We start from the raw sequence: 56752 nt of genomic DNA on the forward strand, positions 1-56752 counted from the left end.
TTTAGATATCGGGAATGATGGTTTAACAAAAGAATTTATTTTAGATATGACGATGAAAATTCAAGCAATGGGATTAACAGCAAAAATTAAACCAGATGCTTATGCGGCATTTAGTTATGCGAACAGATATACGAAATAATGTGAAATGATGTCTATATATTCGCAGTCGTTAAGTATTTTTAACAAAAACTGAATATTACATCTATCAAATAAGCTGAAAATTTTATATGATGCGAGTGCAAGGAGAGGAGCATATGGAAAAGGAATTTGTTTTAACAAGAGAAGAAGAAAATTTATTGTTGGATATTCTGTTTCAGCAAAATTACGCGAGCGAAATTTTAGCGGTGGAGCTTACAGACATTGAGAATGGTTTAAAACAGACAGATGTGACGCAATATAAAAAAATCACAAGATTGTTTTACCGATTAAAAAATAAAGGGTATTAAGCGCTACCGGAATGGTAGTCTTTTTTTTATGTTGTATGCTAAAATAGCTGTGTATCTTTATTTTTATTAGAAGAATGTTAGGACAAAATAATAATATGAAAACGCCATCATAAAATGTGGATAGGATTGGAGAATATAAGCAGGGGAAATGGGGGATGTAACATGATTAGTATTCCGAAAGATGAGTTTCAACAAATTCTTGTGAAGGATTTAATGATTTCATCAGAAAAAGTAGCACATGTCCAAATAGGGAATGGTTTAGAACATGCTTTACTCGTTCTTGTGAAATCTGGATATTCGGCGATTCCTGTTTTAGACCCTATGTATAAATTACATGGGTTAATTAGTACTGCTATGATTTTAGATGGTATTTTAGGATTAGAGCGCATTGAGTTTGAAAGACTTGAGAATATGAAAGTGGAACAAGTGATGAAGGAAGAGATTCCAGTTCTTATGTTAGAAGATTCTTTTGCAAAAGCTTTGGAAATGACAATTGATCATCCTTTTATTTGCGCTGTCAATGAAGAAGGTTACTTCGAGGGTATTTTAACACGTCGGGCTATTTTAAAATTGTTGAATAAAAAAGTGAGACAGCATAATCGATAACGTAGGGAAAGTGACTTCACAGAAAAGGCGAAGTCACTTTTTTTCGTGCATATCAGTTGTGTATGTATTATATTTAAAAAGACATGAAACATAAGAAAAGTTTGAACTAACAAACCGTTCTAATGTATAAAAGTATTCAATTAAATTAAGGATGAAATGCTTATTAAAATTAGGTGTATGGAAGCTAAGGAAAGAGGGAGAAAGTTGCAAATTGATGATTTTCAAATGATGGTTGTGTTAGCTCAGGAATCAAATATGAGAAAAGCGGCGGAACGTTTATTTGTTTCCCAACCTGCGCTTAGTCAACGATTACAATCTATGGAGAAACAATGGGGAATGAAATTTTTTATTCGTTCACAAAAAGGATTAACAATTACACCTGAAGGGGAAAAAGTTGCAAATTATGCAAAAGAAATATTACAACGGGAAGAGGATATTAAAAGTGAACTGGCTCTTTTTAGAACGGAAACATACGGTACGTTAAAAATAGCTGTTGCATCAGTCATTGGGCAATATTGGCTTCCGCCTGTTTTGAAAAAATTTGTGCATAAGTATCCTTCTGTGAAGATATCTCTGTTTACTGGCTGGAGTAGTGAAGTGCAAAAGCAATTTTATGAAGGAGACGTTCATGTCGCCATATTAAGAGGAACACAAGAATATAAAGGTCAGAAGCAACAATTATTTGAAGATGAATTATATTTAGTTGATAAAGAAATAAAAGATATTTCGATGTTAAAAGAGACAAATAGACCATTTATTCAATTTAAAAGTGATTCGACCTACTATGGACAAATACAAAATTGGTGGTATGGATTATTTTCAAATCCACCTAAGCGAACGATTGTAGTTGACCAAATTGAAACGTGCAAACAGCTTGTTTTAAATGGAATAGGTTATGCTCTTTTACCTTCTACTGTTTTAAAAGAAGTGCAGGGAAATATGTATAAAACACCTGTTCAATTAACGAGAGAAACATGGTTATTGACGAGTGACTCGGCAAGGCAGTTGAAGCAAGTGCAAGCATTTTTAGAGATTATAGAAGAAATTCAAATGGAAAAATAAGATTATTGTCTTGCTACTCGCTCTATCGTTTGGTAGAGTAACATTATAAATGGATTTAGGAGGCAACAAGAATGAAAATGATGGACGCTAACGAAATTATTTCGTTTATTCAAAACAGTGAAAAGAAAACTCCTGTAAAGGTATACATAAAAGGGGATTTAAAAGAAGTAACATTCCCTGAAACAGTACAAGCATTTGTAAATAAAAAATCTGGTGTATTATTCGGAGAATGGTCTGAAATTAAGACAATTCTTGATGAAAATAACACGCACATTGTTGACTATGTAGTTGAGAACGACCGTCGTAATTCTGCAATTCCAATGCTTGATTTAAAAGGTATTAAAGCTCGTATTGAGCCAGGCGCGATTATTCGTGACCATGTAGAAATTGGTGACAACGCTGTTATCATGATGAATGCAACAATTAACATCGGTGCTGTAATTGGTGAAGGTACTATGATCGACATGAACGCAGTGCTTGGTGGACGTGCAACAGTTGGTAAGAACTGTCACGTAGGTGCAGGTGCTGTACTTGCAGGTGTTATTGAGCCACCTTCTGCAAAACCAGTTATCGTTGAAGATGATGTTGTAATTGGTGCAAATGTAGTTGTTCTAGAAGGCGTTACAGTAGGTAAAGGTGCAGTTGTAGCAGCAGGAGCTGTTGTAACAGAAGATGTGCCTCCATATACAGTTGTTGCGGGAACTCCGGCACGTGTAATTAAAGAAATTGATGAGAAGACAAAAGCAAAAACTGAAATTAAACAAGAGCTTCGTCAATTAAACCCAGAGAAATAAAAAATAAAAAGCGTAAGAGCACGAATGTGCTCTTACGCTTTTTATAGATAGAGGTGCAAAAATGACAGTAAGCAAATTTGTTCAAGTTCGTAGAGAGTTACATAAAATTCCGGAAATCGGATTTAAAGAGTGGAAAACACAACAGTATATTTTAGATTATATAGGAACGCTTCCTAATGAATATTTGGAAGTGAAAACATGGAAAACAGGTGTAATTGTTAAAGTAAATGGAAAAAATCCAGAAAAAATAATAGGTTATCGTGCAGATATAGACGGTCTACCAATTACAGAGGAAACGGGATATGAATTCTCTTCTGTCCATGAAGGAATGATGCATGCATGTGGGCATGATTTGCATACAACAATCGGTTTAGGACTTCTAACAGCGGCTGTAAGCGAAAGAATAGATGATGATCTTGTGTTTATATTCCAACCAGCTGAAGAAGGTCCAGGTGGTGCACTTCCTATGTTAGAAAGCGATGAGTTAAAAGAATGGAAGCCTAATATGATTCTTGGACTTCATATTGCGCCTGAGTACTCTGTGGGAACAATTGCTACAAAAGAAGGTTTATTATTTGCGAATACATCAGAGTTATACGTTGATTTAAAAGGAAAAGGTGGACATGCTGCATATCCGCATACAGCAAATGATATGATTGTTGCAGCGAGTCATCTCGTTACACAACTTCAATCAGTTATTAGTCGTAATGTGAACCCTCTTGACAGTGCGGTAATTACAATTGGGAAAATTACAGGTGGTACAGTTCAAAACATTATCGCAGAAAAGTCTCGTTTAGAAGGAACAATTCGAACGCTATCAGTGGAATCAATGAAACGTGTTAAAAGCCGAATTGAGGCAATTGTTGCGGGAATAGAAGCTTCTTTTCAATGTGAAGCTGTTATTGACTACGGAGCGATGTATCATCAAGTGTATAACCATGAAGAGTTAACGAGAGAGTTTATGCAATTTACACGTGAACAAACGAATATGGACGTAATTACATGTACGGAGGCAATGACAGGTGAAGACTTTGGTTATATGCTTCGAGAGATACCTGGATTTATGTTTTGGCTTGGAGTAAATTCAGAATATGGTTTACATCATGCGAAATTAAAACCAGACGAAGAGGTTATTGAGAAAGCGATTGTATTTTTAAATCAATATGTGAAGTGGAAGGGAAATAGAAAGTGAATTTACTCGCTAATTGTGCAACAGTTTAGAGTGAGGACTTCTTAGTTCAGAGACGAAAACATCTTTCGTATTTGTTAGTGTTAGACATCTTCATACAAATGAGTAAAGTTAAATTTGACGTATTAATAATGAGCAGGGGGTTTTTAGCCACTGCTCATTATTAATTATTGCTAATAGGGAAGATAATTATTTAACTACCCTATATATGTTTACTTTTAGTATGAAAAGTGTGTAAAATCAATGTGATACATAGAAAAAAGGGTGGGGAATTACGTGCAAATTAGCAGTGCGATTTTATGTTTCGTCTTATATGCATATGTTATTATTGCGGCGGTTTATTTTGGGATAAGTTTTTACGCCTATCGTTTAGCAAATAATAGTGAATATGAAGAAACATACAAATGGGTGAAAAGATATTTGTCACCTGTACTAGAAATTATGAATGGATTTGTTCTTTTTTTATTTATTGGATTAATTGCTTTCTCAACGAGTTTAGTAGGGAATAAGACTACATTATTTGTACTAGGTATCATTATTTTTATGCTATTAGGAATTCGGATTGGTAATACGGTGTTTTGGAACGAAAGAAAAATAGATGGTTGGACAGGGATGTTTATTCCATGTATGTTAGCTGCAATCGTGACGAATATAGAACATGAATATTATCAATTACATTTTTGGCTTATCATTGTTTTAACAATCCTCTCTGTTTTGTATATAAGTACTGTCGTGCTAACATACATTGCAAATGAAAAAGGAGATGCAAAAGGTGCGCGCTTCTTTAGAGGGCGTGCATTATTATGGAGTGTACCGACGATGGCAGTTATAGGAATTATTGCGATATTAGTAAATGGATATCAATTTACTAATTGGCAACTGTTTTTAGAAACTTGGTGGATTTTTATTGTTTCGCTTATAGCTTTTTTAGGCGCAACACATTATTTATTCCATCAACATCATTACATATTGGCACTGTTATTCGCATTTACACAACTTTTATTTGCTTTTTTCGGACAAGAAACGCTATTGTTCGTTTTTGAAACATTTAGTTCATTTGGAAATATATTTGTATTTGGTATGTTAATTTTCGGTATCGCGTTTTATTTACAACAGTATTTTTATATGCAAAAACAAAAATAAGAATTATATACGGGTTTTTGTAGCAAATCTAAAGTATGTTACAATAAAAGTACATAGTACTTGATGTTATTGGAGGAATTCCTGTGGGCGAAAAAGAGAAAGAATTTGCTGTTATTGGGCTTGGCCGTTTTGGTGGAAGTATTTGCCGTGAATTAGCTCAATTAGGTATGGAAGTAATGGCAATTGATTCAGATGAGGATAAAATTAATGAGTTTGCAAATATAGCTTCGCATGCTGTAATTGCAGATTCAACAGATGAGATGGTATTAAAAAGTCTTGGTATTCGTAATTTTGATCATGTAGTCGTTGCTATTGGAGATAATTTGAATTCAAGTATTTTAACAACGTTAATTTTGAAAGAATTAGGTGTGAAAAATATTACTGTGAAAGCTCAAAATGACTATCATGAAAAAGTGTTAAGTAAAATAGGGGCAGATCATATTGTGCATCCAGAACGAGATATGGGAAAAAGGATTGCTAATAATATCGCATCAAGTAATGTGTTAGATTACCTAGAGCTTTCAGATGAGCATAGTATTGTAGAGATTATCGCAAATAAAAAAATTGATGGGCACTCTTTAATTGAATTAGATATTCGTGCGAAGTTTGGTTTGAACATTGTAGCAATTAAACGTGGGAAAGAAGTTATCGTATCTCCTCGAGCTACAGAAAACATTCAGGCGGGAGATATATTAATTGTAATTGGTCATGACGATGAAGTAGATCGTTTTAAGCATTTTTTAAGATAAGAGAAAAGGACAATGCCGAGGAGGCATTGTCCTTTTTCTTATATTTCCATAATGATTGGTAAAATCATTGGACGACGTTTCGTTTTTTCGTATAGGAATGGTGCTAATGTGTCTGTAATCTCATTTTTAATTTCAGACCATTGTGTTGTTTTTCGCTCCATTACTTTTTCTAAATGTGTTGTAATTAATGTTTGAGCATCGTTGATTAAATCGCTGCTTTCACGCATATAAACGAAACCACGCGAGATGATATCAGGTCCTGCTGCAACTTTAAATTCTTTCATATCAATGCTTACAACTACAATAACAAGTCCTTCTTCAGAAAGAATGCGACGATCACGTAATACGATATTACCGATATCTCCAATACCATTTCCATCGATATAGACAGAGCCAGATGGGATTTTCCCAGCTACGCTTGCTTCATCTGAACGTAAAGCAAGAACATCTCCATTATCCATGGTGAAACAGTTTTCTTCTGGAATACCACAATCATTCGCTAATTTCATATGCATACGTTGCATACGATACTCACCATGAATTGGCATGAAATACTTCGGTTTCATTAGACGTAGCATTAGTTTTTGCTCTTCTTGTCCACCGTGTCCACTCGTATGAATATTTGAGAGTTTACCATGGATTACATCAGCGCCAGCACGATACAACATGTTAATTGTACGGCTTACACTAATTGTATTGCCTGGGATTGGTGAAGAAGAGAAAACAACTGTATCGCCAGGGATAATTTGAATTTGACGATGTGTACCATTGGCAATACGTGAAAGTGCTGCCATTGGCTCCCCTTGACTACCTGTACATAAAATAACAACTTTATTAGTTGGTAGGCGGTTTAGCTGAGATGTGTCTATGAATGTATCCTTTGGACACCGGATATAACCAAGGTTTTGTCCGATTTCAATAGCTGCCTCCATACTGCGACCGAATACAGCTACTTTACGATTGTTTTCAACAGCAGCCTCAACGACTTGTTGTAAACGATGGATATTCGATGCAAAGGTTGCGAATATAATACGACCGTCTACTTTGCGGAATACATCTTGAATACTATCACCAACGCGGCGCTCAGACATCGTAAAGTTTGGCACTTCACTGTTTGTACTATCAGATAAGAGACAAAGTACACCGTCTTTTCCGATTTCGGCCATTTTTGTTAAATCTGCTGGCTCACCGACTGGTGTGAAATCAAATTTGAAATCACCTGTATGAACGACTTGTCCTTGAGGTGTTTTCACAACAACTCCGTATGAATCCGGAATACTGTGAGTTGTACGGAAGAAGGAAACAGATGTCTTTTTAAATTTAATAACATCATCTTCTTGAATTTCATAAAGTTTTGCTTTACGAAGTAATCCGTGCTCTTCTAATTTGTTTTTTATTAGGGCAATTGCTAATTTTCCGCCGTAAATTGGAATGTTTACTTGACGTAATAGATAAGGAATTCCACCGATATGATCTTCGTGACCATGTGTAATGAATAACCCTTTAATTTTATCTTCGTTTCGCACAAAATAAGTGTAATCTGGTATTACATAATCGATCCCGAGGAGTTCGTCTTCTGGAAATTTAATTCCAGCGTCAATTATAATAATTTCATCTTGAAATTGAACAGCATATGTATTTTTACCGATTTCACCAAGACCACCGAGAGCAAAAACGGCAACTTGATCATTTTTTAGGAATTTCATATGACTATACGATCTCCGCTAATATTAAATCAGCGTTTTGTTTTTCATATTCAAGATGAGCTCCAGTAACAGACTGAACGAACTCGATATTATATGCGAACTTCTGTAATTTTTTACGAACATCCTTTTGAGACGTAGCCTCTAAATATAAAACTTTTGTATTTTCACGTACTGGGACCTCAGTTAATTTTTCTTGATAAAATACTTTAAAAATCATTGGGGAAACCTCTCCTTGTCTATGTTTTGCATTATCTGTTACTTATTATAAAGCAAACAGTCACGATTTTCATGTTTTTTCGAATGAGAATGAAGAAAAAGCCCGAAATGGGCACAATTTAAGCGATAGTCTTCTTACGGACTAAATCGTTTAAATAACGCTTGAGCTTTTTCTTCAGCTTCTTCAGCATGATTACTCCTTCCTTTCCTTATTTTAAACATGCATATTACTAATGATAACTCCGTCTCCCGTATAAGAAAGAAGATTAGAAGTGAATAGTGAATCTTGTTCTTTTTAGTATAGTGTAAGTTATCCTATAGTAACGATTAGTAGCCGTTAGTTATAGATATAGTATGAGGAAGAATAGAAAAGAAAATTCATCCGAACAAGTATCCACATTTTTTTACTAATAGTATATGCACATTTCATAAATAAGGTCAGAAAGTGAACGCTTTCTTCACAGATGTTTAATATGTTATACTTTTTTTTGAAATTTGAAAAGTGATAATCAAAATAGGAATATAGAGTGCCAGAAAGGATTTTGACAAATGAATGATAAAATTGTCTTTTTTGATATTGATGGAACATTATTAGATCATGATAAAAAAATTCCGCAATCTACAAGAGATGCAGTAAGAGACTTACAAGAAAAAGGTGTGCATGTAGCGATTGCGACAGGGCGTGCGCCATTTATGTTTGAAGATATTCGTGAGGAACTCAATATACATAATTATGTTAGTTTTAACGGACAGTATGTTGTATTTGAAGATGAGGTAATATTTAATAATCCGTTACACCCAGCTGCTCTACATAAGTTTACTCAGTTTGCAAAACAAGAAGGATATCCACTTGTATATCTTGACCATCAAGAAATGAGAGCGTCAGTGGAATATCATGATTATGTAAAAGAAGGTTTTGGAAGCTTACAATTCGAGCACCCGGCATATGAACCTGATTTTTATGAGAAACGCGATATTTATCAAACGCTTCTTTTTTGTGAAGTAAACGAAGAAGAAAAGTTTATTCATCATTATCCAGATTTTCATTTTATACGCTGGCATGCATATTCAATGGATATTATTCCTAATGGTGGTTCTAAGGCAAAAGGGATTGAGAAGTTTATTGAGAAAATAGGATTTAATCGTGAACAAGTATATGCATTTGGGGATGGATTAAATGATTTAGAAATGATTGGAGCAGTAGGAACGGGTATTGTGATGGGGAATGGTCATGAGGATTTGAAAAAACTTGCTAATTATGTGACAAAAGATGTTAATGAAGATGGTATTTATCACGGATTAAAGTGGGCTGGCTTGTTATAAGTAAGTGTGGAACCCATTTCATATAATAAAAAGGCGGAAGGTTAACTTCCGCCTTTTTATTATTATCGCTCTAGAGGTTTTGAATCATCGGGAGCCACAAATGGATTGTCTTTATTAATATGATCATAGAACATAACACCGTTTAAATGGTCGATTTCATGTTGGAATACAATTGCTGGTAAACCTTTTAATCGCAGTTTTACGTCTTCACCGTTAATCGTTGTTGCCTTTACTGTAATTCTTGTGTAACGAGGGACATAACCAGGTACTTCACGGTCTACAGATAGACAGCCTTCACCATTTTGTAAATATGTACGTTCAACAGAATGACTAATGATTTTTGGGTTAAATAATGCGTAGCTATATAACGTACCGTTCGTATCAGTTACATGAACCGCAATCATTTTCTTTGAAATACCGATTTGTGGAGCCGCTAATCCGATTCCGGGGCGTAAATTATATTTTTCAGCCATTTCAGGGTCCTGGCTATTTATTACAAATTCAATCATTTCTTTAAGGGTATTTGTATCTTCCTCGCTAGCAGGTAAGGAGACCTCTTCTGCGACGTCGCGCAAAATAGGATTTCCTTCACGAATTACCTCATTCATTGTAAGCATATGTAATCTCTCCTTTCTTCTTTAGTCTACCAAAGGAGATAAAAAAAGTCATCGGCAAGTAAGGAAGAGCTACTTGGAAACAAATCTTCTACAGATAAGTTATGTACTAAAAAGAAAAGACGGCAAAGCCGTCTGTTTCTTTCCATAGTTGTTTCATTTTACATTAATTAGCGAATGCAAGCAGCGCCAACGATAATTAAAAGGATAAACAACACAACGATTAAGGCGAAGCCGCTTCCAGATCCGCCACAAGAACCGCCATAACCGTAGGAAGGATATGAACAAGTTGTTGGATAGCAATATGAGTATCCGTACATGAGATGACCTCCTTTATCATTTCCCGCTAATACTGCGGTTACTATAATGTATGGAGGAATGATCAGAAATGTATAGGTATTTACCTAAAAAAGGAAGAAGTGTTTGTATAATTTTATTGAGAAGAGAGAAAAACTAAAGAGAATTAAATCGTTTACATATTATTCTAAGAGAAAAAACAAGTTAAAAAGGGAATAATATAACAGTAGGTTATTGCTTACTAATACAGATGTGAAAAATAAAAACACGTTTGTGTAGAGGAAACCTGCATATTATTTATAAAAAAACGTATTCAAAGTAATTGACATCGTAATTAGAATAGTTGTAAACTAAAAAACGTGATCAAGATTGTATTAATATGTTTTTGAAAAAACATTAGTACAGATTGTTAGGTACACAAAATTATTCTCAACCGACAGACAAATTTGTTGGTTTACATTGTTGCGCTTTCAGTCTAGTTAATAGATAGTGAAAGCGTTTCAGAATATGGTTCAAGAGAGGAAGAGGTGAACGGAATGGGTACTAAAACAAAAAAGACCCTATTTAATGTTGATGAGCAAATGAAAGCTATCGCAGCTCAATTTGAAACATTACAAATTTTAAATGAAAAAGGCGAAGTTGTGAATGAAGCAGCTATGCCTGAATTATCTGATGATCAATTAAAAGAATTAATGCGCCGTATGGTGTATACTCGCGTACTAGATCAACGTTCTATTTCTTTAAACCGTCAAGGACGTTTAGGTTTCTACGCACCAACTGCTGGACAAGAGGCTTCTCAATTAGCAAGTCATTTCGCACTTGAAGCAGAAGATTTCATCTTACCAGGATATCGTGATGTTCCACAATTAGTGTGGCACGGTCTACCGTTATATCAAGCATTCTTATTCTCTCGTGGACATTTCATGGGTAACCAAATGCCTGAGAATGTAAATGCACTTGCTCCACAAATCATTATCGGTGCGCAAATCATCCAAACTGCTGGTGTTGCGTTAGGTATGAAACTACGTGGTAAAAAATCTGTTGCAATTACTTACACTGGTGACGGTGGTGCTTCACAAGGTGACTTCTACGAAGGTATGAACTTTGCGGGCGCATTCAAAGCTCCAGCAATCTTCGTTGTACAAAACAACCGTTATGCAATCTCTACTCCAGTAGAAAAGCAATCTGCAGCTAAAACTGTAGCACAAAAAGCAGTAGCAGCAGGTATTTACGGAATTCAAGTAGACGGTATGGATCCATTAGCTGTATACGCAGCAACTGCATTCGCTCGTGAGCGCGCAGTAAACGGCGAAGGCCCTACTTTAATCGAGACTTTAACATTCCGTTATGGTCCACATACAATGGCTGGTGATGATCCAACTCGTTACCGTACAAAAGATATCGAAAACGAATGGGAACAAAAAGATCCAATCGTACGCTTCCGTACATTCTTAGAAAACAAAGGCCTGTGGTCTCAAGAAGTAGAAGAGAAAGTAATCGAAGAAGCAAAAGAAGATATCAAACAAGCAATTGCTAAGGCTGACCAAGCTCCAAAACAAAAAGTTACTGATTTAATGGAAATCATGTACGAAAAAATGCCTTACAACTTAGCTGAACAATATGAAATTTACAAAGAAAAGGAGTCGAAGTAAGCCATGGCTCAAATGACAATGATTCAAGCAATCACTGATGCTTTACGCGTTGAAATGAAAAATGACCCTAACGTACTTGTGTTTGGTGAAGACGTTGGTGTAAACGGCGGAGTATTCCGTGCTACTGAAGGTTTACAAGCTGAATTCGGTGAAGATCGTGTAATGGACACGCCACTTGCAGAGTCTGGTATTGGTGGACTTGCAGTTGGACTTGCACTTGAAGGCTTCCGTCCAGTTCCAGAAATCCAATTCTTCGGTTTCATTTATGAAGTAATGGATTCAGTTTCTGGTCAATTAGCTCGTATGCGTTACCGTTCTGGTGGACGTTGGACTGCTCCAGTAACAATTCGTTCTCCATTCGGTGGTGGCGTTCATACTCCAGAACTACATGCTGATAGCTTAGAAGGATTAGTGGCTCAACAACCTGGTCTAAAAGTTGTTATTCCATCTACTCCATACGATGCAAAAGGTCTTTTAATCTCTGCGATTCGTGACAACGATCCAGTTATCTACTTAGAGCATATGAAATTGTACCGTTCATTCCGTCAAGATGTACCAGAAGGCGAATACACAATTGATTTAGGTAAAGCTGATATCAAACGTGAAGGTACAGATGTATCTGTTATCGCTTATGGTGCTATGGTTCATGCTGCATTAAAAGCTGCTGAAGAACTTGAAAAAGAAGGTATCTCTTTAGAGGTTGTTGACTTACGTACAGTTCAACCATTAGATATCGAAACAATCATCGCTTCTGTTGAAAAAACAGGCCGCGTAGTTGTAGTTCAAGAAGCTCAAAAACAAGCTGGTATTGCAGCTAACGTTGTAGCGGAAATTAACGACCGTGCAATCTTAAACTTAGAAGCTCCAGTTGTACGTGTTGCAGCTGCTGATACAGTATTCCCATTCTCTCAAGCTGAGAGCGTATGGTTACCAAACCATAAAGATATTGTTGAAGCTGTTAACAAAGTAATGAACTTCTAATTTTTAGTTTTTCATGTGCAGAAGAAATCAGCACATGCTGGTTTCTTTTGTACATATTCCATAATAATGAAATGAATCAGGGGGCTGAATTCCGTGGCATTTGAATTTAAACTACCAGATATCGGTGAAGGTATCCACGAAGGTGAAATCGTAAAATGGTTTATTAAACCAGGCGATGAAGTTAATGAAGACGATGTACTTCTTGAAGTGCAAAATGATAAAGCAGTAGTAGAAATACCTTCTCCTGTTAAAGGTAAAGTACTTGAAGTACTTGTAGAAGAAGGAACAGTTGCAATAGTAGGAGATACATTAATTAAATTTGATGCTCCTGGATACGAAAACCTTAAATTTAAAGGTGACGATCACGATGAAGCTCCAAAAGCTGAAGAAGCAGCAGTAGAAGCTCCAGCAGCAGCTACTCCAGCAGCAGCAACTGCAGAAGTAGTAAATGAGCGCGTAATCGCTATGCCATCTGTTCGTAAATATGCTCGTGAAAAAGGTGTAGATATTCATAAAGTAGCTGGTTCTGGTAAGAACGGCCGTGTTGTGAAAACTGACATCGATGCATTTGCAAATGGTGGACAACCAGTAGCAGCAACTGAGGCTCCAGCAGCAGTAGAAGCTACTCCAGCAGCAGCGAAAGAAGAAGCACCAAAAGCACAACCAATCCCAGCTGGTGAATATCCAGAAACTCGTGAGAAAATGAGTGGTATCCGTAAAGCGATTGCGAAAGCAATGGTTAACTCTAAGCATACAGCTCCTCACGTAACATTAATGGACGAAGTAGATGTAACAGAACTTGTTGCTCACCGTAAGAAGTTCAAAGCTGTTGCAGCTGACAAAGGTATTAAATTAACTTACCTTCCATACGTTGTAAAAGCTTTAACGTCTGCATTACGTGAATTCCCAATGTTGAATACTGCTTTAGACGATGCTTCTCAAGAAATCGTTCATAAACATTACTTCAACATCGGTATCGCAGCTGATACAGACAAAGGTCTATTAGTACCAGTTGTTAAAGATACAGATCGTAAATCTATCTTTACTATCTCTAACGAGATCAATGAACTTGCTGGTAAAGCACGTGACGGTCGTTTAGCTCCAACTGAAATGAAAGGTGCTTCTTGCACAATTACAAACATTGGTTCTGCAGGTGGACAATGGTTCACTCCAGTTATCAATCACCCAGAAGTAGCAATCCTTGGTATCGGCCGTATCGCTGAGAAACCAGTTGTGAAAAACGGTGAAATCGTTGCAGCTCCAGTATTAGCATTATCTCTAAGCTTTGACCATCGTTTAATTGACGGCGCAACTGCTCAAAAAGCATTAAACCAAATTAAACGTCTATTGAATGACCCACAATTATTAGTAATGGAGGCGTAATAACAATGGTAGTAGGAGATTTCCCAATTGAATTAGATACAGTCGTTGTTGGTGCAGGTCCTGGTGGATACGTTGCGGCAATTCGTGCAGCACAATTAGGTCAAAAGGTAGCGATTATTGAAAAAGCTAACCTTGGTGGCGTATGCTTAAACGTTGGATGTATTCCTTCAAAAGCGTTAATCAATGCAGGTCATCGTTATGAGAATGCAATGCATTCTGATGACATGGGTATCACTGCAGAGAACGTAAAAGTTGACTTTACAAAAGTTCAAGAATGGAAAAACGGCGTAGTTAAGAAATTAACTGGCGGTGTTGAAGGCCTTCTTAAAGGTAACAAAGTTGAAATCATTCGCGGTGAAGCTTACTTCGTAGATGCTAACACATTACGCGTAATGACTGAAGATGCAGCACAAACTTATACGTTTAAAAATGCTGTTCTTGCAACTGGTTCTACACCAATCGAAATTCCTGGATTCAAATACTCTAAACGTGTTATCAACTCTACAGGTGCATTAAGCTTACCTGAAATTCCTAAAAAACTTGTTGTAATCGGCGGCGGTTATATCGGTATGGAATTAGGAACTGCATATGCTAACTTCGGTACAGAAGTTACTGTAGTAGAAGCTGGCGATGAAATCTTAGCTGGTTTTGAAAAAGCAATGAGCTCTGTTGTTAAGCGTGCACTTCAGAAAAAAGGTAACGTAAATATCCATACAAAAGCTATGGCTAAAGGCGTTGAAGAAACAGAAAACGGTGTAACAGTTAGCTTCGAAGTTAACGGTGAAGTGAAAACTGTTGAAGCAGATTACGTTTTAGTAACTGTAGGTCGTCGTCCAAATACTCAAGAAATCGGTCTTGAGCAAGTTGGAGTTAAAATGACTGACCGTGGCATCATCGAAATTGATGAGCAATGCCGTACAAATATTTCAAACATCTATGCAATCGGTGATATCGTTCCTGGACCACCATTAGCTCACAAAGCTTCTTACGAAGGTAAAGTAGCTGTTGAAGTAATTAGTGGCCATGCATCAGCAATCGATTACATCGGAATTCCTGCAGTATGCTTCACTGATCCAGAATTAGCATCTGTTGGTTACACTAAGAAACAAGCTGAAGAAGCAGGAATGACAGTAGCTGTATCTAAGTTCCCATTCGCTGCAAACGGTCGTGCGTTATCATTAAACAGCACTGACGGTTTCTTACAACTTGTAACACGTAAAGAAGATGGTCTTCTTGTAGGTGCACAAGTTGCAGGTGCAGGTGCTTCTGATATTATCTCTGAGATTGGCTTAGCTATCGAAGCTGGAATGACAGCTGAAGATATCGCTCAAACAATTCATGCTCACCCAACATTAGGTGAAATCACAATGGAAGCAGCTGAAGTTGCTCTTGGAATGCCAATTCACATTGTAAAATAATTTAAGTAATGTAAATAACCCATCTCTTATTTAAAGAGATGGGTTATTTTTATTTTCATAAAATGACTCGCAAGGTCTTTATATGTACTTGTCGAATGAATATATAATACTTTAAATGAACGGTTAGAATATATGCCGTTATATAATATGTAATTGATTCAAACTTAATCCCATATATTAATAAAATAGAGCATGTCAAAGGAGAAGGTTCCATGAGAATACTACATGTTATATTTTATCATTTTCTATTATGGAGTGGTTTTTCCATTGTATTAACATTATCGAATGGTGATAAGTTTCATTATAAAGTAATTCTCTTTTTCGTATTTCTTTATTTGGCATATGTGATTGCATGTTTTGTATTACACGTAAGAAAGCAAGCATTATTCCTTACGTGTTCAAATTGCATACTTTTTTTAATCATATTCTCTATTTTTTAAATTAACGTTTATAGAAATACATTGTTCTTCCATTAAATAGTTGTAACTCTCCTTCTAATTTCTTCGCTAAAAAACGGCTAAATTCATTTGCTTTTCCTTTATCACCAAATGTTGCTGTAGTAGGTAAAGAAACCTGAATGAAAGATTGTTCCTTTTCTATTCCAATCCCAACATAAATAGAATCATATCGATCGTGACTCGATTGGAGTTTTAATGTTGTTGCTGATGTATCTAATATTTCATAAGGAAAAGCTGTACTTGTATAAGCATAATTAATTTGATCACCAGTCTTGGAAGTAACGGTTTTATAGTTATGAAAAAGGTGTTTAACATCCTCTATTGAAACAGATTGTTGATTGGATTTAGGTACAAGTGTGATAAAGGCGTGTTGCATACAAATTCCCCCTTAGCTTAGTAGAATAATATCATTCTACATCCTACTGAATTTTTTGACAATTAAAAGGAGTATTGCTTTTTTTGTTTAATATATTAATTGAGTAGGAAGTGTTATTTAGAAAGGTGGAAACTGATGTTTGAAAAATTGTATGATGAGCATGAAAGTGTGAAGGTACGATTTTTAGGATTTATGACGCATGATACACGTTATGATTTTGGAGTTATTTATACAAATATGTTTTTTGGAAAGCCACTTATTGTTTGTATGCAAACAGGGAGATCTACTTTGCTTGGGCGAGATGATGTAGAAAATGTTCCATATATACAAGAAACTTTTAAGTTAGGATCGGAAGAGGAGGCGGAGGAGTTAGCTCAGTTTTTTAAATTTCTTGTTCCGTCTACTTCTTTGCATGCGGAGTATGAAGAATAATTAACAAGAAACAGTCGTACGTATGAGATATGGCTGTTTTTTTGTGTTAATATCGCATACTAATTTAATTTTAAAATATTTAATGTGTTATACTAAAAACCTATTGACGTAAAAAGTATAACATATTAAAATAAAGACAGAAAGTTAAGCGGTTACAAAAGTTTTTGGGATTATAAACTTAGGGGGAAATGAAAAATGGGAACAATCGTATGTCAAGATTGTGAAGGTACAATTGCACACTTCGAGGATGAGAAAGTAACGGTACTTTACGGGAAATGTGGATCTTGCGGATGTGATCACACAGAACATACAAAAGCCCAATAATTGATAGGAAATTGACAGCTAAAAGTTTTTAGGACCATAAACTTAGGGGGAAATGAAAAATGGGAACAATCGTATGTCAAGTTTGCGAAGGAACAATCGGACATTTTGAGGATGAGAAAACGACAGTACTTTATGGGAAATGTGGTTCAAATTGTGACTGTGCTAGTAGAGACAATGCGAAAGCTTAATCATATATAAGTAGATTATTCTTAAAACTCAGGGGGGAAATGAAAATGGGAACAATCGTATGCCAAGTTTGTGAAGGAACAATCGGACATTTTGAAGATGAAAAATCAACAGTACTTTATGGGAAATGTGGATCTCATTGCGAATGTGACCATAAAGAACATTCAAAAGCTTAATAATTAAGAAAAAACGCCTACACATGTAGGCGTTTTTTTAATAGATTGTAGTTGTATGTCCGACTGTTGCAACGATTGCATCATCTCTAATAGGAATAAATCCTATTGATGTTTGTGGCGTGTTAGGAGAGGTATATTGACTCATCATACGGCTATCAATACGAGTAATAAAATCGGTTAAATAAGCTGAAATAAAAGCATAAGGAATCCTTCGTTCATTTAATGAATAAATAATTTCCTCTTTCGTTTTTACGCCTACGCCATGTCCGTAAAAAAAGAAGTTTCCTAGATAGATTGTATTTTCTCCTTGCCACTCAATCGTAGCTGGATTAACTTGTGGGTTTTTAAAGTAAACGAGGTCACCTGGAACGATATCGCCACTCGTTTTTGTTATGAGCTTTAAGTCGCGATCGTACTCCCATGTATAAAGTAAGAGGTTTGCGAATAAACGGTTGAAAGTTTTTTCCTCATATAATGATAGTAATGCTTTGTAAAAAATGATAATCATTGCGGTGGCACATTCAGTTCCATATAGTTTTCCGTTTTTAAAAATATCTTGGATGGCAATAGAGGGTGGTACGTTTGGGAGTAGTTGAAATCCGCCAAGTGATGTTCTTTCCCAAAACTGAGGGTTGCAAAAAGATTGTTGAAATGTACGAAACTGAAATCCACTTTGAAAAAGTTCTAGCGCGGAAGTAATAATATTAACTCGTAAATTAAGATCAAAGCTGAGTTCATCGGCTGTTCGGAAGGAATGAACTTCTTGATTTCCCGCCATTATGGATAAAATCTGTTGTTTTTCAGCTGCAAATGGCTCATATTCATTTGTGATATAAGGGTGTACAATAGAACGACCTATCACAATCATAATGGTATCCCCACCTATACGTTACAGATTTCGCGATACGGGAAAGCCCATATTGGACTTTAGTCCGCCTTTAGACATAGGATGAAAGTATCGCTTTTTCATAGAAAAACATTTATCCCGCTATTTGCGGGCAGTAAGACTCCCACTTCAAAATTCGGCTGGAGCGAAGAAGTTAGGTGGGAGGCGGGCTGCCCGTAAACGCCCGATTGGTGAAGGCTAATAATCAGTGAGGGATGAACAAAACCCCTACTGATTAAAGTTTCACTTTATATTTTGGTAGACTTTAACTACAGACAAGTACAAGTCTTTAAAACGCCAATGTGTTCCTTGAAAAAAAGATATCATAGGGAGTTCGATAGCCGAATTCAAGCTATCGGTAAAATGATATGTGTCGTCAAGAACAAGACGCTAAAACACCTGAACACGAATCTGTACGGTATGGTATAGAGTACCGTAGCACACGAACCTATACGATTTGTTGTGAGAGTGGTGATGGCACACCGCAATCTTGCACGTCAGCGATACCAGAAATGGACTTCGCCTTTGGTAGCAAGAATCCCACTGATGTTAGTCAGCTTGCCCCATTAGGGGTGAGAATGTCAAATTCTTTAGTATCGTATGAAAAAAAGAGAAAAAAGGTGAAAGAAAAGCCTATCAACTGATAGGCTTGTACTCTTTAATAACACGTAATGTTTGTAATGTCATATCTTCGGGACCTTGTACAGGTAACCCAGCTTCTAAATTTTTACGAATATACTCTAAGTTATCTTGTGTAATAATTTCCCCCGGAGTAAAGATTGGAATCCCTGGCGGATAAACCATAACAAAATCAGCTATAATACGACCTGCTGCGTTTTCAAATGGAATGACTTCTGTTTCTGAATAAAAAGCATCTCTAGGAGAAAGTGCTAGCACAGGTATTTCTGGAATTTCTACGTGTACTTGAACACCTTTATCTGCTCTATTTCTGTATGTTGCTGCTAAATCTTGTAATGCTGTAATAAGTGTATCTGTTTCACTTGCTGTATCTCCAAATGTGATAAGACAAAGTATGTTATATAAATCAGAGAGTTCTACTTCAATGTTGTAATGTTCTCTAAGCCATACTTCAGCCTGATGGCCTGTAATACCTAAATCTTTTACAGATACAATTATCTTTGTAGGATCATAGTTAAAAGTAGCATCTGTACCTAGCATCTCTTTTCCAGGACAATAAAGATGCTCAATAACATTTATAGCATCACGAACATGTTCAGCTAATTGTATTGTTTGTTCTATGAGAGCTTTTCCTTCTGTAGCAAGACGTTTTCTGGCAACATCAAGAGATGATAACAAAATGTAAGAAGTTGATGTAGTCGTAAGCATGCTAATAATGGATTGAACATGTTTTACATTAACAAGACCCTCTTTTACATTAAGAATAGAGCTTTGGGTTAAAGACCCTCCTAATTTGTGAACACTTGTTGCTGCCATATCTGCACCCGCTTGCATAGCTGACATCGGCAGTTCATCATGAAAATGGATATGAACACCGTGAGCTTCATCAACAAGTACAGGAATATCGTAAGCATGAGCTAATTCTACAATCTGCTCTAAATCTGCAGCAAACCCAAAATATGTTGGATTTATAACAAGTAAGCCTTTCGCATCTGAGTGCTCTTCAAGAGCCTTTTTGACAGATTGAATTGTGATCCCATGTGAAATACCGAGCTTCGGATCAATCTCAGGATGCATGAAAATTGGTTTTGCACCTGAGAAAATAATAGCTGACATTACTGATTTATGCACATTCCGTGGCACGAGGATTTTATCCCCAGGACCGCAAACGCTCATCACCATTGTCATAATTGCACCACTTGTACCTTGAATAGAAAAGAACGTATGATCTGCACCGAAAGCAGCGGCTGCTAAATCCTGTGCTTCTTTAATCATACCCTTTGGATGATGTAAATCATCGAGCGGCGCAATATTAATTAAATCAATTGCTAATGCATTATGCCCAATAAATTCGCGAAATGTAGGATCCATGCCCTGTCCTTTTTTATGACCAGGAATATGGAATTGAACTGGATTTCGCTTACTGTGCTCAACTAAAGCGGTAAACAATGGTGTTTCGTATTGGGACAATCTATACACCCCTTCTTCTTCGTAATATTTATTAGAGTTTGTTTTATATGATTTCATCTCATTCTAAAAGCAAATTAAGATGGCAAACTTTTAGAACTTGACTTGTTTTTCTGCCATTCGCAAAAGCCTTTTTGGGGATGGTAGTCTCACTTTATTCTCTATAAAACAAAAGCATTATATCACCAATAATTATAGATGTATAGAAAAATCGCATTTTCAAGGTGAGTATGTTTAATAGTTATATTTTAAATACCGCAAAGAGGAAGACAATTCCATTGAAATGGATAAATGGTGTATAATGCAGAGTGGCTATAGTGAAGAATAAAAGGTTCTCTTAAAGGTAGCATAATAGAAAAAGAAAGAATACTGAATGAGGTGCAAAAATGGAATATCAATATCCACTTGATTACGATTGGTCAAATGAAGAAATGGTAGCAGTTGTAAAGTTTTATGAAGCGATTGAAAAGGTATATGAAAAAGGAGTTTTGAGAGAAGATTTGATGGAATTATATCGTCGTTTTAAAGAGATTGTGCCATCGAAGGCAGCGGAGAAAAAAATTGATAAAGAATTTCAAGAAGTAAGTGGATATTCTATATATCGTACGATTCAAAAAGCAAAGGAAGTAGCGGAAAAAAAGATTGTTAAAATGTAAAAATATTTTGAAAAATAAAATACGAAGTGCTATAATGTGATAACAACTAAAAACGGACAATATAAATTGTCCGTTTTCTACTATCGATTACAAAGTGCATATAAAGGAAGGAGTGGTTGCATCGTAGATTCAATCTTAGCAAGGAATTGTTCGTTGGTCATTGCTGAAAACTCCTCTGGTGATATATGAATACCGACTAATAACTCTGCTTTTTTCACAGTAGCTAAACGTTCAATCATCTTTTGTAAGTCTTCTGTTTCAAGCGTTTTATGTAATTTTACACCTGGTTTAGTATGGTCAATGGACCAAACGAAGTTATTTGGAATATTTGTTTTTAAATCATTTAAATGTTCTAAGAAGGCGTGAGCCGTCTCCACTTTTTGTGAACACTCATAGATTAAACCAAAGTATATAAAGGCATGAGTACCCCATAAACCAATTTGAAAGTGTGGTAACATTTTATATCCACGTTTATTTGTTGAAAAAGCAACCCAAGTATCGTTTGGTGGATTGACTTTGCGGCGTGCATGTTTTGCTACATGGTAGAAAAAGTTTTCATCAGTTTGTTGTGATAAATATTCTGCAAACTGTTCCCCTAAAGCGTCTAGCTTAGGATGAATATTCGTTTTAATTGCGCTCATTCGTTCTTCAAGACCATCAACAGTAAAGACTTCAAAATCAGTGGATGTGAATGTTTGTAGTGTCATGATTGTTCCTCCAACTCCTATTTTGTTTTAATTTTAGCATAGCTTGTACTATTCATAAAAAAAACAGCACAAAAAAATTTAAATAAAAAAATATAATTTTGTTGCATAGATGATTTATCCAACATAGTATAGTATAAAACAAAAAATCAGAAAATTGAATCAATTCTAGTCCGAGGGCAGACGAATATTGGGAGGAGGCAAAAAAATGAGACAGGTGATTAATGCGTTAAAGAGAACAGATGCTGAAAAGAGAATTCCGGTGCTACGTTTGGAGCTAGATTATGAATTAGCAACTTTATATGATGCGATGATGGATAACGACAAACAGAAAAAAGAAGAGTGCGTACAAAAATTAGAAGTGTTAAGACTTGAAATGATCCGTTTAGAAGCGTAATAATAGTATATGTATAAATAATTAGTTGGTGCGAACCTTATAAAGGGTTCGTTTTTTCTGTGAACAGTATAGATCGGAGTGTTTAAACATGCAAGAAGTATGGAAAGACATCGATACACACGCGAAACAGTGGATTCGAGAAGCCGGAGAACATTTAATGGCGTCACTGAAAAAAACACTTATTATAGAAACAAAGTCAAATGCAGCTGATCTAGTAACAAACATGGACCGAGAAACGGAGCAGTTTTTGATTGGGAAAATTAAAGAAACATTCCCGGCTCATAATATTTTAGGAGAAGAAGGCTACGGAGATGAGATTACCTCTTCTAATGGGGTTGTTTGGTTAATTGATCCAATTGACGGCACGATGAACTTTGTTCATCAAAAAAGGAATTTCGCAATCTCAATCGGGATTTATGAGAACGGTATCGGAAAGATTGGTCTTATTTATGATCCGGTTCATGATGAACTATATCATGCGGTAAAGGGAGAAGGGGCTTTTTGCAATGATTTAGCTATTCCCATGCTGGAAAAAGGAACGGTAGAGCATGGAATTATAGCTTTGAATGCGATATGGCTTACTGATAATCCATTGCTTAATATGGAAAAAATGATGATGCTCGTTAAGAAGGCGAGAGGTACGAGGTCATATGGTTGTGCAGCGTTAGAAATGGTATATGTTGCAACGGGAAGATTAGATGCATATGTAACACCGCGCTTATCGCCATGGGACTTTGGCGGGGGACAGATTATTGTAGAAGAAGTTGGGGGTAAAGTGACAACGTTCTTGGGAACGCCCCTTTCTATTGTAGAGAAAAGCAGTGTGTTAGTTGCAAAACCAGGAGTATACGAAGAATTATTACCATTTGTATCGCAATAATGAAAAAAAGTAAGAGGCATAAAGAAGCTTCTTACTTTTTAATGTTATTGCGATTTACGCATTTTTCTTTTTGTTACAAAACCGTATCCAACTGTAACAAATGTGCCGATAATGCAAATAATAATGCCGATGGGACTATTTTCAGCAATCATAATTCCGATACCAATTAAGAAGATAACACCGATAATTGCTGTTAATAAAAAGCGATATTGAATGTGTTCCATTTCTTCACCCTCCAATCTTATTTTACTTTCACAAAAGTAAGAATACAACTATATTTTCATTCTTGATTTTATTTTGATTGCCATTGTATCCCCTTCGCTCTTATAATAGAGAAGGATTAAAAAGACATTAGGAGTTGGACATGTTGAAAAAACGACAAGATTTACGAAATATAGCAATTATTGCCCACGTTGACCATGGTAAAACAACACTTGTTGACCAGTTATTACGTCAAGCGGGGACGTTCCGTGCGAATGAACATATTGAAGAACGCGCAATGGACTCAAATGATCTAGAAAGAGAACGTGGTATTACAATTTTAGCGAAGAATACTGCGATTCACTATGAAGATAAAAGAATTAACATTTTAGATACACCTGGTCACGCTGACTTCGGTGGAGAAGTAGAACGTATCATGAAAATGGTTGATGGTGTTCTACTTGTTGTTGATGCATATGAAGGTTGTATGCCACAAACACGATTTGTTTTAAAGAAAGCTCTGGAGCAAAACTTAACTCCAATCGTTGTTGTAAACAAAATTGACCGTGACTTCGCTCGCCCTGATGAAGTAGTTGATGAAGTAGTTGACTTATTCATCGAACTTGGTGCAAACGAAGATCAATTAGAGTTCCCAGTTGTATTTGCATCAGCAATGAACGGAACAGCAAGCTTAGATTCGAATCCAGCAAATCAAGAAGAGAATATGAAATCATTGTTTGACACGATTATTGAACATATTCCAGCACCAGTTGATAACAGCGAAGAGCCACTTCAATTCCAAGTAGCACTTCTTGATTACAATGACTATGTTGGTCGTATTGGGGTTGGACGCGTATTCCGCGGTACAATGAAAGTAGGACAACAAGTTGCATTAATGAAAGTTGACGGAAGTGTAAAACAATTCCGTGTAACTAAATTATTTGGTTACATTGGATTAAAACGTCAAGAAATTGAAGAAGCAAAAGCTGGAGATTTAGTAGCTGTTTCAGGTATGGAAGACATTAACGTAGGTGAAACGGTATGTCCGGTCGAGCATGAAGAGGCTTTACCATTATTACGTATTGATGAGCCAACATTACAAATGACATTCCTTGTAAATAACAGCCCATTTGCAGGTCGTGAAGGTAAATTCATTACATCTCGTAAAATTGAAGAGCGTCTTCGTTCACAATTAGAAACAGATGTAAGTTTACGTGTAGATAATACAGATTCTCCTGATGCATGGATCGTATCTGGACGCGGGGAATTACATTTATCTATCTTAATTGAAAACATGCGTCGTGAAGGGTATGAACTACAAGTATCTAAGCCTGAAGTAATTATTAAAGATGTCGATGGCGTAAGAAGTGAGCCTGTAGAGCGCGTACAAATCGATGTGCCTGAAGAATACACTGGTTCTATTATGGAATCAATGGGTGCACGTAAAGGTGAAATGTTAGATATGGTGAATAACGGAAACGGTCAAGTTCGCCTTACTTTCATGGTTCCAGCACGTGGTTTAATTGGTTACACAACAGAATTCCTAACATTAACTCGTGGTTACGGTATTTTAAACCACACATTTGATTGCTACCAACCAGTACATGCTGGACAAGTTGGTGGACGTCGCCAAGGTGTTCTAGTTTCACTTGAAGCAGGAAAAGCATCACAATACGGTATTATGCAAGTTGAAGATCGTGGTGTAATCTTCGTTGAACCAGGTACAGAAGTATATGCTGGTATGATCGTTGGAGAACATACACGTGAGAATGATTTAACAGTTAACGTTGTAAAAATGAAACAACAAACTAACATTCGTTCTGCGACGAAAGATCAAACTTCAACAATGAAAAAACCACGCTTAATGACTTTAGAAGAGTCATTAGAGTACTTAAACGATGACGAGTTCTGTGAAGTAACTCCAGAATCAATTCGTTTACGTAAAAAGATTCTTGATAAGAGTGAGCGCGAAAGAGCTGCTAAGAAAAAGAAATCTGTTGAAGCATAAAATAATAGAACAGCTACCTTTTATAAAGGTAGCTGTTTTTTTGTTTTATGTTTATTTTTTTAGAATATTTACTCTTTTTTGTGGACAGTATTTTTTTTGCGAGTTACTCTTGTATTAAGTACATAAAGAGAATTTGTTTCATGAGAAGAGGTGAAAGATAGTGTTAGAAAGGATGTCATTTTTCGCGAAACTTTGTAAAGTTGATGAAAATCCAGAGTTAGGGATGTGGTTGCTTTATGGAACAATAATTTTATTAAGTGCACTTGTATATAATTTAGGATTTGCAAGGAAGCTATCGGTGCTAAAAAATATAGTGATATATACATCTTTAGCAATTGGATGCACGGTATTAACTTTTTTTGCAGTTTTTTTACCCGTTGGAGAGGGGCTCGTTGTAGCGGCAATTGTACTTGGAATTTATAGACTGCGTTTACGTCAAGCTAAACAACAAAAAACAGGGTGAAAAAAGGAGGGGCTTTCATGCGCTCAGTACAAGATGCACTATATAATTGGTTAACAATTAAAACGGTTGCGGAAGCACGTCCAGATGATAGCGCTGCACAAGAAACGTATGTATTATTTCAAAATATGATATATGAAGAGCATAAATTACGAAATGTAGAAGTTGAAAAGAATGAGGAAATGTATTTGATTACATATGAAATTGATGGAGAAATAAGGTGTGCAAGATTTCCGGTAGAAGCCATTGATTGTTTTTTGGATCAGATGAATCGTGAACCAGAAAAATACAAATAAGTCCTTATCTATATGATTAAGGACTTATTTCCGGTTTACCAATCGTCTTCTACTTTTTTATCACGATATAATCGGAAATTACCACTCGCATGGCGTTCCATAGTACGCTCTGCAATTCGTTCCGTACATTCCATGCACATATATGTATGAATAGGGCGATTACGCAGTTTTTTTGCCATAGGATTTTCGTCATCTAACATATCTCTTTTATCACAAATCATACATTTGACTCTCATTTCGTCACCTCAATACGAATTCTATCAGTATAAGTATATCATGGAAGTATAATGTTTTTGAATAATAGCGGGAAAAAATAATATTTTCGCAATTCGAAAAATAGGTTATGATAAGGATATATAAAGAATATTTGGAGGTGGAAATATGGCGAATGTAGTTGAGCCTACATTGACAGATGACTTAGTACAATCTTTGCGTAAAGAATGTATCGTTATGATAGCAACAACAGATTTCGAAAAACAAATCCCTAACGTAAGTGCTATTTCTTGGGTATATGCAGTGAGTGAAACTAGTATTCGATTTGCGGTAGATCAACGCTCACGTATTGTGGGAAATATACGGCATAGTGCAGGGGTTGTATTGACTATAATGGCGAATGAATCCGTATTTTCCATAAGTGGTGAAAGTGAAATTTTAACAGATAGAATGGAAGGGATTCCTCTAAAATTAACGGTAGTAGAAGTGACTGTGCAAGAAGTTCGTGATGTTATGTTTTATGGTGCGAAACTTGCTACTGAACCAACATATGAAAAAACATATGATCTTCGTGCTGCTAAAAAGCTTGATAATCAAGTATTAGTAGGAATGAAAGAATTATAAAGAAGATGAATAGGAACATCGTTCATAAACTTTTACAAGTGAGTATTGTGATTTAATGTGAAAAATTATAATTAAAAGTAATATATTGAATAGAAATGAATAAAAAATAAAGAAAAGGTTTAATTTCTATGAATTTCGATTCTACCTCGTTTTTACGGTACATATAATTATAACAATGGTTCGTCCATATTTATATGGATGAAACCCTTGTTCTACAAATTTAAAAGTGGAGTCAGGGGGTAACAGGTTGGATAAAATTTATGTGTTAGATACGAATGTACTTTTGCAGGATCCTTTATCTATTTTTTCATTTGCAACAAATGAAGTAGTGATTCCAGCAGTTGTGTTAGAAGAGGTTGATTCGAAAAAACGTTATATGGATGAAGTAGGACGAAATGCTCGCTATGTATCTAAGTTAATAGACAAATTTCGTGAAATAGGAAAGCTGCATGAAAGTATTCCGTTAGAAAACGGAGGTACATTCCGTATTGAATTAAATCATCGCTCATTTGTTCAACTACAAGATATTTTTGTAGAAAAAACAAATGATAATCGAATTTTAGCGGTAGCGAAAAACTTAGCTTTAGAAGAACAAGAAAAAGAGGACGGGAAATCAGTTATTTTAGTAAGTAAAGATGTACTCGTAAGGGTAAAAGCTGATGCAATCGGATTGCAGGCCGAAGATTATTTAAGTGACCGAGTAATCGAAGTGGAAAATATATATTCAGGATTTTTAGAAGGGTATATATCAAAAGAACAGTTAGATTATTTTTATGAAAAAGGTGAACTACCTTTATCTGAAATCGCAAATCATCCTTTTTATCCAAATCAGTTTGTTGTAATGAAAGATGCACTGGGGGGTTCTAGTTCTGCACTTGGGATTGTGGATCATTTAGGTAAGAAGGTAAAGAAACTTATTTTTCACAATGAGCAAGTGTGGGGGATACGTCCACGAAACGTGCAGCAAATTATGGGGTTAGAATTGCTACTTCGGGAAGATATTCCACTTGTAACGTTAACAGGGAAAGCCGGTACAGGAAAAACGTTACTTGCATTAGCTGCGGGACTAATGCAAACGGAAGATTTAGGGTTATATAAAAAACTACTTGTCGCGAGACCGATTGTACCGGTAGGAAAAGATATAGGTTATTTACCAGGAGAGAAAGAGGAAAAATTAAGACCGTGGATGCAGCCGATTTTTGATAATCTAGAGTATTTATTCAACACGAAAAAGCCTGGGGAGCTAGATGCTATTTTAGCTGGGATGGGTTCGATTGAAGTAGAAGCGCTTACCTATATACGCGGGAGAAGTATTCCAGACCAGTTCATTATAATTGACGAGGCACAAAATTTAACGAAGCATGAAGTGAAGACGATATTAACAAGGGTAGGCGAAAAAAGTAAGATTGTATTAATGGGGGATCCTCAGCAAATTGATCACCCGTATTTAGATGAATATAATAACGGTTTAACATATGTTGTAGAGAAGTTTAAAGAACAACGTATTAGTGGTCATGTAAAGTTTGTTAAAGGAGAGCGTTCTAATTTAGCACAACTAGCAGCGGATTTATTATAAAAAGGAGTGAGCCTAAGCTCACTCCTTTTTTGCCTTTTAATTATACAATTTAAATGATTGTAAATTTACGGATGTTACGAATCGGATTTTGTCTATTAGATCCATCATGGAAATATAGATGAACAGGCCCGTCTTCTCGTAATGGTTTACCTTCTTTTGAAAAACCGAGAATAGCTTTATGGGCTGTTTCTAACGGAAGTGTAATTGTATTGTCTGTGGTTTCAATTTCGACTTGAGTAGCATCTTCTAAAATTTCAGCATTTTTAAGAAATGGATGAAGTGGTATGCCAAATGTCCCGTTAATAAGCTGTTCTTTTTTATATTTCTTTACACTTTGTTGTATTGGCGGGAAGGCAGCACCATCACGGATTTCGCGATCCCAATGCTCTGAAGTATGTTTTAAGTATGTTTCTAATTCGGATGATTCTTCTCTAGTTTCATCAAAGTAAGTTGTCAAATCTATTTTTCGATCATCGAAAATCCATACAGTTGGATCGATAGTGATTGAAAAACGAACTTTTCCATTAATAAATAAAATTTCGCTCATTGTTGTTCCCCCATTTGTGTTATACTCCCACTTTTCAGTATAATAGTATTAGACACTGTTGTCACAAAAAATGTTTCTATTGCAATTTATTAAAACTATCGCTAATATTAATAGATATGAGAGAGTAGGACGGAAACGGAGGGAATCAATTTGGCGTCTGAGACAGTATCAAATCATCAGGAAAAGGCACTAGCCCTTCTACAAGCGGATGCAGAGAAGATTTTAAGACTTATTAAGGTACAAATGGACAATCTTACAATGCCGCAATGTCCATTATATGAAGAAGTATTAGACACACAAATGTTTGGACTATCCCGCGAGGTCGATTTTGCGGTTCGCCTTGGTCTTATTGCAGAAGAACAAGGGAAAGCAATGTTAGGAGAGCTCGAACGTGAGTTGTCTGCACTTCATGAAGCATTTACAAACAAACAACAATAACGGGTTCAAATAAGGGGGCTCAAACTGAAATAGTTTGGGCTTTTTATTTGTATAATAAAGAAGGAAGAACCTATATACATATGGAATACAACAATAATTAAATTGAAACAGAAAGAGGAAATGAAATGAAAAAAGTATGGAAATCGATGGATTATTCATTATTACTTCCTCTTGTTATCTTATGTGTGTTGGGAGTTATAATGGTATATAGTTCTAGTTCCATTGTTGCGATTTCGAGGCATAACTGGCCAGCAAATTACTTTTTTAAAAAACAATTAATTGCTTTAGCTATTGGAACGATAATGTTAGCGATTATCGTTGCTATTCCTTATAAGTTGTGGAGAAAGCGAATAGTTTTGATCGCAATGGGAATAGGGAGTATTGGTCTATTATTAGCAGCCTTGATTTTCGGTAAGGACGTAAATGGTGCAAAAGGATGGATATTAGGTATACAACCAGCTGAGTTTGTGAAAATAACGGTTATTATTACGTTAGCAAACTTTTTTGCTAAGAAACAAGAAACGCAAACAGCTTTTGTACAAGGGATAATTCCTCCTCTAACTGTTGTCGGTGGAGCGATGGGATTAATTTTACTTCAAAATGACTTAGGGACCGATATACTAATAGGTGGAACTGTACTGATTATGTTCTTTTGTTCAGGAGTTAATGTTAATTTAAGTATAAAGCGATTCCTCTTAACGTCTATAGTATGGATTCCAGCGTTATATTTTATTGGGAACTATAAGTTAAGTCCGTACCAAAAAGCTCGGTTTTCAGTTTTTCTTGATCCATTTAACGATCCTCAAAATGATGGGTTCCAATTGATAAATTCTTTTATTGGAATTGCTTCAGGAGGGCTAAATGGTCGAGGGTTAGGGAATAGTGTGCAAAAATATGGATACTTACCAGAACCGCAAACAGATTTTATTATGGCAATTATATCTGAAGAGCTTGGTTTTATAGGTGTAGCTGTCATTTTAATCTGTTTGTTACTTATTATTGTTCGGGCATTTAGGGTTGCACAAAAGTGCAAAGATCCGTTTGGAAGTTTAATAGCAATTGGAATTGCAAGTTTGTTTGGAGTTCAAACTTTTATAAATGTCGGTGGTATGTCTGGGTTAATACCGCTTACAGGGGTACCATTACCGTTTGTAAGTTATGGTGGTAGTTCTTTATTGGCTAATTTACTTGCAATGGGTATACTGTTAAATATTTCTAGTTATGTAAGACGACAAGAGAAACAACAAAACGAATTGACTAACGAAATAGAACAAGGTGGACCGCATCTTGTTGTTGTAAAATAAAAAACACATTGAGCTCTAGAGTTCAATGTGTTTTTTATTTTGTTATGTTTTAAATGTGATATAATATTGATTCTTTTAAAATAAAAAGTATATTACATTTAAGTGAATGTGATATACAATAGTGTTGTTAGAAAAGGAAGAGGTATGCTATACTATTTTTGTGAAACAAATTGATCAGAAAACTTATCATTTGTTGAAAAATAAGGTATGATGGATAAAAATAAAGTGAAGCTTTCTAAGTATAATATAATGTAGAAAGTGAAGAACTTCACGCTCTTTAGAGTGTGTATGTATTTTATCTCTAGAGTGGTAGGAAAATAGAGGGGGAAAATCATGACAAAGCTGCAACGTATTCAAAAAGTATTGGTAGCTAACCGTGGAGAGATAGCAATTCGTGTGTTCCGAGCATGTTCAGAACTTGGATTAAACACAGTTGCAATCTATTCTAAAGAGGATAGCGGTTCTTATCATCGCTATAAAGCCGATGAGTCCTATTTAGTTGGGGAAGGAAAAAAGCCAATTGATGCTTATCTAGATATTGAAGGCATTATTGAGATTGCGAAAAGTAATCATGTAGATGCAATCCACCCTGGATATGGTTTCTTGTCAGAAAATATTCAATTTGCAAAACGTTGTGAAGAAGAAGGGATTATCTTTATCGGTCCAAAAAGTAAGCATTTAGACATGTTTGGAGATAAAGTTAAAGCAAGAACACAAGCGCAGCTAGCACAAATTCCAATTATTCCTGGTAGTGATGGTCCAATAGATTCAATAGAAGAAGTTGAAGAATTTGCTGAAAAGTATGATTACCCGATTATTATTAAAGCATCCCTTGGTGGTGGCGGTCGCGGTATGCGTATTGTACGTGCTAGTGAAGAATTAAGAGAATCGTATAATCGCGCGAAATCAGAAGCAAAAGCAGCCTTTGGTAATGATGAAGTGTACGTTGAAAAATTCGTTGAAAAACCTAAACATATAGAAGTACAAATTTTAGCAGATGAAGAAGGTAATGTTGTTCATTTGTATGAGCGTGATTGCTCTGTACAACGACGCCATCAAAAAGTAGTTGAAATTGCACCGAGCGTGTCGCTTTCAGATGATTTGCGTCAGCGTATTTGTGATGCTGCAGTAAAGTTAACGAAAAATGTAAATTATTTAAATGCTGGAACAGTTGAATTCCTAGTGAAAGATGATGAATTTTACTTTATTGAAGTAAACCCACGTGTTCAAGTAGAACATACAATTACAGAAATGATTACAGGAATCGATATTGTTCAATCACAAATTTTAATTGCAGATGGACATGCTTTACATAGCAAGATGGTAAGTGTGCCGAAACAAGAAGAGATTATTGTGCATGGTTATGCAATTCAATCTCGTGTAACGACAGAAGACCCACTTAATAACTTTATGCCTGATACAGGGAAGATTATGGCGTATCGATCAGGCGGTGGTTTTGGTGTGCGTCTTGACACAGGTAATAGTTTCCAAGGTGCAGTTATTACACCGTACTACGACTCTTTACTTGTAAAAGTTACAACTTGGGCGCTTACTTTTGAACAAGCTGCTGCAAAAATGGAACGTAATTTAAAAGAATTCCGTATTCGTGGCATTAAAACAAATATTCCATTCTTAGAGAATGTAGTAAAACATAGAAACTTCTTATCGGGAGAGTATGATACTTCATTTATTGACGCGTCACCTGAACTATTCCTATTCCCGAAACGTAAAGACCGCGGAACAAAAATGTTAAATTACATTGGTTCAGTTACAGTAAATGGCTTCCCAGGAGTAGGGAAAAAAGAGAAGCCAATTTTCCCAGATGCTCGTATACCAAGTTTGAAACATTCAGAAACGATTCAAAATGGAACGAAACAAATTTTAGATGAGCGCGGGGCGGATGGATTAGTAAAGTGGGTTCAAGATCAAAAACGTGTACTTTTAACGGATACAACATTCCGTGATGGGCATCAGTCTTTACTTGCAACGCGTATTCGTACAAAAGATTTACATCAAATTGCAGAGCCGACCGCGAGAATGTTACCAAATCTATTCTCAGCAGAAATGTGGGGCGGTGCAACATTTGATGTTGCGTATCGCTTCTTAAAAGAAGATCCATGGGAACGATTACTAGATCTTCGTGAAAAAATGCCGAATGTTTTATTCCAAATGTTACTTCGTTCTTCAAACGCAGTTGGATACAAAAACTATCCAGATAATTTAATTCGAAAATTTGTAGAATGTTCCGCGCAAGCCGGAATTGATGTGTTCCGTATTTTTGATAGCTTAAACTGGGTAGAAGGCATGAGAGTTGCAATTGATGCTGTACGAGATACTGGTAAGATTGCAGAAGCGACAATGTGTTACACAGGAGACATTCATGATCCGTTACGTAGTAAATATGATTTGAGTTATTATAAAGGTTTAGCAAAAGAGTTGGAAGCATCAGGAGCTCATATTTTAGGAATTAAAGATATGGCGGGCTTATTAAAGCCAAACGCAGCATATGATTTAGTTTCAGCACTAAAAGAGACGGTGTCGATTCCAATTCACCTGCATACACACGATACGAGCGGAAATGGTATTTTAACGTATACGAAGGCGATTGAAGCAGGTGTTGATATTGTCGATGTAGCGGTGAGTTCTATGGCTGGTCAAACATCACAACCGAGTGCGAATACACTATACTATGCGTTAGGTGGAAACGAAAGACAACCAGATGTTAATATAGACTCATTAGAAAAACTATCTCATTATTGGGAAGATGTACGTAAATACTATGCACCATTTGAAAGTGGTATGAACGCTCCTCACACAGAGGTATATATGCACGAAATGCCAGGTGGACAATATAGTAATCTTCAACAACAAGCGAAGGCGGTTGGTTTAGGAGATCGCTTTGATGAAGTTAAAGTGATGTACCGTCGTGTTAATGACATGTTTGGGGATATTGTAAAAGTAACACCGTCATCTAAAGTTGTGGGTGATATGGCATTATTTATGGTTCAAAATCATCTGACAGAGCAAGATATTTTAGAACGTGGACATGCTATGGACTTCCCAGGATCTGTTGTTGAAATGTTCTCTGGAGATTTAGGACAACCATATGGTGGTTTCCCGAAAGAATTACAAAAAATTATTTTAAAAGGGAAAGAGCCATTAACAGTAAGACCGGGTGAATTATTAGAACCAGTAGATTTCGATGCTTTAAAAGAAGAGTTATTCCACAAACTTGGACGCGAAGTAACAATTTTTGATGTAGTCGCATATGCATTGTATCCAAAAGTATTTATGGACTACGAAAAAGTTGCTGGGACTTATGGAAATGTATCTGTGCTTGATACACCGACATTCTTCTATGGTATGAGACTTGGTGAAGAAATTGATGTGGAAATCGAGCAAGGTAAAACATTGATGGTTAAACTAGTTTCCATTGGGGAGCCACAGCCAGATGGAAATCGTGTGCTTTACCTGGAATTTAATGGACAACCTCGTGAAATCGTAGTGAAAGATGAAAGCGTGAAAGCAACTGTTGCACAGCGTGTGAAGGGGAATCGTGAAAATCCAAATCATATTAGCGCAACGATGCCGGGAACTGTTATTAAAGTAGTTGTAAAAGAAGGCGATGAAGTGAAAAAAGGTGATTCCATGGCAATTACAGAAGCGATGAAAATGGAAACGACGGTTCAAGCGCCATTTAGTGGTAAAGTGAAAAAAGTATATGTAAATGATGGGGATGCAATTCAAACGGGAGATTTACTCATTGAATTAGATCATTAAAATAAAGAAAAAGAGCTGTGCGAAAGCAGCTCTTTTTTGTGTGTAAATAATACCTTGCCGAATTGGCAAGGTATTAAAGTTTTACTTTATTTTGTTTGCTTAGAAGTTGATTCAGTTTCTTTTGCATTGACTGTACTTCTTGTACCTATCATAACTAAATAGCATAGTACAGCAAACAGGCAAGAAATGAAGAGCGAATGTAATAATGCCATTGCTAAACTAGCATTTGTAAATACGACTAAAATCCCTACTATAGCTTGAAGTGTAACAAGGATAAATGAAATAATCCATCCCCAGTATACTACACGCTGCTGCTTGTAATGACGAATAGCTATAAACATTGCGTATAGTATCCAAACGAATATTAACATAGCTGCAACTCTATGCCCCATTTGGACCCACTCATGTAGTTGAGTTGGCATAGGTCTATTTTTACTGCATAAAGGGAAGTCTGGACAGGCTAAGGTAGCTCGTTCGTGACGTACTAAAGCTCCTGTGTAGACAACGATATAACTGTAAATTGTTACACCATAAATATGAAATTTCATTTTTTTGTCCATAATAAGTGAACGTGCATCAAATTTCTGATCAATTTCAAAAATAAGACACGTTAACAAGATGACAGAAGCAAATGAAATTAAGGAAATACCGAAATGAATAGCTAATACAGCAGGCATTTGACCCCAAACAACCGCCGCCGCCCCCATTAATGCTTGTGCAACTAAAAATACGAAGGATAAAATTGCTAACGTCTTTGTTTCGCGCACATGTTTATAATATTTCCAGGACAAGATACAAAGAAGAGTAACAAGGATTCCTGCTGATCCAGATGTTAAGCGGTGACTTAGCTCAATAATAGTTTCCATTGATAAATTAGATGGAACAAATTCACCGTTACAAAGAGGCCATGATTTGCCGCATCCTTGGCCTGAACCCGTTTTTGTAACTAAAGCGCCTCCTAGTAAAACTACTAATAAATCGAGACTTGTAATGACTGCTAACCATTTAATAAAGCGTTGCAATCTCTTTCACCATCTTTCTGCTATGAAGTTATTGCGAAATATTTTCATTCCATTATGTATAGAATAAAACGTGCTACAGTCCTATGATATATAAAAAATAATAAAATAGCAAAGAAATGGAGAGCGAGGACAACGTACGTATTATAAAGAAAAAAATGGGATTTCAAATACATATTTTAGGAGGAATTCAGGCTGTTTTGAAAAGAAATGGGGAGAATACATGCTAAATATGACAAAATAGTTTATTATAGAAGATAACATCATGTTATGATAAGGATAAATTAGAATAAAGTTTTTAATGTTCGACACAAAAAGTTCATGTTTTCTTCACAAAAAGTTCAGGAAATGTGATTTAATATATTGGAGTATGGGCGTAGATTAGTAGTAGAATGGGTTAATAATATTTCTACTGTAATAATATTGCTATATAGAAGCGAAATATTTCACATGAAATATGTGCTTAGAAAGATGATAGGTTTAAGAGGGGGTTAAAGTGATGAACCATGCAACAAGTGAGCTGCATGATGAGTCAGCTGTTTCAATTGTACCGGAAACAACTCGGTTACAAGATTTATCAGCGCTCGTTAAAATGGGGATTGTAAACTCAAATACACTTACTGTATTTACAGGATTTTGGTTGGCTTTACATTTTAATGGATTGAGTGTTATGGACAATCTAGATAAGCTATTTTTCACAATCGTTGGTTCTGCATTAATTATGGCTGGGGTATGTTGTTTAAATAACTACATTGACCGAGATATCGATCCATTAATGGAAAGAACAAAAAACCGTCCAACGGTAACAGGTAAATATAAACCTGGCTTTGCACTTGCATTTGGACTTGTAATTTTACTTCTTGGCTTTGCATTTTTATTACTTACTACACCGATGGCAGTGTTAATTTCATTTATTGGTGCCTTCACATATGTTGTTTTATATACGTTATGGACGAAGCGGAAATATACGTTAAATACTGTTGTAGGTAGTATATCAGGAGCAGTTCCACCTTTAATTGGATGGGCGGCAATTGATCCGTCTTTAAATCATCCAATTGCTTGGATGTTATTTTTAATTATGTTTATTTGGCAAATCCCACATTTCCTCGCATTAGCGATGAAGCGTGTTGATGAATATCGAAATGCAGGAATCCCAATGCTTCCTGTTGTACAGGGATTTGATATTACGAAACGTCAGATTATGATTTGGACAGTATGTTTATTACCACTACCATTTTATATGAGTGGGCTTGGAATAACATTCATGGTAATTGCAACATTGCTTAACATCGGATGGATCGCATTAGGGTTTTATGGCTTCCGTAAGCAAGATGACATCAAATGGTCCGTAAAAATGTTTGTTTATTCCCTGAATTACTTAACAATCTTATTTGTGTCAATGATTGTAGTTACATTCTTCTAAGACAACGACATGATTGGATTTCTTTACGTTGAGATTTACTTTACTTAACTATAAAGTACAATCTAATTCACAAAGAAAGTGGGGGTTGTTTGTATGAAGAAACAGTGGCGACTGCTTTCGTTCGTTTCACTGCTGGCTTTACTGTTAGGGGGATGCGGTAAAGCTTTTCAGTCTACTTTAATTCCGCAAGGGGAAGTAGCAAAAATGCAATATGATTTACTCTTGCTAGCGAGTGCAATCATGGTAGGAGTAGTACTTGTAGTTACTATTATTTTCTTATATGTAATTGTGCGTTTCCGACAAAAAAAGGGTGAGGAAGATTATATTCCAGAGCAAGTTGAAGGAAATCACAAACTAGAAATTATATGGACAGTTATTCCGATTATTCTTTTGTTAATCTTGGCTGTTCCGACTGTTACATATACATTCAAGCTTGCTGATGTAAGTGCGATGGAGAAAAAGAATATTGATAAAGATACTATCGTTGTTGATGTAACAGCGAATCTTTATTGGTGGGAATTTTCTTATAAATCAGAAAAAATAGTAACTTCTCAAGATTTAGTTATCCCCACAGGTAAGAAAGTGTATTTGAATTTGAAGGGTGCCGATATTAAACATTCGTTTTGGGTTCCATCTTTAGCTGGGAAAATGGATACAAATACAGATAATGTAAACAAAATGTGGTTAAAGGCAGATAAATCGGGCACTTATAATGGTTTTTGTACAGAATTTTGTGGCCCATCACATTCTTTAATGCAGTTCAAAGTGAAAGCTCTGGATGAAAGCGAGTACAAAAAGTGGCTTGCTGACATGAAGAAGATTGATGGAAAAAAAGAAGTAGCTTCTACAAAGGCGCAAGAGGGTCAAGAAATATTTAATAAAAGCTGTATTGGTTGTCATGCAGTTGGATCAAATGATAGTAGACCACCTTCTGCTCGTATCGCACCGAACTTAGCAAACTTTGCAGATCGCGATATGGTTGCTGGTATTGCCGAAAATAATGAAGAGAACTTAAAAAAATGGCTCAAAGATCCTGAAAATATGAAACCAGGTAATAAAATGACTGGTAAATATGGCAACTTAACGGATGATCAAATTAATGCATTAAATGCATATTTACAAACGTTAAAGATTGAAAAGTAAAGAGGGATCATTTGCGAAGGGGAGGTTGAAAACGTGAGTTCTGTAGCAAAAAAACAGGGGATGGGTGCTGTCATATGGGATTATTTAACGACAGTAGACCATAAAAAGATTGCCATTCTCTATTTAATTGCAGGTGGATTGTTTTTTGTAATAGGTGGAATAGAAGCACTATTTATTCGCCTGCAGTTAGCGATTCCAAACAATGCTTTTCTTGTTGGGGATGCTTATAATCAAGTATTAACGATGCACGGTACAACAATGATTTTCCTCGCAGCTATGCCACTCGTGTTTGCATTTATGAACGCCGCTGTACCACTTCAAATTGGAGCACGTGATGTGGCGTTCCCGTTTTTGAATTCGCTCGGATTTTGGTTATTTTTCTTTGGTGGATTATTTTTAAATTTAAGTTGGTTTTTAGGAGGAGCGCCTGATGCAGGGTGGACATCGTATGCATCTTTAGCTTTAGCCTCTAAAGGACATGGTGTTGATTTTTATGTACTCGGCCTGCAAATATCAGGTATTGGTACATTAATTGGAGGTATTAACTTCCTTGTTACAATTATTAATATGCGCGCGCCAGGGATGACGTACATGCGCATGCCGATGTTTACATGGACAACATTTGTAACATCTTCACTTATTTTATTTGCATTTCCACCATTAACTGTAGGATTAGGACTTTTAATGTTAGATCGTTTATTTGGCACAAGTTTCTTTAATCCGGCACTAGGTGGGAACACGATTATATGGGAGCATTTATTCTGGATCTTCGGTCATCCGGAAGTATACATTCTTATACTCCCAGCTTTCGGAATATTCTCAGAAATCTTCGCCACATTTTCGAAAAAACGATTATTCGGTTATTCCTCGATGGTGTTCGCGACAGTATTAATAGGGTTTTTAGGATTTATGGTATGGGCGCATCATATGTTTACTGTTGGTCTTGGGCCTGTTGCAAATGCTATCTTCTCAGTTGCAACAATGGCGATTGCAGTTCCGACGGGTATTAAAATATTTAACTGGCTCTTTACAATGTGGGGTGGAAGTATTAGGTTTACAACACCAATGATGTGGGCGGTAGCTTTTATTCCATCCTTCGTTATGGGTGGAGTTACAGGCGTTATGCTTGCTTCTGCACCAGCTGATTATCAGTTTCATGATAATTATTTCGTAGTAGCACACTTTCATTATGTAATTGTTGGTGGTGTTGTATTTGGTTTACTTGCAGGTGCGCATTATTATTGGCCACTTATGTTTAATAAAGTATTAAATGAAACGTTAGGAAAGATAACATTTTGGTTATTCTTTATCGGTTTCCATTTAACGTTCTTTATTCAGCATTTCCTGGGTCTAATCGGTATGCCGCGTCGTTACTACACATATCTAGAGGGGCAAGGATTGGAAATGGGGAATATGATTAGTTCCATTGGAGCAGTGTTTATGGCTCTTGGAACGATTGTTCTTTTATTCAATGTAATAAAAACAACGGTATCAAAAGAAAAGGCTGGTCGTGATCCGTGGGATGCGCGTACGTTAGAGTGGACAATGCCAGCGCCTACACCGGAATATAATTTCAAACAGTTACCATTTGTTCGCGGATTAGATCCGTTTTGGATTGAAAAATGTGAGGGTAATAAAGAGATGACAGCAGCGGAACCGGTCGGTGATATTCATATGCCAAATTCTTCATTTTCACCGTTTATTATTTCTCTAGGTCTATTTATAGCTGCTTTTGGTGCAATGTATATGCAGGGTGGTAAAGATAAATTTTGGTTATTGGTAGCAATTATCGGTTTAATCATTACGTTTGGTACAATGTTCCTTCGTTCAGTAATTGACGATCATGGATATCATATTCATAAGGAAGATTTAGATGATAAGGGGGGCAAGGCGTAATGCATGTAGATGAGAAATTAACGAATGAAACATTTCCAGCAGAGCCTGAAAAAGCAACCCTTGAGGGGAAAAATAAGTTTGTTGGTTTTTGGTTATTTCTTGGAGGCGAAACAGTGTTGTTCGCTTCCTTATTTGGCACATATTTAGCGTTAAAGAACTCTACAAATGGTGGACCAACATCTCAAGAGATGTTTCAAATGCCGCTCGTTTTCATTATGACGATGCTTTTGTTAACAAGTAGTTTAACGAGTGTATACGCAATGTATCATATGAAAAATTTCAACTTTAAGAAAATGCAACTTTGGTTACTTGTAACAGTATTGCTTGGCTTAGGATTTTTGGGGTTTGAAATATATGAGTTCTATCATTATACGCATGAATTTAAGCATACTATGAGAAGTAGTGCATTTGGTTCTGCATTTTATGCTCTTGTTGGTACACACGGGCTCCACGTGTTGTTTGGATTATGTTGGATTTTAACATTAATCTTTAGAAACGCGAAGAGAGGCTTAAATTTATACAACGCACCAAAGTTTTATGTTGCATCAATTTATTGGCACTTTATTGACGTAGTTTGGGTGTTTATTTTCACTGTAGTATATTTGATGGGAATGGTGGGATAAACAATGGCGGTTAAGCAAACGAATAATCCTAAGGTGGATCTTGTTTATCGGAAGAGAAAAAGTGCAGAGGAAATGAAGCACCAAGTTATTACATTTTCACTAATGATTTTTTTAACATTAGTTGCATTTGCAGCGGTGGCATATCCGAAAACATTTAGCCCGATTTTTTCGGTTCCATTTATATTATTGTTAGCAGTCGTTCAAGTTATATTTCAGTTATATTATTTCATGCATATGAGTCATAAAGGGCATGAAGCGGCGAGTTTCTTCTTATACTCTGGATTGTTAATTGGTTTATTAACAATATTAGCCTTTATGACAATTGTGTGGATTTAAACAGTGATAGTAGGGGGCTCTGATTTATCATAGCCCTCTTTGTATATGAAATATAAGGATTTTGAAAAGGTAGGTGTGGAAATGGAAAATTTATGGGTATTTGGTTTTCAAGCTTTATGGAGTCCGATTTTTTTATTATTTATGATCTCGATTCTTATTAGTTATTTTTTAGTTATTGGACCATATAGAACGCGATTTGAAAATGCGACGAAGGTAAGTAAGAAGCAAATTTTTTATTTTACGACCGGGATTGTTCTTTTGTATTTTGTAAAGGGAGGACCTATTGATTTAATTGGTCATATTATATTTAGTGCACATATGTTTGAGATGGCAGTAATGTATATTGCGGTGCCTCCGTTATTACTGCTTGGTATACCGGTTTGGTTATATCGTTATATTACTTCTTTTAAGTTCGTTCAAATTGTGATAAAGTTTTTTGCTAAGCCGCTTATTGCGTTGTTTGTATTTAATGGCCTGTTTTCCTTTTATCATTTGCCAATTGTTTTTGATGCAGTAAAACAAAATCAAATAGCGCATCCTATTTGCCTTGCTATATTGTTTTTTGCAGCAATGATGATGTGGTGGCCGATGTTAAATCCGCTGCCAGAATATCAAACTTTAAGTGATATTAAGAAGCTTGGTTACATGTTTGCTAATGGTATTTTATTAACGCCAGCTTGTGCGTTAATAATTTTTGCGACTGCACCATTATTTGCAACATATACAGATCCGGCCGCTTGGATGAAGGCAATGGAACTCTGTGTACCGGCGGGTACTTTATCAGATTTAAATATAACTGGGCCAGAATTTTTACATTGGATGCCGGTAGTACAAGACCAGCAAACAGGTGGTATCATTATGAAAATTGTCCAGGAAATAGTGTACGGTACGATTATCGGTTATGTGTTCTTTAAATGGGCACGTAGAGAGCGTGAAAAGGATAAAGAGCAGCTGCAAGAATTACCTCCTTATTTGCAGACGAAATAAAAACTAGCGCATCGTATTAATGCGCTAGTTTTTTTGTTATTCAATAATTTGAAATTCTTTCAACTCTTTTTCAATATTTTGTAGGAGTTGTTCGCTTTTTTGAAGTACATTCGTTGGGAAAATCTCATCATCTCCATATTCAACGCCATGAGGATAATAATGTTTTCCTAATAAGGGTGGCAATAGTTTTACTTGAGCGTGTCTGCCGCCGATGTCACCTTCAACAGCAAATCCTTGTACACGTAAATAATAAATATCCTTTAATATTTCAAATTTATAATCATATGTAACGCGTTCGTAATCCCATTGTCCAGCAAGTACAAAATGATTGTTTTCCATAATCTCAGTTAAAAGAGTTAAATCAACGACTGCATCATTAAAGTTTGTATTTGTAAATTGCATAGAATACCTCCTTCTTTTAATGTTAGTGCATTATTTTTATAATAGTATGAATAATAAGAAAGTGCAATTCATATTGCGAGAAAAGGGATAATCCAGACTTTTTTCGTGAAAATATGATATAGTGAAAAGAGTACGGTACACACAAAAAAAGGAAAGAAAAGGATTTGTGTATATCTCGATTTTATGCTTTGTTCAGGAGGTATATCGTTTGAAGAAATTATTGCGTATCGTAATGATTACATTTTTAATTTTAGCTGTTGATTTATACGGGAAGTTACTCGTGTCACAATATATATTAACCCCATCTCACTCTAAGCAAGAAAATAAAATTGTGAAAAAGAAGAAGCAAGTAAATGAAGAATCCACAGACACGGTTTTAAGTATGATCGGTGGGGACTCTGAGAATTTATTAGCGAAGTGGGGCGAACCGTCTCGAATAGAGCCGTCTGCTTATGGATATGAATGGTGGGTGTATAATCAAGATTTAGCCCAGTATGTTCAATTTGGAGTTGCTGAACGTAAAGTTGTAACGGCGTATGTTGCTGGTGAGCAAGTTAAGGTGGCTCCCTATTATATAAATGAAAAGTATGAAGAGGTATATAAAAAGAATCCACTTTCACATGAGATTTCATTAAAAAGAGGAAAGAATAGTTATCAATTTGAGTTATCTGATACGGAAGTAATGGAACAACCGCTAGTACCTGTAGAAGATGGATGGGCACAATTATATTTTGATCACTTTACACATGAGCTTGTTGGTCTTCGTTATATGGATGATGAGACGTTATTAAGACAAAGACCATATCAACTTGTTTATTCGGGTGAATTAATAGCGGAACAGCCGCTGACGCCAGAAAAAATGAAGCAAGTAGAAAATGGAAATATGCAACAAATTCTCGATTTAACAAATATTATTCGAAGTCATCATCAATTACCGTTGTTAACATGGGACCAACAAACTGCAGATGTTGCATTTGGCCATAGTAAAGATATGAAGGATAATAATTATTTTTCACACGATTCACCTACTTTTGGTGCGTTAGGAGATCGTTTGCAACGTGGGCAAGTGGCTTTTCAACTTGCTGGTGAGAATATAGCGGCGCAACATAGTGATGGAATTTCGGCGGTACAAGGTTGGTTAAATAGTGAGGGTCACAGAAAGAATTTATTAAATGAACAATTTACTGGATTAGGTGTTGGGGTATATGATAAATTTTATACTCAAAACTTTATCCGAAAATAAAATGAAACTTTAATCAGTGGGGGCGCATTCTTCACTGATTATTTGCCTTCATCAATCGGGCTTTAACGGGCAGTAAGACTCCCGCCTATTCGTAGAAGTTTAAGGTGGGAGTCTTACTGTCCACAAATAGGGAGATAAAAAGGTGCATGAATCGTCTGAAAATAGGCGAACCATGTGCCTTTTTTTTTCTTACAATATAGTAGATATACATGAAGAGGTGAGGATTATGCCAACAACAAAAGGGCCGTTACATCCATCGGTTCAACAGTTTAAAGAGTTTGTAAACCATCACCCTAAAATGGTTCACGAGGTTAGAAGTGGTCAAAAAACTTGGCAGCAATTTTATGAAGAATGGTACTTACTTGGTGAAGAAGATCAAATATGGACAGCGTATAGACCTGATGGAGCGCCTGCTTTTTCTTCGGTAAAAGAAAATAAAGAAGAAAAAGAAAATCGAACAGAAGAGGAAAAAACTGCTGATGTGATGGGGCAAATGCTTTCTTTCTTTAAAAAGCTAGACGTAGAACAAATGCAACATCATTTAGCAAATGTGACGAGTGCGATTGGTAGCGTGCAACAAGTTATCCAACAATTTCAAGGGAACCGTGCGCAGCAAGAACAAAGTACTTCTGAAAATAATCCTTTTTTCTTTCAAAAGGATTAGGGGGAAAGAGGATGAGAGCAGAGCTTATGGAGTTTATAAAAGCTGATGAGGATTTAGCTCGCTATATTCGGGAACAGCCATACTGGTACCGGAAATTGACGCGTAACCCAGAAGAAAAAGAAGCTTTTGAGTTAGCTGCCATGCAGCATTTCAAAAAAACGATACCAGATAAAGTGGAAAAATTTCAAAATCAATTGGCGGTTGCTTCAATTATGATTGATATGTTCCAGTATATGAAGCAGCAAAATACGACGTAATTGGAAGGGAAAACTATGTCCGTTATGCAAAACTTTTGTTACAATAGAATCGGATTATTTAAAAAAGGAGTTGCAGCATGACGGAAATTTGTTTAGTACGACATGGACAAACTGATTGGAACTTTCAAGAGATTATTCAAGGGCGCGAAGATATTCCACTCAACGAAGTTGGGAAGAAGCAAGCGAGTCAAAGTGCAGCTGCCTTGCAAGCGGAATCGTGGGATATAATTATAAGTAGTCCGTTAATTAGAGCGCAAGAAACAGCTAAGGAAATTTCTGGGGCTATTGGATTACCATCTATTTTATTAGATGAGCGATTTATGGAACGTAATTTTGGGGAAGCTTCTGGGAAACCAGTTGCGGCCGTTAGAGAGCTAATTGCAGAAGGTAATGTAGAAGGAATGGAGCAGGATGAAGAAATTGTAGAGCGCTGTTTTACGGCTTTACAAGAGGTTGCAGCAGCACATGGAGATAAACGTATTATCATTGTTGCGCATTCACATGCAATAAAAGCTATTTTACACGCAATTGCACCAGATGAAATTACATTTAAAACGCCGTTAAAAAACGCATGTATTAGCTACGTGAAAGAGAATAGCGGGAAATGGGATGTTCTTAAATATAATATTGCGGAGCATATTAGTGTATAAGAGTGCAAGGGGATTGTATGAAAAGGAGTTAGAATCATATCTTTCTTTTAGGTGAGACACTTCAATTAGTAGTTCTGTTCCAAATGTGTTATGATGAATACTCGGAGGTGTCTCTCATGATTGTAGCGACGCTGGAAAGCGTATTGATTTTAGATAAGGCAGAGCAGCTTGCAAAAGCGATTATCTGTTCAGATATAGCAGAAGATTATCGTAAGTATTATAAGGATTTACAAGAAGATATAGAAGTCCAGACGCTAATTCAGCAGTTTACAGCGATGAAAGAGCGATACGAAGAAGTGCAACGTTTTGGTAAATATCATCCTGATTATACTTTCGTTTCGACGAAAATGAGGGAATTAAAGCGTTCTGTAGATATGCATGATAAGGTTGCAGCCTTTAAAAGAGCAGAAACTGCTTTACAAAAGTTATTAGATGAAGTTAGTGTAGCAATTGGTTCTGAGGTGTCTCCTTCCGTTAAAGTTCCAACAGGAAATCCGTTTTTTGATGCGGGTGGCTGTGGCGGTGGTTGTGGTACCGGAGGCGGTTGTGGTTGTAAAAAAACGGGGTAATTTACCCTGTTTTTTAGAATATAGAAGAAAACGTATACAGAGTTTGTCCTTTAATGTCATAAATTTTTGATTGGTTTTCATAAAATATAAGAATATAAGTTTTTAAAAGGAGAAGATGGAGAAGATTATGTTCGGGCAACGACAAAGTATGATTGTTTATTTACATTCATTGAAACATGCCAAGATTTTAAGGAAATATGGTAACATTCATTACATATCAAAACGTTTGAAATATGCCGTTGTATATTGTGATATGGAACAAATTGAGCATATGATGCAAAAATTGAATAAACTTCCTTTTGTAAAAAAAGTAGAACAGTCGTATCGCCCATTTTTAAAAACGGAATTCGAAAATTCGCGTCCTGATCGGGCAAAAGAATACGATTATAGCTAAGTAAAAAAATCCCCTGCTAAATTTAGCGGGGGATTTTTTTACTTGAAATAACGTGTTATTTCATTGGAGGAATGAAATTGTTCATTCGTAAAATACCAATTAGATGATTAAAGAATAGTTCTTTTTCAGGGAAAGTTGTTGATGGTTTTACAGTAAAGGGAGTAACTTTTTTCCCTATTTGTTCCGCCATTTCTTCAAATAAAACGACACGTTTACTTTTTTTATTTTCAAGTACAGGAATGCCTTCACGACATATGTATAATGGTTGGAAATCACCAGTAGTTGTCGGTTTTAGTATTACAACAAGTGAACACACTTTTTTTTCGTTTTTTACAGTTTCGAATTGTAACATATGTGTTACACGTTCTTGGTTTGTTTTGGCAATTTCAAGTAATTCATATAAGTCAGAGTAGCCTTCTCCGAGTTCTATAAAGCGTTGAATCATATTTTTTCCTCCTCTTTCTTTTACTGTACCACCTCACTTTTTAAATGAAAAGTAGACAAATAAAAAAACCCTGCAAAGCAGGGCCCTTCTAATACTAGTATGTACTAGTAAGAAGGAAAAGGGAGAGGAGAAACCGGAGGAAGAACTTATGGGGAAACGTAAGTCTTCTCCGCGGTTGGCAACAACATCGAAGATGATGTTGTTATATTTATTTATGTCCAATCTAAATGAAGATATACATAATGAAATTAAAATTTATGTTAGGCTTTTTATTTTTCTTTTTTTTATTTTATGATAGGATAAAAAAGGTAAAGTGGAACTGATGTACATAAAGGGTTTTTGTTCGCAAATAGTGAGATGAATATGCAAGAAATAGCGAACGGTTATTTTAACTAAAGTTCTCTATAGGTTAAGTAACGAATTAGTGAAGAATTGTATGGTTTGGTAGCGGTTACCGACTTGAGATGGATTTACTGTAATCGCTCGATAGATTGAAATAAAGGTAGTGACAACAGATGAGAGTAGTTTCAGGAAAATGTAAAGGGCACCCACTTAAAGCGGTACCTGGTAATACAACACGTCCAACGACAGATAAAGTGAAAGAATCTATTTTTAATATGATAGGTCCTTATTATGATGGTGGTACCGCTCTTGATTTATTTGGTGGTAGTGGTGGTCTTGGAATTGAGGCCATAAGTAGAGGGATTGATAAAGCGATTTTTGTTGACCGAGATAGTAAGGCGATAAAAGTCATTCATCAAAATTTAGAAAGCTGTAGAATACAAGAACAAGCTGAAGTGTATCGAAATGATGCGGAACGTGCGGTAAAGGCGCTTATAAAGCGTGAAATATCATTCGATCTTATACTAATTGACCCTCCATATAAAGGTCAAAAAATTTTGTCTTTAATTAGTGTGATGGATCAACATGGATTGTTAAATAAAGATGGCATCATTATGGCAGAGCATGGGGATGACGTGGTTTTACCTGATTCTATAGGAGAACTTGTAAAAGTACGGGCAGAAAACTATGGGATTACAGCAATTTCGATTTATAAGTATGAAGGTGAGGGGACAGAATGACAAGTATAGCTATTTCTTCAGGGAGTTTTGATCCAATTACCCTTGGACATTTGGATATTATTAAAAGGGGAGCAAAAGTATTTGATGAAGTATATGTAGTTGTTTTAAACAATTCATCAAAAAAACCATTCTTTTCGGTAGAAGAACGCCTAGAGTTAATTCGAGAGGCGACAAAGGATATTCCGAATGTAAAAGTTGATTCACATAGTGGATTATTGGTGGAATATGCAAAAATGCGTAATGCAAATGCAATATTACGTGGTTTGCGAGCGGTTTCTGATTTTGAATATGAGATGCAAATTACTTCAATGAATCGAAAATTAGACGAAAATATCGAAACCTTCTTCATTATGACAAATAATCAATATTCATTTTTAAGTTCAAGTATTGTGAAAGAAGTTGCGAGATATGGGGGAAGTGTAGTAGACCTTGTTCCTCCGATTGTAGAGCGTGCTTTAAAAGAAAAGTTTCAAACCCCGTTAAAGTGAACGGGGTTTTTCTTTATAAATGCGTAAAAACAATAAGATAACATATAAATATAAACAAAATAAGGTGAAGATTGGTCCGTAGTGTATAAATGATGTCCAAATATCAGTTAGTGTGTAAGAATGATTCAATAAAAATACGGGAAGATCTTCTTGCGTAGGCGAGAAAGAATGAACTTTTTCATAAAATGGTCCCCAAAATATAAAAGTGAAAATTGGAGCGAGAATACTTTGGATAATTCGTGCTAAAAAATAAGGTTTAAAGCGGATGTCTGTCTCTGCTAATATGCTTGCTACTTGTGCCTGAATAGAAAGACCGCTAAAAGCTAAAATGAAGCTTGTCACCATCGCTTGTTGAAGAAGTGTTGATTCACTTATTTGACTGATCATTTGGCTTCCAAGCGTCATTTCAAAAAAACCGGATAATATCGGAATACTAAATTCGGATGTAAGTTGGAAGAATGATAAAATATGTTGCATAATAAAAGAAAGCGCTTTTGTAATTTCGAAAACAGTAATCATTTTATTTAAAACAGAGAATAAAATAATAAACCCGCCAATCATGAGTAATGTTTGAATAGAAGAAACGATAGCGTCTCCGAGTAATTTTCCAATGGGTCTTTTTTCTTGCATCCGCGTTTGGTGGAGGACTGAGAATGGGTTTTGAAAAGCACGCTTTTCGGTACTAGGTTTGTCTTTTATGTAAGTATTGTTATTACCATAAAAGCGCATAAGTAATCCGACGGTAAAGTTACTTATATAATGTGCGGCCGCTAATACGATCCCTAATTTCGGATTATTAAAAAAACCGATAGAAACTGCTCCGAAAATAAAAAGTGGATTAGAAGAATTTGTGAAAGATACGAGTCGTTCCGCTTCAATTTGTGTTAGTTGATTGCTCTTGCGTAGTCTAGCGCTTAATTTGGCCCCAGCAGGGAACCCTGAAGCCATTCCCATTGCCCAAACAAACCCGCCTACCCCTGGAACGCGAAAAAGTGGTCGCATTAGCGGTTCTAATATAACACCGATAAATTTTACAACACCAATACTGATTAGAAGTTCCGCAATGATGAAAAACGGTAGTAGTGAAGGGAATACAACTTCCCACCATATATTTAACCCGCGAATTGAAGCTTGCAAGGCAGCTTGGGGGTGGAGTACAAGAGAAAAGGTTAAAAATAACATTGATATGGTAAGAAAAGCAGTTTTCCATTTTTCGTACATGTAAAAAAATCCCCCTTTGTCCCAAAAACGTTCATTTCAGTATACGTGGATATGTGGTGAATTTAGACCATAAGTATGAAAAAGGAATGAAAAAAATTAAAGGGTGAGAAAAATGAAGGAACCAAAAATCGGTTTAGCACTTGGATCTGGAGGTGCGAAAGGTTTTGCTCACATTGGGGTAATAAAAGTGTTAAGGGACGCTGGCATCCCTATTCATATGATAGCAGGTAGTAGTATAGGAGCATTAATAGGTACATTTTATGCAGCGAGTTGTAACGTTGAAAGGTTATATAAATTGGCAGCTGTTTTTAAAAGGAAATATTATTTAGATTTTACAGTTCCTAAAATGGGATTTATTGCTGGAAAACGTATTAAAGATATGATTAAAATGTTTACATATAATAAAAATTTAGAAGAGTTAGATATCCCGACGGCTGTTGTGGCTACTGACATTTTGAAGGGGGAAAAAGTTGTATTTACAAGTGGCCCAATTGCAGAGGCAGTTCGCGCTAGTATATCTGTACCGGGGGTGTTTGTTCCAGAAAAAATAGATGGCCGCTTATTAGTGGATGGAGGGGTAATTGACCGTATTCCCGTATCGGTTGCAAAAGATTTAGGGGCTGATATTGTTATTGCTGTTGATGTGTCTCCAATTAAGGTGAATGGAGAGGTAACGTCTATTTATGATGTGATTATGCAGAGCATTGAAATTATGCAACATGAACTTGTGATGAATCGGCAAATAGCATCAGATTTAATGATGCGACCAGCTGTTGAACAATTTAGTTCGCGTGCTTTTACACATATTGAAGACATCATTCGGGTCGGAGAAGTGGAAGCAGAAAAACACATTTCAAACATTTATTTACTAATTGAGCAGTGGAAGGAGCAACATAATGTTTAAGCGTTTTCGGTTTATATATGCAATTTTAATAGGGGTTATATTGGCGATGCTACTTGTTTATGTGCGTTTGCCGTATTATGTGACAAAACCAGGTATGGCGGCGAAATTAGCACCATACGTTCAAGTAGATGGTGGAACGAAAGAGTCGGGTGATTTCATGCTTGTCACTGTCTCAATGGGACCTGCCAATGTGGTGAATTTAATAGCAGCGCAATTTAATAAATATACACACGTTTCGAAGGCGGAAGAAATATTGCAAAAAGGCGAGAGTGATGAAGAATATCAATTTCGCCAAAATTATGCAATGAAAGATTCGCAAAATGCAGCAATCTATAATGCTTATAAACGTGCAAATCGCTCTGTTTCTTTTGAAAATAAAGGTGTACTAGTTGCTGGTGTAGCGAAGGGTATGCCGTCAGAAGGAAAGCTTAAGCTTGGAGATGTTATAGTAGCTGTCGATGGAAAAACATTCGACAAGACGGAACAATTTATTGAGTATATGACAGGGAAAAAAGAAGGGGATACAGTAAATGTTGAATATAAGCGGGGTGGAAAACAGTTTAAAGAAAATTTAAATGTAAAGACAATCCCTAATGGGAATGGACGCGTCGGTATAGGGGTCTCTATCGTTACGGAAAGAGAGTTAGTAGTAGATCCGAAAGTGAAAATTGATTCCCATGAAATAGGGGGGCCATCAGCAGGGTTAATGTTTACACTAGAAATTTATAATCAGCTCGTTGAAGAAGATTTAACAAACGGACATGAAATAGCTGGAACAGGTACAATCAATGATAAAGGAGAAATTGGTCCAATTGGTGGTATTCAGCAAAAAGTAGTAGCTGCTAGTGATGCAGGAGCTGAAGTGTTTTTTGCGCCAAATGAAAAAGGTGTAGAGAAATCGAATTATAAAGATGCTCTTGAAGCTGCGAAAGATATTAAAACAAAGATGAAAATTGTACCGGTGGACACACTGGATGATGCATTAACGTATTTGGAAAAAATGAGTAAAACAAAGTAAACCTCTCTGAAGAAGAGAGGTTTTTCTTATAGGAATTTTTTCATTATTTCATCATAACGAATTGGATGATGCGTTGCGTCTTGTTTTAGCAGTTGTGTCCGCAAAGGTTCTTGCATTATGGAGAAATATACAGCATTTGATTTCCGTTCTATGTCTAAAGTCGGATGTTCAAATGTTTTTGTATGAGTAAGGATTGGAAGTTCTATTTTTTTCTTATTTCTAGAAAGATAAGTTTGTCCCTTTTGTGACATTCCGAGAAGACGGATATACGGCGCATGTTGCTCTATATTTGCTTTGTGTATTTCTTCCTTCGTTGTATTTGTTAAAATATGTGTACAAGCTCTTTGCAATCTAGTCCATGTATAACGTTTTGTTTTTAATGCTTCCATGAATGAATAGAAAGATGAACTGTTTTGTATTTTTGATAAAATACGATGCTCTAAACCTTCTTCCATTTCATATATATGTTGTAAGTCTTGAGAAGACATCGTCATAAGTTTGTATTTAAAAAATGAAAAGTATTTTTCCCAGTTATGTAACGTCCCGTAGTTTTGCTTGTAGTTTTCTAAAAGAGAAGCAGTCATTTTCGGGATAAAAGGCTCAATAGTTGTAGAGGAACTGTTTTCATTAAATAGCTGTTTGCGAATACTTGTTGCACTTGCAATATGTTGATCGTGAAATGTTTCATCATGATAATGAGAGGCGAATCTTTTTATAGTTTGTGCTTGCATGGAACTATTTTGTAAGAGAATTGCTTTAATGTACTGTAAGCCTAAAATGTTATTTGGTTGTGACATATCTACGTTTTTTTCGGGTGGTAAGATGTGTAGAAAGGCTTCAGATGTAGCTTTTGCATAACTATTACCTGCATTCATAAATTGCTTCACAAAACGATTAAAAGTCTCTTCTTCATTTTTTTGTATAGCGATGGTATTGTAGAAATTTTCAGTTTGTCCATCTTCGCTACCAAAACAAATTTCAGAAACACCAAGGGCGTTTAAAATCGAAATTGCGCCATTTGCGAAAGTTTCGGCCTTTTGTGTTGCGAATGCATAAGGAAGCTCTACAACAAGGTCTACGCCGTTTGTTAAGGCCATTTTAGTACGATACCATTTGGAGATGAGTGCGGGCTCACCACGCTGCAAAAAAGGGCCACTCATAACGGCGATAATAATATCAGACTGTGTTAACTTTTTTGTTTGTTGCACATGATAAGCATGACCGTTATGAAAAGGGTTATATTCAACAACAATACCACTGGATTTTATGGTAATCTCTCCTTTCGATGTAGCATCTTTTTGGAAAACGTGATAATCTATATATTATTTCCTATGATGACTTCATTATAGTGTAAAGAAAAAACATTGACAAATATAAAATGGCTAGCTATAATTTTGTTTGTTGCCTTGAGGTGATATGATATGAAATGGTCCATCCATCAATTGAATAAATTGAGAAATAAAGGATTGACATTAAATGAAATGGTAGATGTAAGTGAGCTAAAAGAGGTCGAGAAAGATATTCGTGAAATTAATCCTGTTCATGTAACAGGAAGAGTTGATTTTGGCTCCGGTAAGTTTACGTTTCATCTACATATAACTGGAAGCATGGTTTTACCATGTTCTCGCTCTTTAGTAGATGTGACATTACCATTTGACATTAAAACAACTGAGGTGTTCCAAACTTCAGAAGAAGAATTTGAAACAGAAGCTGAAATTCATTGTTTAGAAGGAGAAGTACTTGACTTACTGCCCGTAATCAAGGAAAATATACTTTTGGAGATTCCAATGCAAATTTTCAGTGATGATGTTTCTGGTGGAGCACCGATGCAAGGTCAAGACTGGCAAGTGATTTCGGAAGAAAACAAAGAAAAGACTGTTGATCCAAGATTAGCAGGACTTGCAAAGTTTTTTGACAAATAATCGGAAGACTGGTTTAGGCCTTCATATGAAAATAACTATTTCTTTTAAGGAGGTGGGAAGAATGGCTGTACCTTTTAGAAGAACTTCTAAAACAGTAAAAAGAAAGCGTCGTACGCATTTCAAATTATCAGTACCTGGTATGGTAGAGTGCCCAAGCTGTGGTGAAGCGAAATTAGCTCACCGTGTATGTAAAGCATGCGGTACTTACAAAGGTAAAGAAGTAATCAGCAAGTAATTGCGAAAAATAAACGTAGAAGATATCTTCTACGTTTATTTTTTTTTGTCTTATTCTTTATTTGTTGTATTCTATCTTTTCTAGTAACTGCATATGCTTAATAAAAAATGCATAGGGAGGACTAGAGAGATGGCGACAACAAGACAAGATGCTTGGACTGATGATGAAGATTTGCTTCTGGCAGAAGTAGTACTCCGGCATATTCGTGAAGGTGGAACGCAACTTTCCGCTTTTAAAGAAGTGGGGAGGCATTTGTCTCGTACACCTGCAGCTTGTGGATTTAGGTGGAATTCTTACGTTAGAAAGCAGTATAAAGCACGTATTGAAGAAGCAAAGCAACTTCGTAAGGTAGAAAATTATGAAGTGAAAGAGACAACGGTATTAGAGCCAAAATCTATTACGTTGAATGATGTTATTGAATTCTTGCGAAATTATAAAGATGAAAGCTCTTTAATGGTGTTGCAACAACAAATTGAATCGTTACAAACAGAGAAAGAACGTCTTCTGGAGCGATTATCAGTATATGAGGAAGAATATAGAACATTACTGGATTATATCGATCAAAAAAGAAGTGTAATGGTAGCAGAAAGAAATGGTGCTCGCTCGAATGGAGAATTAGAAAAATTAAAGAAATAAAAAACAGCTGCGTAACAGCTGTTTTTTTTATTTCTTATGCAGATTCTTCGTTTGTAATCGCATTCAAATTTGTTTCTGGATGCCAAATATAAAAATCACCATCAGTTACTGATACTGGCTGGAAGCTTAATTTATCCCAAAAACCAGCTGACTGGATACGTGCTATCGTTTTAATTGGGAATTGTAGTTGTTTCGCATAATTAACAAGCATTTGTCCGAATCCTTGTTTTTGAAAAGTCGGCAATACTTCAAGTTTATAAAGTTCTAGGTAAGTACCTGTAATTTCAAATGGTTCTCCACCGTTCCTTTTCATATATAGACTCATACGTGCGATTAGCGATCCTCCATAATAAATACCGTAAAATGGAGACTCACTATCATTTTCAATAATGTTTGCTTGTAATTCTTCCAACATGGATAGTTCTTGAGCTCCGCACCCTTTAAATTTTTTAAATTCATCTAATGTTTTATAATTGATGAGCAAGCGTTCAACTTTTGGGAATCCCATTACATCACATCCTATTCTTATCTTGTTGAATGCAGAAAAGTTATAATATTTATAATAATATTATAACTCATTTTTTAATTTTTATGAAGAAGATAGAATATTTCTTTCATTATTTTTTTGAGGATTTGCTAAAATAAGAATAGAACTATGTATATAGGTAGTATATACATAGTGAAAGAAGAGATTGCATTTGTTAAAAGATAATTGAATCCTCAACTATGTAATTGTAATTTAATAAGATGTAAAGGGGGAAGGGCAAGGGAGCTTATATCACTTGTTAATATGAGTTCTTTGTGTGAAGATGAAAATTGGAATTGTTGGACCGGGAGCTATTGGTCTCCTATATACATTTTATTTACAAAAAAGCAATCAAGATGTTACGTTGTTTACAAGAAACGCTAAGCAAGCAGAAGAATTAAACTTAACGGGTGTAACTTGTATTAGGAATGGAGAACGTGAAACGGTATTTCCGTCTATTTTACCGATAGAAAGTATGCTGGATAAACAGTTAGATTATACATTTATTGCTGTAAAGCAATATCATATAACTGATATATTACCTTTTGTGCAGGGAGAATCGTCATTAATCTTTTTGCAAAATGGAATGTCACATCTTCACGTTATGCAAAAAATAGGAAATGAATGTATAGCAGTCGGGATTGTGGAGCATGGTGCAAAAAAAGAGGATGGACATACAGTTCATCATACTGGAATAGGTGTTACAAAGTTTGGTGTAGTGCGTGGTCAATCTAGTTGTTTTAAAAAGGTATTTAATTGTTTTCCTTTTGATTATTTTCCGATTCAGATAGAAGGTGATTGGAAGGGGATTATGCGTAATAAATTAGTAGTCAATGTATGTATTAATCCATTGACGGCATTATTGCGGGTTGAGAACGGAGAGTTAATTTCAAATCCGTTTTTTTATCAAATGATGGAGCGAGTATTTCAGGAAGTTGCATTTCTTATTAAAGAAGAAGATAAGGAAATGGTATGGCAAATGGTATGCCAAGTATGTGAAAAAACATTTCATAATACTTCATCTATGTTAGCGGACGTAAGAGCGAATAGACAAACGGAAGTTAATGCGATTGTTGGATATGTACTAGAAGAAGCTAAGGAACAACAACGATCTGTTCCGACACTTCGATTTTTGTTCAATGCAATAAGAGGAATGGAATTATAAGTGTTTTTCTTTGCTTTTACGTGAAACATTGACTACAATGTGGGTTGGTGAGAGAACAGGATACGAAAGGAAGAATTATATGGAGATAAAAGAAATCTCTGTTCCACTACAAGGTGTTGTAGCGGACTATATGAACGGTGAAAAAGAGATACAGTCATGTTTTGATTATCTGTTAACAGAGGATGCTTTTAAACAGCGTTTACATGATTTACGTGAGAGAGAGTTTTTCCGTCAAGATTTAGTAACGCATTTATTAGAATATAATACACAATTGCAAGCGGGAGAATTTACAATTCAAAATATAAAAGCGCTTGAAGATGAAAATACATATGTTGTTATAGCTGGACAACAAGCGGGGTTATTAACTGGTCCGCTTTATACAGTGCATAAAATCATTTCAATTTTACAGCTTGCAAAAGAAAAAGAAGAGAGCTTAGGGATTCGGATTGTTCCTGTCTTTTGGATTGCCGGTGAAGACCATGATATGGATGAAATTAATCATACATTTGTAACGAAAAATAAAAAAATAAAAAAGACCATTTTTCATGATCGTTATCCGAAAAAGGCAAGTGCTTCTGAGTCTGAGCTTTCTATTGAAGACTGTAGAAAATGGGTCGAAGAGATTTTTAAAACATATCCGGAAACGAATTTTACAAAGGATGTATTACAATTTGTTGATGATGCTTTAGGTAAATCGCATACATATGTAGATTTCTTTGCACGCCTTATTACGAAAATGTTCGCAAATTCTGGTTTAATTCTTGTAGATTCACATCATCCTGCATTAAGAAAACTAGAAGTACCGTTTTTACAACAAATTATAAGTAAATATAAAGAAATTCAGGTAGGACTTCATAATCAACAGGAAGTAATTAAGGAATTAGGATTTAAACCGAT

The 56752-nt window shown here is 35.9% G+C and carries 67 protein-coding genes (2 of these 67 running past the window's edge); 50 read left to right on the forward strand and 17 right to left on the reverse strand.

Going from position 1 to position 56752, the window contains the following annotated elements:
• The 8 genes from CQZ94_RS06380 to CQZ94_RS06415 form a co-directional block, all read left to right on the forward strand.
• Positions 1-139, forward strand: the 3' portion of a protein-coding gene (locus tag CQZ94_RS06380) for a ribonuclease H-like YkuK family protein (RefSeq protein WP_002088343.1). The gene continues 380 nt to the left of window position 1, outside the view; only the last 139 of its 519 coding nucleotides appear in the window; its start codon lies off the left edge, out of view; it ends in the stop codon at positions 137-139.
• Between the two features lie 115 nt (positions 140-254).
• Positions 255-446 carry an antirepressor AbbA gene (gene abbA / locus CQZ94_RS06385; protein ID WP_002145987.1) on the forward strand — a complete coding sequence of 64 codons (192 nt, stop codon included), beginning with the start codon at positions 255-257 and terminating at the stop codon, positions 444-446.
• Between the two features lie 162 nt (positions 447-608).
• Positions 609-1052, forward strand: a complete 444-nt coding sequence (gene cbpB / locus CQZ94_RS06390; RefSeq protein ID WP_098779339.1) for a cyclic-di-AMP-binding protein CbpB — start codon at positions 609-611, stop codon at positions 1050-1052.
• A 177-nt stretch (positions 1053-1229) separates the two neighbouring features.
• On the forward strand, positions 1230-2114 hold the full coding sequence (locus tag CQZ94_RS06395) for a transcriptional regulator CcpC (protein WP_105584699.1): 885 nt from the start codon (positions 1230-1232) through the stop codon (positions 2112-2114).
• A gap of 71 nt (positions 2115-2185) precedes the next feature.
• Positions 2186-2908 carry a 2,3,4,5-tetrahydropyridine-2,6-dicarboxylate N-acetyltransferase gene (dapD, locus tag CQZ94_RS06400; RefSeq protein ID WP_105584700.1) on the forward strand — a complete coding sequence of 241 codons (723 nt, stop codon included), beginning with the start codon at positions 2186-2188 and terminating at the stop codon, positions 2906-2908.
• A gap of 61 nt (positions 2909-2969) precedes the next feature.
• The gene (locus CQZ94_RS06405) at positions 2970-4100 is read left to right on the forward strand and encodes an N-acetyldiaminopimelate deacetylase (RefSeq protein ID WP_105584701.1); all 1131 of its coding nucleotides are present in this window, start codon (positions 2970-2972) and stop codon (positions 4098-4100) included.
• Positions 4101-4373: 273 nt separating this feature from the next.
• Positions 4374-5240 (forward strand): cytochrome C oxidase assembly protein, encoded by an 867-nt coding sequence (locus CQZ94_RS06410; protein WP_070144675.1) that lies wholly within the window; start codon positions 4374-4376, stop codon positions 5238-5240.
• Positions 5241-5323: 83 nt separating this feature from the next.
• Positions 5324-5989, forward strand: coding sequence for a potassium channel family protein (locus tag CQZ94_RS06415; RefSeq protein ID WP_000504032.1), 666 nt, complete (start codon positions 5324-5326; stop codon positions 5987-5989).
• Between the two features lie 38 nt (positions 5990-6027).
• Here the strand turns inward: CQZ94_RS06415 and rnjA are convergent, their stop codons facing one another.
• Complete coding sequence (gene rnjA, locus CQZ94_RS06420) at positions 6028-7695, reverse strand: ribonuclease J1 (RefSeq protein ID WP_105584702.1); 1668 nt, start codon at positions 7693-7695, stop codon at positions 6028-6030.
• 4 nt (positions 7696-7699) lie between these two features.
• Entirely contained in the window at positions 7700-7912 is a 213-nt protein-coding gene (locus tag CQZ94_RS06425; RefSeq protein ID WP_000576437.1) for a DNA-dependent RNA polymerase subunit epsilon, read from the reverse strand.
• Positions 7913-8460: 548 nt separating this feature from the next.
• Here CQZ94_RS06425 and CQZ94_RS06435 point away from each other — a divergent pair.
• Entirely contained in the window at positions 8461-9234 is a 774-nt protein-coding gene (locus CQZ94_RS06435) for a Cof-type HAD-IIB family hydrolase (RefSeq protein WP_105584703.1), read from the forward strand.
• A gap of 62 nt (positions 9235-9296) precedes the next feature.
• Here the strand turns inward: CQZ94_RS06435 and def are convergent, their stop codons facing one another.
• The gene (gene def / locus CQZ94_RS06440; protein ID WP_105584704.1) at positions 9297-9851 is read right to left on the reverse strand and encodes a peptide deformylase; all 555 of its coding nucleotides are present in this window, start codon (positions 9849-9851) and stop codon (positions 9297-9299) included.
• A 167-nt stretch (positions 9852-10018) separates the two neighbouring features.
• The gene (locus CQZ94_RS06445) at positions 10019-10168 is read right to left on the reverse strand and encodes a YjcZ family sporulation protein (RefSeq protein WP_002014847.1); all 150 of its coding nucleotides are present in this window, start codon (positions 10166-10168) and stop codon (positions 10019-10021) included.
• Between the two features lie 513 nt (positions 10169-10681).
• Between CQZ94_RS06445 and pdhA the strand changes: the two genes are divergently transcribed.
• The 5 genes from pdhA to CQZ94_RS06470 all read left to right on the forward strand — a co-directional run bounded on the left by pdhA (position 10682) and on the right by CQZ94_RS06470 (position 16019).
• Complete coding sequence (pdhA, locus tag CQZ94_RS06450) at positions 10682-11797, forward strand: pyruvate dehydrogenase E1 component subunit alpha (protein WP_097904475.1); 1116 nt, start codon at positions 10682-10684, stop codon at positions 11795-11797.
• 3 nt (positions 11798-11800) lie between these two features.
• Positions 11801-12778: a pyruvate dehydrogenase complex E1 component subunit beta gene (gene pdhB, locus CQZ94_RS06455; protein ID WP_088097569.1), complete on the forward strand. Its 978-nt coding sequence runs from the start codon at positions 11801-11803 to the stop codon at positions 12776-12778.
• A gap of 93 nt (positions 12779-12871) precedes the next feature.
• The gene (gene pdhC / locus CQZ94_RS06460) at positions 12872-14161 is read left to right on the forward strand and encodes a pyruvate dehydrogenase complex dihydrolipoyllysine-residue acetyltransferase (protein ID WP_105584705.1); all 1290 of its coding nucleotides are present in this window, start codon (positions 12872-12874) and stop codon (positions 14159-14161) included.
• 5 nt (positions 14162-14166) lie between these two features.
• On the forward strand, positions 14167-15579 hold the full coding sequence (lpdA, locus tag CQZ94_RS06465) for a dihydrolipoyl dehydrogenase (protein WP_105584706.1): 1413 nt from the start codon (positions 14167-14169) through the stop codon (positions 15577-15579).
• 212 nt (positions 15580-15791) lie between these two features.
• Positions 15792-16019 carry a hypothetical protein gene (locus tag CQZ94_RS06470; protein WP_002088334.1) on the forward strand — a complete coding sequence of 76 codons (228 nt, stop codon included), beginning with the start codon at positions 15792-15794 and terminating at the stop codon, positions 16017-16019.
• A 1-nt stretch (position 16020) separates the two neighbouring features.
• On the opposite strand, the gene CQZ94_RS06475 is transcribed toward CQZ94_RS06470, so the two are convergent.
• Entirely contained in the window at positions 16021-16413 is a 393-nt protein-coding gene (locus tag CQZ94_RS06475) for a DUF1885 family protein (protein ID WP_105584707.1), read from the reverse strand.
• Positions 16414-16548: 135 nt separating this feature from the next.
• On the opposite strand from CQZ94_RS06475, the gene CQZ94_RS06480 reads away from it, so the two are divergent.
• The 4 genes from CQZ94_RS06480 to CQZ94_RS06495 all read left to right on the forward strand — a co-directional run bounded on the left by CQZ94_RS06480 (position 16549) and on the right by CQZ94_RS06495 (position 17531).
• Positions 16549-16845, forward strand: coding sequence for a DUF3055 domain-containing protein (locus CQZ94_RS06480; RefSeq protein WP_000462037.1), 297 nt, complete (start codon positions 16549-16551; stop codon positions 16843-16845).
• Positions 16846-17040: 195 nt separating this feature from the next.
• Positions 17041-17169 carry a GapA-binding peptide SR1P gene (locus tag CQZ94_RS06485; protein ID WP_000536778.1) on the forward strand — a complete coding sequence of 43 codons (129 nt, stop codon included), beginning with the start codon at positions 17041-17043 and terminating at the stop codon, positions 17167-17169.
• A gap of 59 nt (positions 17170-17228) precedes the next feature.
• Positions 17229-17357 (forward strand): GapA-binding peptide SR1P, encoded by a 129-nt coding sequence (locus CQZ94_RS06490; RefSeq protein ID WP_002033839.1) that lies wholly within the window; start codon positions 17229-17231, stop codon positions 17355-17357.
• Positions 17358-17402: 45 nt separating this feature from the next.
• On the forward strand, positions 17403-17531 hold the full coding sequence (locus CQZ94_RS06495) for a GapA-binding peptide SR1P (RefSeq protein ID WP_000536795.1): 129 nt from the start codon (positions 17403-17405) through the stop codon (positions 17529-17531).
• 37 nt (positions 17532-17568) lie between these two features.
• Here the strand turns inward: CQZ94_RS06495 and CQZ94_RS06500 are convergent, their stop codons facing one another.
• Positions 17569-18399, reverse strand: a complete 831-nt coding sequence (locus CQZ94_RS06500; protein ID WP_105584708.1) for a protein-glutamine gamma-glutamyltransferase — start codon at positions 18397-18399, stop codon at positions 17569-17571.
• Between the two features lie 654 nt (positions 18400-19053).
• Positions 19054-20526 carry an arginine decarboxylase gene (gene speA / locus CQZ94_RS06505; RefSeq protein ID WP_142395764.1) on the reverse strand — a complete coding sequence of 491 codons (1473 nt, stop codon included), beginning with the start codon at positions 20524-20526 and terminating at the stop codon, positions 19054-19056.
• Between the two features lie 383 nt (positions 20527-20909).
• Here speA and CQZ94_RS06510 point away from each other — a divergent pair, with 383 nt between their 5' ends.
• Entirely contained in the window at positions 20910-21179 is a 270-nt protein-coding gene (locus tag CQZ94_RS06510; protein ID WP_002111491.1) for a UPF0223 family protein, read from the forward strand.
• Positions 21180-21259: 80 nt separating this feature from the next.
• Here the strand turns inward: CQZ94_RS06510 and CQZ94_RS06515 are convergent, their stop codons facing one another.
• Positions 21260-21886: a YktB family protein gene (locus CQZ94_RS06515; RefSeq protein ID WP_105584710.1), complete on the reverse strand. Its 627-nt coding sequence runs from the start codon at positions 21884-21886 to the stop codon at positions 21260-21262.
• Between the two features lie 205 nt (positions 21887-22091).
• On the opposite strand from CQZ94_RS06515, the gene CQZ94_RS06520 reads away from it, so the two are divergent.
• Positions 22092-22280, forward strand: a complete 189-nt coding sequence (locus CQZ94_RS06520; protein ID WP_002121995.1) for a hypothetical protein — start codon at positions 22092-22094, stop codon at positions 22278-22280.
• An 88-nt stretch (positions 22281-22368) separates the two neighbouring features.
• A complete protein-coding gene (locus CQZ94_RS06525; protein WP_078181626.1) occupies positions 22369-23160 on the forward strand; it encodes an inositol monophosphatase family protein in 792 nt (263 codons plus the stop codon).
• Positions 23161-23204: 44 nt separating this feature from the next.
• Here the strand turns inward: CQZ94_RS06525 and CQZ94_RS06530 are convergent, their stop codons facing one another.
• The gene (locus CQZ94_RS06530) at positions 23205-23384 is read right to left on the reverse strand and encodes a DUF5325 family protein (RefSeq protein WP_000400127.1); all 180 of its coding nucleotides are present in this window, start codon (positions 23382-23384) and stop codon (positions 23205-23207) included.
• A gap of 140 nt (positions 23385-23524) precedes the next feature.
• On the opposite strand from CQZ94_RS06530, the gene typA reads away from it, so the two are divergent.
• From typA to CQZ94_RS06545, 3 genes are all read left to right on the forward strand, one after another.
• On the forward strand, positions 23525-25369 hold the full coding sequence (gene typA, locus CQZ94_RS06535; protein ID WP_002111487.1) for a translational GTPase TypA: 1845 nt from the start codon (positions 23525-23527) through the stop codon (positions 25367-25369).
• 160 nt (positions 25370-25529) lie between these two features.
• Complete coding sequence (locus tag CQZ94_RS06540; RefSeq protein WP_002066917.1) at positions 25530-25832, forward strand: YlaH-like family protein; 303 nt, start codon at positions 25530-25532, stop codon at positions 25830-25832.
• A 17-nt stretch (positions 25833-25849) separates the two neighbouring features.
• A complete protein-coding gene (locus CQZ94_RS06545; RefSeq protein ID WP_002146008.1) occupies positions 25850-26125 on the forward strand; it encodes a hypothetical protein in 276 nt (91 codons plus the stop codon).
• A 35-nt stretch (positions 26126-26160) separates the two neighbouring features.
• On the opposite strand, the gene CQZ94_RS06550 is transcribed toward CQZ94_RS06545, so the two are convergent.
• Complete coding sequence (locus CQZ94_RS06550; RefSeq protein ID WP_105584711.1) at positions 26161-26361, reverse strand: YlaI family protein; 201 nt, start codon at positions 26359-26361, stop codon at positions 26161-26163.
• 145 nt (positions 26362-26506) lie between these two features.
• On the opposite strand from CQZ94_RS06550, the gene CQZ94_RS06555 reads away from it, so the two are divergent.
• On the forward strand, positions 26507-26962 hold the full coding sequence (locus tag CQZ94_RS06555) for a pyridoxamine 5'-phosphate oxidase family protein (RefSeq protein ID WP_002121984.1): 456 nt from the start codon (positions 26507-26509) through the stop codon (positions 26960-26962).
• A 247-nt stretch (positions 26963-27209) separates the two neighbouring features.
• Positions 27210-28538, forward strand: a complete 1329-nt coding sequence (locus CQZ94_RS06560; RefSeq protein ID WP_105584712.1) for a PhoH family protein — start codon at positions 27210-27212, stop codon at positions 28536-28538.
• 49 nt (positions 28539-28587) lie between these two features.
• On the opposite strand, the gene CQZ94_RS06565 is transcribed toward CQZ94_RS06560, so the two are convergent.
• Complete coding sequence (locus CQZ94_RS06565; protein WP_105584713.1) at positions 28588-29085, reverse strand: hypothetical protein; 498 nt, start codon at positions 29083-29085, stop codon at positions 28588-28590.
• A gap of 150 nt (positions 29086-29235) precedes the next feature.
• Between CQZ94_RS06565 and CQZ94_RS06570 the strand changes: the two genes are divergently transcribed.
• The 3 genes from CQZ94_RS06570 (at position 29236) to pyc (ending at position 34607) form a co-directional block, all read left to right on the forward strand.
• On the forward strand, positions 29236-29523 hold the full coding sequence (locus CQZ94_RS06570) for an Fpa/YlaN family protein (RefSeq protein ID WP_000135698.1): 288 nt from the start codon (positions 29236-29238) through the stop codon (positions 29521-29523).
• Between the two features lie 125 nt (positions 29524-29648).
• Positions 29649-30827, forward strand: coding sequence for a putative lipid II flippase FtsW (gene ftsW, locus CQZ94_RS06575; protein WP_105584714.1), 1179 nt, complete (start codon positions 29649-29651; stop codon positions 30825-30827).
• Between the two features lie 333 nt (positions 30828-31160).
• Positions 31161-34607, forward strand: coding sequence for a pyruvate carboxylase (gene pyc, locus CQZ94_RS06585; protein ID WP_105584715.1), 3447 nt, complete (start codon positions 31161-31163; stop codon positions 34605-34607).
• 86 nt (positions 34608-34693) lie between these two features.
• On the opposite strand, the gene ctaA is transcribed toward pyc, so the two are convergent.
• Positions 34694-35629 (reverse strand): heme A synthase, encoded by a 936-nt coding sequence (ctaA, locus tag CQZ94_RS06590; RefSeq protein ID WP_105584716.1) that lies wholly within the window; start codon positions 35627-35629, stop codon positions 34694-34696.
• 496 nt (positions 35630-36125) lie between these two features.
• On the opposite strand from ctaA, the gene ctaB reads away from it, so the two are divergent.
• The 6 genes from ctaB (at position 36126) to ctaG (ending at position 42034) form a co-directional block, all read left to right on the forward strand.
• Positions 36126-37049 (forward strand): protoheme IX farnesyltransferase, encoded by a 924-nt coding sequence (gene ctaB, locus CQZ94_RS06595; RefSeq protein WP_070144659.1) that lies wholly within the window; start codon positions 36126-36128, stop codon positions 37047-37049.
• 93 nt (positions 37050-37142) lie between these two features.
• The gene (coxB, locus tag CQZ94_RS06600) at positions 37143-38192 is read left to right on the forward strand and encodes a cytochrome c oxidase subunit II (protein ID WP_002088304.1); all 1050 of its coding nucleotides are present in this window, start codon (positions 37143-37145) and stop codon (positions 38190-38192) included.
• Between the two features lie 60 nt (positions 38193-38252).
• Entirely contained in the window at positions 38253-40088 is a 1836-nt protein-coding gene (ctaD, locus tag CQZ94_RS06605; protein ID WP_181149441.1) for a cytochrome c oxidase subunit I, read from the forward strand.
• A complete protein-coding gene (gene ctaE / locus CQZ94_RS06610) occupies positions 40088-40711 on the forward strand; it encodes a cytochrome c oxidase subunit III (protein ID WP_000557861.1) in 624 nt (207 codons plus the stop codon). The genes ctaD and ctaE overlap by 1 nt, the downstream gene beginning before the upstream one ends.
• Positions 40712-40714: 3 nt before the next feature.
• The gene (gene ctaF, locus CQZ94_RS06615) at positions 40715-41047 is read left to right on the forward strand and encodes a cytochrome c oxidase subunit IVB (RefSeq protein ID WP_002121961.1); all 333 of its coding nucleotides are present in this window, start codon (positions 40715-40717) and stop codon (positions 41045-41047) included.
• Between the two features lie 81 nt (positions 41048-41128).
• Entirely contained in the window at positions 41129-42034 is a 906-nt protein-coding gene (gene ctaG, locus CQZ94_RS06620) for a cytochrome c oxidase assembly factor CtaG (protein WP_105584770.1), read from the forward strand.
• A 36-nt stretch (positions 42035-42070) separates the two neighbouring features.
• Here the strand turns inward: ctaG and CQZ94_RS06625 are convergent, their stop codons facing one another.
• On the reverse strand, positions 42071-42436 hold the full coding sequence (locus tag CQZ94_RS06625; RefSeq protein WP_002066906.1) for a YugN family protein: 366 nt from the start codon (positions 42434-42436) through the stop codon (positions 42071-42073).
• Between the two features lie 208 nt (positions 42437-42644).
• On the opposite strand from CQZ94_RS06625, the gene CQZ94_RS06630 reads away from it, so the two are divergent.
• From CQZ94_RS06630 to CQZ94_RS06655, 6 genes are all read left to right on the forward strand, one after another.
• On the forward strand, positions 42645-43679 hold the full coding sequence (locus CQZ94_RS06630) for a CAP domain-containing protein (RefSeq protein ID WP_105584718.1): 1035 nt from the start codon (positions 42645-42647) through the stop codon (positions 43677-43679).
• Between the two features lie 226 nt (positions 43680-43905).
• On the forward strand, positions 43906-44343 hold the full coding sequence (ylbD, locus tag CQZ94_RS06635) for a YlbD family protein (RefSeq protein WP_002088296.1): 438 nt from the start codon (positions 43906-43908) through the stop codon (positions 44341-44343).
• 11 nt (positions 44344-44354) lie between these two features.
• Positions 44355-44600 carry a YlbE-like family protein gene (locus tag CQZ94_RS06640; RefSeq protein ID WP_002014770.1) on the forward strand — a complete coding sequence of 82 codons (246 nt, stop codon included), beginning with the start codon at positions 44355-44357 and terminating at the stop codon, positions 44598-44600.
• Positions 44601-44677: 77 nt separating this feature from the next.
• Positions 44678-45250, forward strand: a complete 573-nt coding sequence (locus CQZ94_RS06645) for a histidine phosphatase family protein (RefSeq protein WP_105584719.1) — start codon at positions 44678-44680, stop codon at positions 45248-45250.
• Positions 45251-45366: 116 nt separating this feature from the next.
• Positions 45367-45819: a YlbF/YmcA family competence regulator gene (locus CQZ94_RS06650; protein ID WP_070144653.1), complete on the forward strand. Its 453-nt coding sequence runs from the start codon at positions 45367-45369 to the stop codon at positions 45817-45819.
• Between the two features lie 127 nt (positions 45820-45946).
• Complete coding sequence (locus tag CQZ94_RS06655) at positions 45947-46213, forward strand: YlbG family protein (protein ID WP_002088292.1); 267 nt, start codon at positions 45947-45949, stop codon at positions 46211-46213.
• Positions 46214-46268: 55 nt separating this feature from the next.
• Here CQZ94_RS06655 and CQZ94_RS06660 read toward each other — a convergent pair whose 3' ends face one another.
• The gene (locus CQZ94_RS06660; protein ID WP_002014762.1) at positions 46269-46658 is read right to left on the reverse strand and encodes a DUF7147 family protein; all 390 of its coding nucleotides are present in this window, start codon (positions 46656-46658) and stop codon (positions 46269-46271) included.
• Between the two features lie 515 nt (positions 46659-47173).
• Between CQZ94_RS06660 and rsmD the strand changes: the two genes are divergently transcribed.
• Both rsmD and coaD read left to right on the forward strand, forming a co-directional pair.
• Positions 47174-47740, forward strand: a complete 567-nt coding sequence (rsmD, locus tag CQZ94_RS06665) for a 16S rRNA (guanine(966)-N(2))-methyltransferase RsmD (RefSeq protein WP_105584720.1) — start codon at positions 47174-47176, stop codon at positions 47738-47740.
• The gene (gene coaD, locus CQZ94_RS06670) at positions 47737-48228 is read left to right on the forward strand and encodes a pantetheine-phosphate adenylyltransferase (protein WP_000200601.1); all 492 of its coding nucleotides are present in this window, start codon (positions 47737-47739) and stop codon (positions 48226-48228) included. Before rsmD ends, coaD begins: the two co-directional genes overlap by 4 nt.
• On the opposite strand, the gene ylbJ is transcribed toward coaD, so the two are convergent.
• Positions 48220-49449, reverse strand: coding sequence for a sporulation integral membrane protein YlbJ (ylbJ, locus tag CQZ94_RS06675; protein ID WP_105584721.1), 1230 nt, complete (start codon positions 49447-49449; stop codon positions 48220-48222). The genes coaD and ylbJ overlap by 9 nt on opposite strands.
• A 112-nt stretch (positions 49450-49561) precedes the next feature.
• Between ylbJ and CQZ94_RS06680 the strand changes: the two genes are divergently transcribed.
• Both CQZ94_RS06680 and CQZ94_RS06685 read left to right on the forward strand, forming a co-directional pair.
• Entirely contained in the window at positions 49562-50353 is a 792-nt protein-coding gene (locus CQZ94_RS06680) for a patatin-like phospholipase family protein (RefSeq protein ID WP_105584722.1), read from the forward strand.
• Positions 50346-51371, forward strand: a complete 1026-nt coding sequence (locus CQZ94_RS06685; protein ID WP_105584723.1) for a SepM family pheromone-processing serine protease — start codon at positions 50346-50348, stop codon at positions 51369-51371. Before CQZ94_RS06680 ends, CQZ94_RS06685 begins: the two co-directional genes overlap by 8 nt.
• Before the next feature lie 26 nt (positions 51372-51397).
• On the opposite strand, the gene CQZ94_RS06690 is transcribed toward CQZ94_RS06685, so the two are convergent.
• On the reverse strand, positions 51398-52639 hold the full coding sequence (locus tag CQZ94_RS06690; protein ID WP_181149442.1) for a nucleotidyltransferase: 1242 nt from the start codon (positions 52637-52639) through the stop codon (positions 51398-51400).
• A 153-nt stretch (positions 52640-52792) separates the two neighbouring features.
• Here CQZ94_RS06690 and CQZ94_RS06695 point away from each other — a divergent pair, with 153 nt between their 5' ends.
• From CQZ94_RS06695 to CQZ94_RS06705, 3 genes are all read left to right on the forward strand, one after another.
• The gene (locus CQZ94_RS06695; RefSeq protein ID WP_000872151.1) at positions 52793-53293 is read left to right on the forward strand and encodes a YceD family protein; all 501 of its coding nucleotides are present in this window, start codon (positions 52793-52795) and stop codon (positions 53291-53293) included.
• 61 nt (positions 53294-53354) lie between these two features.
• Entirely contained in the window at positions 53355-53528 is a 174-nt protein-coding gene (rpmF, locus tag CQZ94_RS06700; RefSeq protein ID WP_001984764.1) for a 50S ribosomal protein L32, read from the forward strand.
• A 129-nt stretch (positions 53529-53657) separates the two neighbouring features.
• The gene (locus CQZ94_RS06705) at positions 53658-54164 is read left to right on the forward strand and encodes an RsfA family transcriptional regulator (RefSeq protein ID WP_105584725.1); all 507 of its coding nucleotides are present in this window, start codon (positions 53658-53660) and stop codon (positions 54162-54164) included.
• 34 nt (positions 54165-54198) lie between these two features.
• Here CQZ94_RS06705 and CQZ94_RS06710 read toward each other — a convergent pair whose 3' ends face one another.
• Positions 54199-54672, reverse strand: coding sequence for an N-acetyltransferase (locus CQZ94_RS06710; protein ID WP_105584726.1), 474 nt, complete (start codon positions 54670-54672; stop codon positions 54199-54201).
• Between the two features lie 295 nt (positions 54673-54967).
• On the opposite strand from CQZ94_RS06710, the gene panE reads away from it, so the two are divergent.
• Both panE and bshC read left to right on the forward strand, forming a co-directional pair.
• Positions 54968-55855 (forward strand): 2-dehydropantoate 2-reductase, encoded by an 888-nt coding sequence (gene panE / locus CQZ94_RS06715; protein ID WP_105584727.1) that lies wholly within the window; start codon positions 54968-54970, stop codon positions 55853-55855.
• 79 nt (positions 55856-55934) lie between these two features.
• Positions 55935-56752 carry the 5' portion of a bacillithiol biosynthesis cysteine-adding enzyme BshC gene (gene bshC / locus CQZ94_RS06720; protein ID WP_105584728.1) on the forward strand. It continues 799 nt past the right edge of the window, so 818 of the gene's 1617 nt are visible here — the first part of the coding sequence; the start codon lies at positions 55935-55937; the stop codon falls past the right edge of the window.

Origin of the sequence: Bacillus sp. MYb209, from assembly GCF_002975175.1 — a bacterium.
Taxonomy (GTDB): domain Bacteria; phylum Bacillota; class Bacilli; order Bacillales; family Bacillaceae_G; genus Bacillus_A.

Bases quoted from the DNA above. Each gene is read 5' to 3' on its own strand.
- CQZ94_RS06525 (WP_078181626.1), top strand. From the start codon at position 22,369: ATGCAAGAAGTATGGAAAGACATCGATACACACGCGAAACAGTGGATT.
- CQZ94_RS06680 (WP_105584722.1), top strand. From the start codon at position 49,562: ATGAAGGAACCAAAAATCGGTTTAGCACTTGGATCTGGAGGTGCGAAA.
- CQZ94_RS06495 (WP_000536795.1), top strand. From the start codon at position 17,403: ATGGGAACAATCGTATGCCAAGTTTGTGAAGGAACAATCGGACATTTT.
- typA (WP_002111487.1), top strand. From the start codon at position 23,525: ATGTTGAAAAAACGACAAGATTTACGAAATATAGCAATTATTGCCCAC.
- CQZ94_RS06510 (WP_002111491.1), top strand. From the start codon at position 20,910: ATGGAATATCAATATCCACTTGATTACGATTGGTCAAATGAAGAAATG.
- CQZ94_RS06625 (WP_002066906.1), bottom strand. From the start codon at position 42,436: ATGCAATTTACAAATACAAACTTTAATGATGCAGTCGTTGATTTAACT.
- CQZ94_RS06425 (WP_000576437.1), bottom strand. From the start codon at position 7,912: ATGATTTTTAAAGTATTTTATCAAGAAAAATTAACTGAGGTCCCAGTA.
- CQZ94_RS06565 (WP_105584713.1), bottom strand. From the start codon at position 29,085: ATGAGCGAAATTTTATTTATTAATGGAAAAGTTCGTTTTTCAATCACT.
- pyc (WP_105584715.1), top strand. From the start codon at position 31,161: ATGACAAAGCTGCAACGTATTCAAAAAGTATTGGTAGCTAACCGTGGA.
- rnjA (WP_105584702.1), bottom strand. From the start codon at position 7,695: ATGAAATTCCTAAAAAATGATCAAGTTGCCGTTTTTGCTCTCGGTGGT.
- CQZ94_RS06470 (WP_002088334.1), top strand. From the start codon at position 15,792: ATGAGAATACTACATGTTATATTTTATCATTTTCTATTATGGAGTGGT.
- CQZ94_RS06500 (WP_105584708.1), bottom strand. From the start codon at position 18,399: ATGATTGTGATAGGTCGTTCTATTGTACACCCTTATATCACAAATGAA.
- dapD (WP_105584700.1), top strand. From the start codon at position 2,186: ATGAAAATGATGGACGCTAACGAAATTATTTCGTTTATTCAAAACAGT.
- CQZ94_RS06695 (WP_000872151.1), top strand. From the start codon at position 52,793: ATGAAATGGTCCATCCATCAATTGAATAAATTGAGAAATAAAGGATTG.
- CQZ94_RS06490 (WP_002033839.1), top strand. From the start codon at position 17,229: ATGGGAACAATCGTATGTCAAGTTTGCGAAGGAACAATCGGACATTTT.
- CQZ94_RS06475 (WP_105584707.1), bottom strand. From the start codon at position 16,413: ATGCAACACGCCTTTATCACACTTGTACCTAAATCCAATCAACAATCT.
- lpdA (WP_105584706.1), top strand. From the start codon at position 14,167: ATGGTAGTAGGAGATTTCCCAATTGAATTAGATACAGTCGTTGTTGGT.
- CQZ94_RS06405 (WP_105584701.1), top strand. From the start codon at position 2,970: ATGACAGTAAGCAAATTTGTTCAAGTTCGTAGAGAGTTACATAAAATT.
- CQZ94_RS06705 (WP_105584725.1), top strand. From the start codon at position 53,658: ATGGCGACAACAAGACAAGATGCTTGGACTGATGATGAAGATTTGCTT.
- pdhA (WP_097904475.1), top strand. From the start codon at position 10,682: ATGGGTACTAAAACAAAAAAGACCCTATTTAATGTTGATGAGCAAATG.
- def (WP_105584704.1), bottom strand. From the start codon at position 9,851: ATGCTTACAATGAATGAGGTAATTCGTGAAGGAAATCCTATTTTGCGC.
- ctaB (WP_070144659.1), top strand. From the start codon at position 36,126: ATGAACCATGCAACAAGTGAGCTGCATGATGAGTCAGCTGTTTCAATT.
- ctaG (WP_105584770.1), top strand. From the start codon at position 41,129: ATGGAAAATTTATGGGTATTTGGTTTTCAAGCTTTATGGAGTCCGATT.
- CQZ94_RS06645 (WP_105584719.1), top strand. From the start codon at position 44,678: ATGACGGAAATTTGTTTAGTACGACATGGACAAACTGATTGGAACTTT.
- CQZ94_RS06655 (WP_002088292.1), top strand. From the start codon at position 45,947: ATGTTCGGGCAACGACAAAGTATGATTGTTTATTTACATTCATTGAAA.
- CQZ94_RS06515 (WP_105584710.1), bottom strand. From the start codon at position 21,886: ATGACACTACAAACATTCACATCCACTGATTTTGAAGTCTTTACTGTT.
- rsmD (WP_105584720.1), top strand. From the start codon at position 47,174: ATGAGAGTAGTTTCAGGAAAATGTAAAGGGCACCCACTTAAAGCGGTA.
- cbpB (WP_098779339.1), top strand. From the start codon at position 609: ATGATTAGTATTCCGAAAGATGAGTTTCAACAAATTCTTGTGAAGGAT.
- pdhB (WP_088097569.1), top strand. From the start codon at position 11,801: ATGGCTCAAATGACAATGATTCAAGCAATCACTGATGCTTTACGCGTT.
- ctaF (WP_002121961.1), top strand. From the start codon at position 40,715: ATGGCGGTTAAGCAAACGAATAATCCTAAGGTGGATCTTGTTTATCGG.
- CQZ94_RS06435 (WP_105584703.1), top strand. From the start codon at position 8,461: ATGAATGATAAAATTGTCTTTTTTGATATTGATGGAACATTATTAGAT.
- CQZ94_RS06640 (WP_002014770.1), top strand. From the start codon at position 44,355: ATGAGAGCAGAGCTTATGGAGTTTATAAAAGCTGATGAGGATTTAGCT.
- CQZ94_RS06395 (WP_105584699.1), top strand. From the start codon at position 1,230: ATGGAAGCTAAGGAAAGAGGGAGAAAGTTGCAAATTGATGATTTTCAA.
- CQZ94_RS06685 (WP_105584723.1), top strand. From the start codon at position 50,346: ATGTTTAAGCGTTTTCGGTTTATATATGCAATTTTAATAGGGGTTATA.
- CQZ94_RS06530 (WP_000400127.1), bottom strand. From the start codon at position 23,384: ATGGAACACATTCAATATCGCTTTTTATTAACAGCAATTATCGGTGTT.
- rpmF (WP_001984764.1), top strand. From the start codon at position 53,355: ATGGCTGTACCTTTTAGAAGAACTTCTAAAACAGTAAAAAGAAAGCGT.
- coxB (WP_002088304.1), top strand. From the start codon at position 37,143: ATGAAGAAACAGTGGCGACTGCTTTCGTTCGTTTCACTGCTGGCTTTA.
- CQZ94_RS06550 (WP_105584711.1), bottom strand. From the start codon at position 26,361: ATGAGAGTCAAATGTATGATTTGTGATAAAAGAGATATGTTAGATGAC.
- CQZ94_RS06520 (WP_002121995.1), top strand. From the start codon at position 22,092: ATGAGACAGGTGATTAATGCGTTAAAGAGAACAGATGCTGAAAAGAGA.
- CQZ94_RS06480 (WP_000462037.1), top strand. From the start codon at position 16,549: ATGTTTGAAAAATTGTATGATGAGCATGAAAGTGTGAAGGTACGATTT.
- ylbJ (WP_105584721.1), bottom strand. From the start codon at position 49,449: ATGTACGAAAAATGGAAAACTGCTTTTCTTACCATATCAATGTTATTT.
- ylbD (WP_002088296.1), top strand. From the start codon at position 43,906: ATGCCAACAACAAAAGGGCCGTTACATCCATCGGTTCAACAGTTTAAA.
- ctaD (WP_181149441.1), top strand. From the start codon at position 38,253: ATGGGTGCTGTCATATGGGATTATTTAACGACAGTAGACCATAAAAAG.
- ftsW (WP_105584714.1), top strand. From the start codon at position 29,649: ATGAAAAAAGTATGGAAATCGATGGATTATTCATTATTACTTCCTCTT.
- CQZ94_RS06445 (WP_002014847.1), bottom strand. From the start codon at position 10,168: ATGTACGGATACTCATATTGCTATCCAACAACTTGTTCATATCCTTCC.
- CQZ94_RS06710 (WP_105584726.1), bottom strand. From the start codon at position 54,672: ATGGGATTCCCAAAAGTTGAACGCTTGCTCATCAATTATAAAACATTA.
- coaD (WP_000200601.1), top strand. From the start codon at position 47,737: ATGACAAGTATAGCTATTTCTTCAGGGAGTTTTGATCCAATTACCCTT.
- ctaE (WP_000557861.1), top strand. From the start codon at position 40,088: ATGCATGTAGATGAGAAATTAACGAATGAAACATTTCCAGCAGAGCCT.
- abbA (WP_002145987.1), top strand. From the start codon at position 255: ATGGAAAAGGAATTTGTTTTAACAAGAGAAGAAGAAAATTTATTGTTG.
- CQZ94_RS06485 (WP_000536778.1), top strand. From the start codon at position 17,041: ATGGGAACAATCGTATGTCAAGATTGTGAAGGTACAATTGCACACTTC.
- CQZ94_RS06545 (WP_002146008.1), top strand. From the start codon at position 25,850: ATGCGCTCAGTACAAGATGCACTATATAATTGGTTAACAATTAAAACG.
- CQZ94_RS06650 (WP_070144653.1), top strand. From the start codon at position 45,367: ATGATTGTAGCGACGCTGGAAAGCGTATTGATTTTAGATAAGGCAGAG.
- CQZ94_RS06555 (WP_002121984.1), top strand. From the start codon at position 26,507: ATGGCGAATGTAGTTGAGCCTACATTGACAGATGACTTAGTACAATCT.
- CQZ94_RS06660 (WP_002014762.1), bottom strand. From the start codon at position 46,658: ATGATTCAACGCTTTATAGAACTCGGAGAAGGCTACTCTGACTTATAT.